General features: G+C 61.8%; 51 protein-coding genes, 4 tRNA genes and 1 pseudogene. 22 read left to right on the plus strand and 34 right to left on the minus strand.

Going from position 1 to position 43,367, the window contains the following annotated elements; all coding sequences use genetic code 11:
• The 8 genes from lptB to rplU form a co-directional block, all read right to left on the minus strand.
• Positions 1-583, minus strand: a 583-nt coding sequence (gene lptB / locus B3H86_RS04865; protein WP_292051635.1) for an LPS export ABC transporter ATP-binding protein, incomplete at its 3' end; no start/stop codon positions are given.
• 43 nt (positions 584-626) lie between these two features.
• Positions 627-1,094, minus strand: coding sequence for an LptA/OstA family protein (locus B3H86_RS04870; RefSeq protein ID WP_292051559.1), 468 nt, complete (start codon positions 1,092-1,094; stop codon positions 627-629).
• Between the two features lie 3 nt (positions 1,095-1,097).
• Entirely contained in the window at positions 1,098-1,772 is a 675-nt protein-coding gene (gene lptC / locus B3H86_RS04875; RefSeq protein ID WP_292051561.1) for an LPS export ABC transporter periplasmic protein LptC, read from the minus strand.
• Positions 1,773-1,792: 20 nt separating this feature from the next.
• Positions 1,793-2,407 carry a ribonuclease D gene (locus B3H86_RS04880; protein WP_292051564.1) on the minus strand — a complete coding sequence of 205 codons (615 nt, stop codon included), beginning with the start codon at positions 2,405-2,407 and terminating at the stop codon, positions 1,793-1,795.
• A gap of 158 nt (positions 2,408-2,565) precedes the next feature.
• Positions 2,566-2,652, minus strand: a tRNA-Leu gene (locus B3H86_RS04885).
• Positions 2,653-2,780: 128 nt separating this feature from the next.
• Positions 2,781-3,314: a GNAT family N-acetyltransferase gene (locus tag B3H86_RS04890; protein ID WP_292051566.1), complete on the minus strand. Its 534-nt coding sequence runs from the start codon at positions 3,312-3,314 to the stop codon at positions 2,781-2,783.
• A 169-nt stretch (positions 3,315-3,483) separates the two neighbouring features.
• Positions 3,484-3,768: a 50S ribosomal protein L27 gene (gene rpmA, locus B3H86_RS04895; RefSeq protein ID WP_292051567.1), complete on the minus strand. Its 285-nt coding sequence runs from the start codon at positions 3,766-3,768 to the stop codon at positions 3,484-3,486.
• 135 nt (positions 3,769-3,903) lie between these two features.
• On the minus strand, positions 3,904-4,380 hold the full coding sequence (gene rplU / locus B3H86_RS04900; RefSeq protein WP_292051569.1) for a 50S ribosomal protein L21: 477 nt from the start codon (positions 4,378-4,380) through the stop codon (positions 3,904-3,906).
• Between the two features lie 316 nt (positions 4,381-4,696).
• On the opposite strand from rplU, the gene B3H86_RS04905 reads away from it, so the two are divergent.
• From B3H86_RS04905 to B3H86_RS04920, 5 genes are all read left to right on the plus strand, one after another.
• Positions 4,697-5,353: a hypothetical protein gene (locus B3H86_RS04905; RefSeq protein WP_292051570.1), complete on the plus strand. Its 657-nt coding sequence runs from the start codon at positions 4,697-4,699 to the stop codon at positions 5,351-5,353.
• Between the two features lie 90 nt (positions 5,354-5,443).
• Positions 5,444-5,671, plus strand: coding sequence for a hypothetical protein (locus tag B3H86_RS13895; protein ID WP_312821238.1), 228 nt, complete (start codon positions 5,444-5,446; stop codon positions 5,669-5,671).
• Positions 5,629-6,426, plus strand: a complete 798-nt coding sequence (locus B3H86_RS04910; protein WP_312821239.1) for a cation diffusion facilitator family transporter — start codon at positions 5,629-5,631, stop codon at positions 6,424-6,426. The genes B3H86_RS13895 and B3H86_RS04910 overlap by 43 nt, the downstream gene beginning before the upstream one ends.
• A gap of 51 nt (positions 6,427-6,477) precedes the next feature.
• The gene (locus B3H86_RS04915) at positions 6,478-7,584 is read left to right on the plus strand and encodes a CobW family GTP-binding protein (protein WP_292051576.1); all 1,107 of its coding nucleotides are present in this window, start codon (positions 6,478-6,480) and stop codon (positions 7,582-7,584) included.
• Positions 7,581-7,790: a DUF2093 domain-containing protein gene (locus tag B3H86_RS04920; RefSeq protein WP_292051578.1), complete on the plus strand. Its 210-nt coding sequence runs from the start codon at positions 7,581-7,583 to the stop codon at positions 7,788-7,790. Before B3H86_RS04915 ends, B3H86_RS04920 begins: the two co-directional genes overlap by 4 nt.
• A gap of 60 nt (positions 7,791-7,850) precedes the next feature.
• Here B3H86_RS04920 and B3H86_RS04925 read toward each other — a convergent pair whose 3' ends face one another.
• From B3H86_RS04925 to B3H86_RS04935, 3 genes are all read right to left on the minus strand, one after another.
• The gene (locus B3H86_RS04925) at positions 7,851-8,711 is read right to left on the minus strand and encodes an FkbM family methyltransferase (protein ID WP_292051580.1); all 861 of its coding nucleotides are present in this window, start codon (positions 8,709-8,711) and stop codon (positions 7,851-7,853) included.
• 31 nt (positions 8,712-8,742) lie between these two features.
• Positions 8,743-9,771 carry a class I SAM-dependent methyltransferase gene (locus B3H86_RS04930; protein WP_292051637.1) on the minus strand — a complete coding sequence of 343 codons (1,029 nt, stop codon included), beginning with the start codon at positions 9,769-9,771 and terminating at the stop codon, positions 8,743-8,745.
• Positions 9,772-9,957: 186 nt separating this feature from the next.
• The gene (locus B3H86_RS04935) at positions 9,958-10,644 is read right to left on the minus strand and encodes an alpha/beta fold hydrolase (RefSeq protein ID WP_292051582.1); all 687 of its coding nucleotides are present in this window, start codon (positions 10,642-10,644) and stop codon (positions 9,958-9,960) included.
• Positions 10,645-10,735: 91 nt separating this feature from the next.
• Here B3H86_RS04935 and B3H86_RS04940 point away from each other — a divergent pair, with 91 nt between their 5' ends.
• The 3 genes from B3H86_RS04940 to B3H86_RS04950 all read left to right on the plus strand — a co-directional run bounded on the left by B3H86_RS04940 (position 10,736) and on the right by B3H86_RS04950 (position 14,449).
• Positions 10,736-11,695 carry a WD40 repeat domain-containing protein gene (locus B3H86_RS04940; RefSeq protein ID WP_292051639.1) on the plus strand — a complete coding sequence of 320 codons (960 nt, stop codon included), beginning with the start codon at positions 10,736-10,738 and terminating at the stop codon, positions 11,693-11,695.
• A gap of 11 nt (positions 11,696-11,706) precedes the next feature.
• The gene (mtgA, locus tag B3H86_RS04945) at positions 11,707-12,414 is read left to right on the plus strand and encodes a monofunctional biosynthetic peptidoglycan transglycosylase (protein WP_292051583.1); all 708 of its coding nucleotides are present in this window, start codon (positions 11,707-11,709) and stop codon (positions 12,412-12,414) included.
• Positions 12,415-12,610: 196 nt separating this feature from the next.
• Positions 12,611-14,449, plus strand: a complete 1,839-nt coding sequence (locus B3H86_RS04950; RefSeq protein WP_292051584.1) for a pilus assembly protein TadG-related protein — start codon at positions 12,611-12,613, stop codon at positions 14,447-14,449.
• 76 nt (positions 14,450-14,525) lie between these two features.
• On the opposite strand, the gene B3H86_RS04955 is transcribed toward B3H86_RS04950, so the two are convergent.
• The 5 genes from B3H86_RS04955 to B3H86_RS04975 all read right to left on the minus strand — a co-directional run bounded on the left by B3H86_RS04955 (position 14,526) and on the right by B3H86_RS04975 (position 17,275).
• On the minus strand, positions 14,526-15,437 hold the full coding sequence (locus tag B3H86_RS04955; protein ID WP_292051641.1) for an isopenicillin N synthase family dioxygenase: 912 nt from the start codon (positions 15,435-15,437) through the stop codon (positions 14,526-14,528).
• 316 nt (positions 15,438-15,753) lie between these two features.
• The gene (locus tag B3H86_RS04960) at positions 15,754-16,344 is read right to left on the minus strand and encodes a thermonuclease family protein (RefSeq protein WP_292051585.1); all 591 of its coding nucleotides are present in this window, start codon (positions 16,342-16,344) and stop codon (positions 15,754-15,756) included.
• A 106-nt stretch (positions 16,345-16,450) separates the two neighbouring features.
• Positions 16,451-16,526, minus strand: a tRNA-Ala gene (locus tag B3H86_RS04965).
• 90 nt (positions 16,527-16,616) lie between these two features.
• A tRNA-Ala gene (locus tag B3H86_RS04970) sits at positions 16,617-16,692 on the minus strand.
• A gap of 124 nt (positions 16,693-16,816) precedes the next feature.
• A complete protein-coding gene (locus tag B3H86_RS04975) occupies positions 16,817-17,275 on the minus strand; it encodes a TIGR02300 family protein (RefSeq protein ID WP_292051586.1) in 459 nt (152 codons plus the stop codon).
• Between the two features lie 161 nt (positions 17,276-17,436).
• Between B3H86_RS04975 and aroA the strand changes: the two genes are divergently transcribed.
• The 7 genes from aroA to mscL all read left to right on the plus strand — a co-directional run bounded on the left by aroA (position 17,437) and on the right by mscL (position 22,873).
• On the plus strand, positions 17,437-18,729 hold the full coding sequence (gene aroA / locus B3H86_RS04980; protein ID WP_292051642.1) for a 3-phosphoshikimate 1-carboxyvinyltransferase: 1,293 nt from the start codon (positions 17,437-17,439) through the stop codon (positions 18,727-18,729).
• Positions 18,726-18,995, plus strand: a complete 270-nt coding sequence (locus B3H86_RS04985) for a hypothetical protein (RefSeq protein ID WP_292051587.1) — start codon at positions 18,726-18,728, stop codon at positions 18,993-18,995. Before aroA ends, B3H86_RS04985 begins: the two co-directional genes overlap by 4 nt.
• A gap of 8 nt (positions 18,996-19,003) precedes the next feature.
• Entirely contained in the window at positions 19,004-19,246 is a 243-nt protein-coding gene (locus B3H86_RS04990; RefSeq protein WP_292051645.1) for a hypothetical protein, read from the plus strand.
• Between the two features lie 20 nt (positions 19,247-19,266).
• A complete protein-coding gene (cmk, locus tag B3H86_RS04995) occupies positions 19,267-19,917 on the plus strand; it encodes a (d)CMP kinase (RefSeq protein WP_292051644.1) in 651 nt (216 codons plus the stop codon).
• A 242-nt stretch (positions 19,918-20,159) separates the two neighbouring features.
• Positions 20,160-21,857 carry a 30S ribosomal protein S1 gene (rpsA, locus tag B3H86_RS05000; protein ID WP_292051588.1) on the plus strand — a complete coding sequence of 566 codons (1,698 nt, stop codon included), beginning with the start codon at positions 20,160-20,162 and terminating at the stop codon, positions 21,855-21,857.
• 243 nt (positions 21,858-22,100) lie between these two features.
• Complete coding sequence (locus B3H86_RS05005) at positions 22,101-22,391, plus strand: integration host factor subunit beta (RefSeq protein WP_292051589.1); 291 nt, start codon at positions 22,101-22,103, stop codon at positions 22,389-22,391.
• A 77-nt stretch (positions 22,392-22,468) separates the two neighbouring features.
• On the plus strand, positions 22,469-22,873 hold the full coding sequence (mscL, locus tag B3H86_RS05010; RefSeq protein ID WP_292051590.1) for a large-conductance mechanosensitive channel protein MscL: 405 nt from the start codon (positions 22,469-22,471) through the stop codon (positions 22,871-22,873).
• A gap of 78 nt (positions 22,874-22,951) precedes the next feature.
• Here the strand turns inward: mscL and B3H86_RS05015 are convergent, their stop codons facing one another.
• Complete coding sequence (locus tag B3H86_RS05015) at positions 22,952-23,500, minus strand: 3D domain-containing protein (protein ID WP_292051591.1); 549 nt, start codon at positions 23,498-23,500, stop codon at positions 22,952-22,954.
• 419 nt (positions 23,501-23,919) lie between these two features.
• Here B3H86_RS05015 and B3H86_RS05020 point away from each other — a divergent pair, with 419 nt between their 5' ends.
• On the plus strand, positions 23,920-24,951 hold the full coding sequence (locus B3H86_RS05020) for a S1/P1 Nuclease (protein ID WP_292051592.1): 1,032 nt from the start codon (positions 23,920-23,922) through the stop codon (positions 24,949-24,951).
• Positions 24,952-25,025: 74 nt separating this feature from the next.
• The gene (locus tag B3H86_RS05025) at positions 25,026-25,814 is read left to right on the plus strand and encodes an RNA methyltransferase (protein ID WP_292051593.1); all 789 of its coding nucleotides are present in this window, start codon (positions 25,026-25,028) and stop codon (positions 25,812-25,814) included.
• A gap of 3 nt (positions 25,815-25,817) precedes the next feature.
• Here B3H86_RS05025 and B3H86_RS05030 read toward each other — a convergent pair whose 3' ends face one another.
• The 6 genes from B3H86_RS05030 to ppa all read right to left on the minus strand — a co-directional run bounded on the left by B3H86_RS05030 (position 25,818) and on the right by ppa (position 30,665).
• Positions 25,818-26,987 carry a patatin-like phospholipase family protein gene (locus tag B3H86_RS05030; protein ID WP_292051594.1) on the minus strand — a complete coding sequence of 390 codons (1,170 nt, stop codon included), beginning with the start codon at positions 26,985-26,987 and terminating at the stop codon, positions 25,818-25,820.
• Between the two features lie 54 nt (positions 26,988-27,041).
• Entirely contained in the window at positions 27,042-27,269 is a 228-nt protein-coding gene (locus B3H86_RS05035) for a DUF6289 family protein (RefSeq protein ID WP_292051597.1), read from the minus strand.
• A gap of 77 nt (positions 27,270-27,346) precedes the next feature.
• Positions 27,347-28,465: an acyl-CoA dehydrogenase family protein gene (locus B3H86_RS05040; protein ID WP_292051599.1), complete on the minus strand. Its 1,119-nt coding sequence runs from the start codon at positions 28,463-28,465 to the stop codon at positions 27,347-27,349.
• A 3-nt stretch (positions 28,466-28,468) separates the two neighbouring features.
• Entirely contained in the window at positions 28,469-29,647 is a 1,179-nt protein-coding gene (locus B3H86_RS05045; RefSeq protein ID WP_292051600.1) for an acyl-CoA dehydrogenase family protein, read from the minus strand.
• A gap of 102 nt (positions 29,648-29,749) precedes the next feature.
• The gene (locus B3H86_RS05050; protein WP_242914443.1) at positions 29,750-30,007 is read right to left on the minus strand and encodes an Lrp/AsnC family transcriptional regulator; all 258 of its coding nucleotides are present in this window, start codon (positions 30,005-30,007) and stop codon (positions 29,750-29,752) included.
• 115 nt (positions 30,008-30,122) lie between these two features.
• The gene (ppa, locus tag B3H86_RS05055) at positions 30,123-30,665 is read right to left on the minus strand and encodes an inorganic diphosphatase (RefSeq protein WP_292051604.1); all 543 of its coding nucleotides are present in this window, start codon (positions 30,663-30,665) and stop codon (positions 30,123-30,125) included.
• 123 nt (positions 30,666-30,788) lie between these two features.
• On the opposite strand from ppa, the gene B3H86_RS05060 reads away from it, so the two are divergent.
• Positions 30,789-31,472, plus strand: coding sequence for a DUF599 domain-containing protein (locus B3H86_RS05060; RefSeq protein ID WP_292051607.1), 684 nt, complete (start codon positions 30,789-30,791; stop codon positions 31,470-31,472).
• Positions 31,473-31,716: 244 nt separating this feature from the next.
• Here B3H86_RS05060 and B3H86_RS05065 read toward each other — a convergent pair whose 3' ends face one another.
• A complete protein-coding gene (locus tag B3H86_RS05065; RefSeq protein WP_292051609.1) occupies positions 31,717-32,589 on the minus strand; it encodes an N-formylglutamate amidohydrolase in 873 nt (290 codons plus the stop codon).
• Between the two features lie 134 nt (positions 32,590-32,723).
• Between B3H86_RS05065 and cpdR the strand changes: the two genes are divergently transcribed.
• The 3 genes from cpdR (at position 32,724) to B3H86_RS05080 (ending at position 34,334) form a co-directional block, all read left to right on the plus strand.
• Positions 32,724-33,080, plus strand: a complete 357-nt coding sequence (cpdR, locus tag B3H86_RS05070) for a cell cycle two-component system response regulator CpdR (RefSeq protein WP_292051612.1) — start codon at positions 32,724-32,726, stop codon at positions 33,078-33,080.
• Positions 33,081-33,193: 113 nt separating this feature from the next.
• A tRNA-Val gene (locus B3H86_RS05075) sits at positions 33,194-33,268 on the plus strand.
• Between the two features lie 430 nt (positions 33,269-33,698).
• Complete coding sequence (locus B3H86_RS05080) at positions 33,699-34,334, plus strand: SOS response-associated peptidase (protein ID WP_292051614.1); 636 nt, start codon at positions 33,699-33,701, stop codon at positions 34,332-34,334.
• Between the two features lie 645 nt (positions 34,335-34,979).
• On the opposite strand, the gene B3H86_RS05085 is transcribed toward B3H86_RS05080, so the two are convergent.
• Genes B3H86_RS05085 through B3H86_RS05100 form a run of 4 tightly spaced genes read right to left on the minus strand, consistent with a single transcriptional unit; the run spans position 34,980 to position 36,558 of the window.
• Complete coding sequence (locus B3H86_RS05085) at positions 34,980-35,384, minus strand: hypothetical protein (protein ID WP_292051616.1); 405 nt, start codon at positions 35,382-35,384, stop codon at positions 34,980-34,982.
• Positions 35,384-35,767: a M15 family metallopeptidase gene (locus B3H86_RS05090; RefSeq protein ID WP_292051618.1), complete on the minus strand. Its 384-nt coding sequence runs from the start codon at positions 35,765-35,767 to the stop codon at positions 35,384-35,386. The genes B3H86_RS05085 and B3H86_RS05090 overlap by 1 nt, the downstream gene beginning before the upstream one ends.
• 54 nt (positions 35,768-35,821) lie before the next feature.
• The gene (locus B3H86_RS05095) at positions 35,822-36,166 is read right to left on the minus strand and encodes a hypothetical protein (RefSeq protein WP_292051620.1); all 345 of its coding nucleotides are present in this window, start codon (positions 36,164-36,166) and stop codon (positions 35,822-35,824) included.
• Positions 36,163-36,558, minus strand: coding sequence for a hypothetical protein (locus B3H86_RS05100; protein ID WP_292051622.1), 396 nt, complete (start codon positions 36,556-36,558; stop codon positions 36,163-36,165). Before B3H86_RS05100 ends, B3H86_RS05095 begins: the two co-directional genes overlap by 4 nt.
• Before the next feature lie 123 nt (positions 36,559-36,681).
• Here B3H86_RS05100 and B3H86_RS05105 point away from each other — a divergent pair, with 123 nt between their 5' ends.
• On the plus strand, positions 36,682-37,026 hold the full coding sequence (locus B3H86_RS05105) for a hypothetical protein (RefSeq protein WP_292051625.1): 345 nt from the start codon (positions 36,682-36,684) through the stop codon (positions 37,024-37,026).
• Here the strand turns inward: B3H86_RS05105 and B3H86_RS05110 are convergent.
• The 6 genes and pseudogenes from B3H86_RS05110 to B3H86_RS05135 all read right to left on the minus strand — a co-directional run.
• Positions 37,023-38,411: an SGNH/GDSL hydrolase family protein gene (locus B3H86_RS05110; RefSeq protein WP_292051627.1), complete on the minus strand. Its 1,389-nt coding sequence runs from the start codon at positions 38,409-38,411 to the stop codon at positions 37,023-37,025. The genes B3H86_RS05105 and B3H86_RS05110 overlap by 4 nt on opposite strands.
• A gap of 75 nt (positions 38,412-38,486) precedes the next feature.
• Positions 38,487-40,355, minus strand: a complete 1,869-nt coding sequence (locus B3H86_RS05115) for a hypothetical protein (RefSeq protein ID WP_292051628.1) — start codon at positions 40,353-40,355, stop codon at positions 38,487-38,489.
• Entirely contained in the window at positions 40,348-40,746 is a 399-nt protein-coding gene (locus B3H86_RS05120; protein WP_292051629.1) for a DUF6950 family protein, read from the minus strand. The genes B3H86_RS05115 and B3H86_RS05120 overlap by 8 nt, the downstream gene beginning before the upstream one ends.
• Positions 40,731-41,324, minus strand: coding sequence for a hypothetical protein (locus B3H86_RS05125; RefSeq protein WP_292051631.1), 594 nt, complete (start codon positions 41,322-41,324; stop codon positions 40,731-40,733). Before B3H86_RS05125 ends, B3H86_RS05120 begins: the two co-directional genes overlap by 16 nt.
• Positions 41,314-41,985, minus strand: coding sequence for a hypothetical protein (locus tag B3H86_RS05130; protein ID WP_292051633.1), 672 nt, complete (start codon positions 41,983-41,985; stop codon positions 41,314-41,316). The genes B3H86_RS05125 and B3H86_RS05130 overlap by 11 nt, the downstream gene beginning before the upstream one ends.
• Positions 41,985-43,367, minus strand: a pseudogene (locus tag B3H86_RS05135) (hypothetical protein); the annotation flags it as partial. The gene B3H86_RS05130 and the pseudogene B3H86_RS05135, both read right to left, overlap by 1 nt.

The following is a 43,367-nucleotide window of genomic DNA, read 5'->3' on the forward strand; positions in this document are numbered from 1 at the left end:
AACGGATGTCGGCAATGGCCAGCGGGTCGATACCGGCGAACGGCTCGTCAAGCAGCATGAAGCTGGGCTTGCCGGCCAGGGCGCGGGCGATCTCGACGCGGCGGCGCTCGCCGCCCGACAGGCCGGTGGCCGGAGCATGGCGCAGGTGGTCGATGCGCAGCTCTTCCAGCAGGCGGTTCGTCTCTTCCTTGATCTCGCGCGCGGATGAATGGCGCAGTTCGACCACGGCGGCGACGTTCTGCTCGACCGTCATGCCGCGGAAGATAGAGGCTTCCTGTGCCAGATAGCCCAGACCCATGCGCGAGCGCTGGTACATCGGCTGGCTGGTGATGTCTTCGTTATCCAGCCAGATCTTGCCGCTGTCGGCAGGGATCAGGCCGGTGATCATGTAAAAGCAGGTGGTCTTGCCCGCCCCGTTCGGGCCCAGAAGGCCGAAGACCTCGCCGCGCTGAACCGTCAGCGAGACATCACGCACGACCTGACGCGGGCCGAAACTGCGGGCCAGATGCTCGACCTGCAGGCCACGGCGTGCGGTATCGACTGCCGCAGTGTCTGCAGTGGTCGCGCCCGGTTCGGGGGCAATGTTGAGGGCCGACAGTTCCTTGCGCGCCAAGGGGGAGGTGTCCTTAGTTCGATGGGTAGAAGACGCCGCGTACGCGGCTGCCGGCGCTTTCGATGCGCGCGGTTTCGGTGCGGACGTTATAAACGAGACGACCGCCTGACAGGACGTTCTGGCCCTGGGTCAGGATCACGTCGCCGGTCACGACGACCGTACCCTCGTTCATATTGTAGACGGCGTTGTTGCCGCGCATGCTCTGTTCCGGCGTCACGAAATAGACGTTGCCGGTGGCTTCGACGCGACGCGGTTGACCGTTCGTGTTGAAGATGCGGATGGCGTCGGCACGGATGCGGTTGGTGCCTTGGGTTACTTCGGCACGGCCGCGCAGCGCATATCCATCGGGCGTGTATTCGCCCGCGTCGGCGCCGAATTGTACCGGCTGGCTGGTGGCGTCCTGGGCGCTGAAGGCGACCGTGGCGGGCAGGCCCAGTGCGACGATCGCAGCGCTGGCGAGGAGGATGCTGGTCTTCTTCATATCTTACCTGCTCGAACCGGAGGGGTTGATGGTTCCGCTGATCTTTTGGTCGCCTTGACCTTTGAACTCTACTCTACGGCCTTGGTCATGGATGGCATAGGCCGATGCATTGATAGTTCCAAGGGGGCCGGTGCCGCTAACACCCTTGTTGCCGGTAATGATGCCGGTGCGGGTATCGATGACGGCTTCATCGGTCTGCAGGTCGAAACCTGAACCTCCATCACTGATGCGGACATTGGGGCCGATGATGACCTTGCGGTCGCCCTCGCTGTAGCTGCCGCCGTCGGCGGTCAGTTTGGTGATCTTCTGACCGCCAAGGTTCAGCTCCAGCAAGGGTTTGACCAGACGGTACTGATCGTTCTGGGCCGCGCGGATGGCCCCTTCTGCACCGATACGGAAACTGCGGCCCTGTGCGTCCTGTCCGTGGAACATGGGATTGTCGAGGCGCAGTTCGCGGCTTTCGTTGGCGCGGCGCTCGACACCCGACATGACCGAGCGGAACACCACCCATGTCACGGCACTGCCGGCAATTAGCAGGATAATGATAGGCAGGATGCGGCGCAGTTTCTGCACACGGCGGGATCGCTGGCGGAAACGCTCCGCCTCTTTGGCCACACGCGCTTCATCCGCGCTTTTCAACGCGTCCTGCTGCGCTTGTGTGGCCTCTGGATCGATCATGGGGGTCTCTTACAGCAGGATCAGGCGTGGGCGAAGATGTCGATCTCGTCCCAACCTGCCAGATCCAGTCGCGAGCGAATCGGCAGGAAGTCGAAACAGGCCTGGGCCAGTTCGGTACGGCCCTCGCGGGCCAGCATCTCGTTCAGACGGTTCATCACCACATGCAGGTGCAGAACGTCAGAGGCGGCATAATCCAATTGCGCCTGTGTCAGGGTGGCGGCACCCCAGTCCGAAGACTGCTGGGCCTTGGACAGGTCAATACCGGCCAACTCGCGCACCACATCCTTCAGGCCGTGACGGTCCGTATAGGTGCGGGCCAGTTTCGATGCGATCTTGGTGCAGTAGACCGGACGTGTCTCGACGCCCAGGTGCAGTTCGAACATGCCGATGTCGAAACGGCCGAAGTGGAAGATCTTCAGGACCTTCGGATCGGACAGCAGCTTTTTCAGGTTCGGGCAGTTATAGCCCGGACGGTGCATGCGCACGACGTGGGCGTTGCCGTCACCCGAAGACAGCTGGACCACGCACAATTCATCGCGACGGTAGCGCAGGCCCATTGTCTCCGAATCGACCGCAACAACGGGGCCGAGGTCCAGATCGTCGGGCAGGTCGCCTTCGTGCAGATAAACAGTCATGGGAAAAACTCGGTTGGGTTTCGCACCGCCGGCAGTGCGTCGGTCAGCAGGGCCTAAACATAGACGAACCGCGCTACACCGCTAGGAGGAACTTGGGCAAGGTCGTCGGTCCATAGACAAATGGCGCCGCATCGATTGATGCAGCGCCATCTGAGAAATGGTGCCCAGAAGAGGACTCGAACCTCCACGGCCGTTAAGCCACTGGCACCTGAAGCCAGCGCGTCTACCAATTCCGCCATCTGGGCCGGAGGGAGCGTTTCCGCCCCGCCGATGAGTGGGGTATAGGGGGACCTTTCTTGGGGGTCAACAGGCTTTTTGCACTTTCATGAAAAAACACGTCGGTAGATGAAAGTTCCGACTTTTCAGCGACCTATCAAGCAAGCCAGACCATGCGGCGCGTATCGGTAATGGCACCACGGGCCTGACTGAAGGCGCGGCGGGTTTCGCCCGTATAAAGGAAGCCGGCCTTCTCCAGAACGCGGCCCGAAGCAGGGTTGTCGGCAAAGTGGCCGGCCATCATGGCGCGGCGCTTCCACTTGCGCGAAGCCCATACCAAAGCGCCCTCCAGCGCCTCGGTGGCATAGCCGCGACCCCAGTAGTCGCGACCGATCCAGTAACCGGTTTCGGGGGCAGGGTCCTTGTCTTCGAACATTCCGATCACGCCGACAGGGCCGTGGTCCTCGTGTTCGATGACAAAGGTGTTGGCGCGTGCCGGATCCTGCGAGGCGACCTGAAGGACAAAATCCTCCGCGTGGGTGACCGTGAACGGGTGGGGCATGCGTAGGGTCATGCGGGCGATGTCGATATCGTTCGCCATACGGGCGATGCGCGATACGTCCTGTGGGCGCGGGGCGCGCAAGGTCAGGCGCCGCGTCTCGATGACAGGAGAGGTTTCAATCACGCACATTGTATTGCCTCGTTTCTCTGGACCATCTCCTTGAAGGGCTCGGATGGTCTTCGAGGCGGGGAAACGCAAACGGGGAGCCTGGTGATCCAGACTCCCCGCGGAAAATTTTCCCTAGGTCCGGACCGGCTGCTGGGTCAGCAACGCGATCCGAAACAAGATGCAGATCGCGTTACTCGGCGGCCATCGCCTCGGCTGCGTCATTGGCAGCCACGATGGACACGTAGGTACGGCCACCACGTTTGGTGGTGAACTGCACTGCACCGTTGACGGTCGCGAACAGGGTGTGGTCGCGGCCCAGGCCAACGTTGGTGCCCGGGTGGAATTTGGTGCCGCGCTGACGCACGAGAATGTTGCCGGCGAGAACCTTCTCGCCGCCGAACTTCTTCACGCCAAGGCGTTTCGACTCTGAGTCGCGGCCGTTACGCGACGAACCGCCGGATTTCTTGTGAGCCATCTTGTTGCTCCTCTGTTTAGACCCGCCCCGATCCGGAGATCTTTGGGTGGGGCTTGTCTGTCGTTACTGGCGGCCCGTCATGAAGACGGTCGCGTGTCCTGAAGCGGGCCCTGCGAACAGGGCCCAGCGAAACTCTTAGGCCTCAGTGGCCTCGGCTTTTTTCTTGGCCGGAGCCTTCTTAGCCTTAGGAGCTTCCTCAGCCGGGGCAGCTTCGACGCGCGGGGCCAGGCCACGAGCGCGAGCATTGATTTCAGCCTTGGTGATCAGCTCGACCTTGCCGTCCCACTTAGCGGTCTCACCAGCACCTTCGATGCCGGTGATACGCAGTACGGATTCCATCTGACGATGGCCGTTGGTACGACGATAGCCTTGGCGACGGATCTTCTTGAAGATCTTGATCTTCTCGCCCTTGCGGGTTTCGATCAGGGTCGCAGCCACCTTGGCGCCTTCGACAACAGGAGCGCCAACAGTGACGCCCTTGTCGCCGCCCAGCATGAGGACTTCGTTAAAGGAAACGTCAGCACCTGCATCGCCGTCGATCTTTTCGACAACAACCACATCGCCCGGTTGGACCCGGTACTGCTTTCCGCCGGTCTTGATCACCGCGTACATTATGAAGCCTCAGCGTGAACGCAAAAATGAATGCGCCCGCCGGGCAAACCCGCGGGCGAAGAGCGGCGACATATACGGAAGGCTGCGAAAGAGTCAACGTGTATCGGGCGTTTAAGGCCGGAATTCCCTTGCGCGGATTCAGGATGTGACCTGATTGCATGCTTTCTGCAAGGGTGCGGCAGCCCTCAGGCCGGGCTGACTTGGCCAATAGTCGTATCCGCGAGATTTGTTGAACGCGCGTACGCGAGGATGTGAGGGTGTAAAATAACTGCACATGCCCCTCGACTGTTATAAAATAACAGATTAAAGGGGCGTAATGATTTCCGCGGACCTCGCCCAACCTGTTGTTCTGTCTCTTTTGGGCGGTGGCTTCGTAGCAGCGGCCCTGCATGCTGCCCTGCCTACGCACTGGCTGCCCTTTGTGTTGGTCGGCCGTGCGCAGGGCTGGGGCATGCGTAAGGTCAGCGGGACTGTGATCCTGGCGGCACTGGCGCATGTGCTGACCACGGCTCTGGTGGGGGGTGTGGTTGCGGTTGCAGGCGTGGCTCTGGACCGTTGGGTCCACGGCGTACTGCCGCATCTGTCATCTGCTTTGCTGTTCCTGTTCGGTGCCTTCTATCTGGCGCGATACTGGCACCGCACCACTGTGCCGGACTGCAAGGGCTGTGAACATGACGAGCCCAAGGTGTCGGACCGCGCGGCCTTCTGGGGCCTTATCGCACTGATGGCGGCATCGCCCGGTGAGGTCCTGCTGCCGCTGTATCTGACGACGGCCACGCATGGTGCAGGGGTTTTCCTAGCCCTGAGCGCAGGTCTGGCGCTGGGTACCATCGCCGGCATGCTGGTTCTGACCTCGCTGGCGATGGCAGGATACTCGGTTCTGAGGCTGGAACGATGGGCGCGTTACGAAGGCGTGGTGCTGGGCGCATCCTTGATCGTTCTGGGCTTTGTCATGGCCTTCCACCCGGTCTGAACTGATAGGTTATACATTTACATTCAGATACTTAGGTTATCCGAAGGCTTGACGTAACGCCAAGGGGGTTCCAAGTGGGGCGTATGGCACATGATCACTCCTCCCACGCTCACGCGCATGACCACGCGGGCCATGATCACCATCATGATCACCATCATGATCACCATCATGGGCACCATCACGGTATCGGGGGGCATCACCACCATCACGGACCGACGGATACGGGCGACTGGCGATATGGTGTCGGCCTTGGCGTCAATCTTGTATTTGTACTGGTGGAGTTCGCGGCGGGCTGGTGGGCCGGGTCATCGGCACTGATGGCCGATGCGGGACATAATCTTTCGGATGTGCTGGGCCTGGCTATGGCGGGCGGAGCGGCGTGGCTGGCCCGTCGCAATGCCGGTCCGCGCCGGACCTATGGTTTTGGCAAGGCGACGGTTCTGGCGGCATTGGGCAATGCCCTGCTGCTGATCTTTGCCTGTGGCGTGATCACGGTGGAGGCCATCCACCGCTTTACCCAGCCCGCGCCGGTCCAGAGCGGCATTATCATTACCGTGGCGGCCATCGGTTTTGTCATCAACCTTGGCACGGCCATGCTGTTCCTGAAGGACCAGCACAAGGACCTGAACGTCAAAGGGGCCTATCTGCACATGATGGCGGATGCCGCCGTGTCGCTGGGCGTCGTCGTCGCGGGCGTGCTGATCTGGTTCACGGGCTGGGCGGTCGTTGACGCCATCGTCAGCCTGTTGATCGTGGCCATGATCATGATCTCGACGTGGGGTCTGCTGAAGGATTCGGTCAATCTGGCGCTGGATGCAGCGCCTGCGCACCTTGATCCCTCGGAAATCCGCGAGGCCCTGGTAGCCCTTGAGGGTGTGGATGCGGTCCATGACCTGCACGTCTGGGGCCTGTCCACGACGGATGCGGCTCTCACGGCCCATATTGTCCATGAGCGCGAGGATGCCGACAGCCTGTTGGCCGAGGCGCAAAAGCTGGCCAAGGGCCGCTTTGGCATCAGCCACACCACCCTCCAGCTAGAGCGCACGGCGCTGGACGACTGCCACCATTGCTAAAAGGTCGAAAGGGGTCTTTCCAACGCGGCTGTGAAGCGCCATCTAGCGCCTATGATCCAGAAGACCCCTGTCACCGTCCTGACCGGCTACCTCGGTGCCGGTAAAACCACCCTGCTGAACCGCATCCTCACCGAGGATCACGGCAAGCGCTACGCCGTCATCGTCAACGAGTTCGGCGAGATCGGTATCGACAACGATCTGGTGGTCGGTGCCGACGAAGACGTGTTCGAGATGAACAACGGCTGCGTGTGCTGCACGGTGCGCGGGGACCTGATCCGCGTGGTCAACGGCCTGATGAAGCGCCAGCGTCCGGGCAAGCCCGCGTTCGACGCCATCATCGTCGAGACGACCGGCCTTGCCGACCCCGGTCCGGTGGCCCAGACCTTCTTCGTCGACGACGAGGTCAAGGCCAAGACCCAGCTGGACAGCGTGACCGCCCTGGTGGACGCCAAGCACGTCATGCTGCGTCTGGACGACTCCAAGGAAGCCCGCGAGCAGGTGGCCTTTGCCGACCGCATCATCCTGAACAAGGTCGATCTGGTGTCGGAAGAGGAACTGGTCGCGGTCGAGAAGCGCCTGCGTGGCCTGAACCCGCTGGCCCCGATCATCCGCGCCGAACGCTCCAATGTGCCGCTGGACAAGGTGCTGGGCCTGAACGCCTTTGACCTGAACCGTATTCTGGAAGCCAACCCCAGCTTCGCCAACCCGCCGCACGGCGAGGAAGGCCACGTCCACGACGAGCACTGCTCGCACGATCACGGCCATGATCATCATCATGATCACGTTCATGATGAAAGCTGCGGTCACGGGGATCACTGCGACCACGACCACCACCACGGCGCGCGCGGCCACAACCACAACGACGACATCAAGGGTATCTCCCTGACGTTGGACCGTCCGCTGAACGGCGCGCAGTTCACCGCCTGGCTGGATCGGCTGCTGGGCGAGCAGGGTCAGAACATCCTGCGCGCCAAGGGCATCATCGATGTCGCGGGTGAAGACCGACGTCTGGTGTTCCAGGCCGTCCACATGATCCTCGAAGGTGACCTTCAGGAGCCGTGGGGCAAGGACGAGCGCCGCTGGAGCCGCGCCGTCTTCATCGGTCGTGACCTGAACGAGGCCGAGTTGAGAGCTGGCTTCGAGGCCTGCGCTGCATGACCGAGCCACGCAACCGCGTCGAGGCCAAACTCCTGTTCGAGTGCGGTAGCTTTGAGGTTCTGAAGGCGGGGGACCATGTCCGCTGTGCGGTGACCGGTGAGCCGATCGAAGTGGATGCCCTCAATTACTGGAATGCGGAACTGCAGGAGGCCTATGCCACACCGCAGGATATGCTGGCCCGCCTGCGGGAGCTGAAACGTATCTGATCCGGGCAATGAAAAGAGGCGCTTCAGGCGCCTCTTTTTTATTGGCCCAAGCGTCAAAGGCTACAGATAGCGGATCTCGAAACCGTTTTCGCGGGCGTGGCGTTCAAGGTCCGGATTGTGGATGTATATGGTGTTGTCCGGACGCTTGCCCCAGCGCTCGATTTCGTTCGGGTCGAATTGATGCAGGGCATTGTTGGTCCACTGCCAGGGGCTGTAGTCCAGCATTTTGAAGAACTCGATGTATTCAGGCGTGTGTGTGCCCTCGGCCATGATAACCGGTCGATGTTTGAGTATTGTCTTTAGAATACCGGTCAGCGTCAGAAGCTCTGCGCCTTCGACATCGATCTTGATGATATCCGGGTGTAGATTGAAGGCATCGCCCTGAAAGAAGGCCAGACGCTCGGCGTAGATCGCAATCCTGCGCTCGTGGCGATTGTTTCGAAACCAGTCAGCCCCCCAGCCTGTACGATAGAGATCGCGCTGTGTTGTCGCCAGTGGCGTTATCATCAGGCGGTCTATTACAGGGGTGTAGAGCTCCAGGAAGGCATTGGTATCGGAAAGACCGAAAGGGTAGGTTCTGACGTTTGGTTGATGGGCGGTATAGGCTGTCAGGACGCGGTAACAGACGGGGTTCGGCTCGAACGACACAATAGGGGTGTGAGGGTTCAGCAATCGATATGAGTTGATCGATTGTCCGCAGTTGGCACCTATATCGACGAACTGTTGGGCGTTTCTGAACTTTCCAAGAAAGTAAAAATCCTCTTCGTGAACTTTACTGCTGATCTCCGGGTTTTGGAGGAGGGGCTGTTCCATCGGTTTGACCGGATCAATAACGCCGCCCCACTCTCGCATCATATGGGTGGGATCGTCCCAGGTACAAAGTGTTTCCCAATCAACAAACTCGGCGATTTCGATTTCCATAATTCGCAAGCCTCGCTAGGAGCCGGACTGTCTATTCCGCCCAGGGGTTGAGACAAAAGGTCGAGAGCTGATCCATCAGGAAGCGCTCTCTTTCGCGCTGGATGCGCGAGTATTCTTCAGCATCGAGATGGAGTCTGCTGAAGACTTCCGTCAGTCGGCTTCCGACGGGCGTCATGACGACAATCAGTTCTTCGCCATAGCGGTTGATCGGCTCGTTACGCAGATATCTGGCCGCCACGGAATCGCGATGGACGGCGCGGGAAGTGGGGCCTTCCTGTCCGATGTTGACGGGCGCTGTATTCAGAAAAAGCAGTTCGAAACCCGTCGTTTCAGCCAATGCCTTGGCTGACCCCGGCGAAAAGAGATGCACATGTTCCGGATAACCGAACCAGACGTAGTGCGAGTGGCCGTAAACAATGGGAAACAGGGCGGCCGAGTTGGGCAGAAAGGAAATCACCAGTCCGTCCGGATCCATCAGTGTGCGCAGTTCGCGCAGAAAGCTGAAGGGATCGGTGAAATGCTCCAGCGCATGATAGGAATAGATGACCTGGCAGGGTTGTTGCTGCTGTTTTAGAAAATCGATCACGCTCTCGGTGTGAATATCCAGATTGCCTCGGGCGCGTCCCTGCTGGACCGCAGTTTTGTTCAGCTCGGTGCCGCTGACATTGTAGCCCTGTTCCTTTACGGCCTGCACGGTACCGCCAAAGGCGCATCCGAACTCATGGACATGTGATCCGAGGCCAAAGCCGAAGGACTGCATCAGTGCGATAACGCGCGATGACCGTTCCTGGGTTTTCGCAGGATTGTAGTCGCCTTCCACATTGTACCAGCTTTCAGAAACGGCTGGATATTCAATACTGTAGAAATGGTCGAGAACTTCGTCAGGCGGGTCGTCAAACCGTAGATAGGCACAGCAAGGGCATCGCTTGGCTTGGTGGAACACACCGGCGTACTCGCGGCCTAAAGGATATGTGCCCTGATAAGCGGGGATGAGAAGGGATGGATTGGAGACGGCACAAGTTGCGTCTCTGTCATCCCGAGGCTTTGTTCGAGACAGCATCAAGTCGTGCTTTCTTTAATTAATGTAAATATAAAAAGCGACTAAAATACTTGAACAGGTAACTATGAAGATCGATGTTATCAGATAATTGTCTAGCTGTGTAAAATTTTGCTATTTACATAGACCTAATGTAAATAGTCGTTCTGAATTCTATACTGTATAATGATAATATAATTAAAATTCATTTTACTTATATGTTAATAGCCACTGCTTCAAGGCTGTTGCCAAGGACTCCGGCTGCTCCAACGGTATCATGTGTCCGCTGTCTGTAATGGTCATGCGGCGTGCGCCAGCGATGCCTGATTCCAGTTCGATCTGCTCGGCCTCGGAGCGCAAAAGGTCGTTGTCGGCGCTGATGATAAGTGTCGGGACCGTCATGTCGGACAGGCGCTCCAGATCACCGTCGCGGGCGATGAAGGACTGACGGTGGAAGACATGGCCACCCAGTCGCACACCCATGTCGCGCACCCGCGCCAACATGGCGGCATCGTCGCGCAGATCAGGGTGCAGCGAGGACTGGATCGCGGGACGGCTGAGGCCTTTGAAACGTTCGGGCGGGGATTTCAGCGCACTGCGTCGCTGGCGGATCATCTCTTCGGTGTCGCTGCGGGCGGATGTGGCGATCAGCATCAGGCTTTCGACACGACCGGGGGCAAGGCGAACGATCTCGCGTGCCACATAGCCGCCCATAGAAAATCCGGCGAGGTGGAAGCGCGCGGGCAGGGCGGGCAGCAGGGCCTCGGCCATTGCCTCGATGGTGTCGCCCTCTCTCAGCGCCAGAGGGATGACGGGACCGAACGCCTCCAGCAACGGAGCGACATCGTCCCACAGCGTCTCGTCGGCCATGAAGCCGGAAACCAGCACTAACGCCATCACACAAACTCCCTATACGCCTTTCCTATAGAAGCGCGGAGCCGCCACGGCTATGAGCAGTGCAAACCGTATCCTGACACCAGAGACTTCGATGAACTTCACTTTCGACGCCCAGATCACCGCCGCCCTGTTCGACAAGACGCAGGCCGTGTTCGCCTTGGGTGACGGCTCGGTGCGGTTCGAGGACGGCTCGCGCAACGAGGTGCATGACGGTGCCGTGCTGTGCGCCTGTGTTCATCCGTCGGGCGAGGGCATCGTTACGGGCGGCGATGACGGCAGGGTCGTCTGGAGCCGTGTGGGCGAGGCGGTGGTTCTGGCCGAAGGAAAGGGCTGGATCGACTCCATCGCGTCCAGCAAGGACAGCGGGCTGATTGCCTTCTCCTCGGGGCGCACCCTGTCGGTTATCGACAGCAAGGACGCCACCTTCCGCCGCGATTTCCAGCACGAGCGTACCGTCTCGGGCGTGGCCTTCGACCCCAAGGGCCGCCGTGTCGCGACCTCGACCTATAATGGCGCGTGGCTGTGGTACGCCCGTATCGAGCAGCAACAGCCGGTGAAACTGCAATGGGCGGGTTCGCACATTGCTGTCGGCTTCTCTCCGGACGGTGCCTTCCTCGTCACCTCGATGCAGGACAACCAGCTGCACGGCTGGCGTCTGAAGGACCAGCGCAACATGCGGATGGGCGGCTATCCGGCCAAGATCAAATCCTTCTCCTTCCTGTCCAAGGGCCAGCTTCTGGCGACTTCGGGCGCGCAGGGGGTGGTGCTGTGGCCCTTTATCGGCGCCAACGGTCCGATGGGCCGCGAGGCAACCGAGATCGGCTATGACGAAAGCACGCTGATCTCGATGGTCGCCTCGGTGCCCGAACAGGGCCGACTGGTCGCCGGTCTGGAAGACGGCCGCGTGTGGTGGGCCGATCCGGCTGGCCGCGGCCTAGACTTCATCAAGAAGGACAAGGGCGCTGCTATCACCGCACTGGCCGTCAGCGCGGGGGCAGCCCGCATGGCGTGGGCTGACGAAGACGGCAACGCCGGCGTTCATTCGTTCTGAGGGGAGGGGATATGGCCAAGGGTAAGGTGCGTCGGCGCAGGCCGCTGCTGAAACTGTTCCTGTTTATTCTGGCCTTCCCCTTCATTCAGGTGGCGGTGCTGCGGTTCGTGCCCGCGCCGCCGACCATTCTGATGATCGAACAGGCCATTAAAGGTAACGGCCTCGACTATCGCTGGCGCTCGCTGGACAATCTGTCGCCGTATCTGGTGACCGCGGCCATCGCCGCCGAAGATGCCCGTTTCTGCTCGCACAACGGTTTCGACTTCGAGGCCATCCAGAAGGCGATGGAGGCCAATGAGCGGGCCGAGGCGCGCGGATCGTCCAAGGTGCGCGGCGGCTCGACCATCACCCAGCAGACGGCCAAGAACGTCTTTCTGTGGCCGGGCCGTTCCTATGTCCGCAAGGCGTTTGAGGCCGGATACTCTGTGTTGATCGAGTTCGGCTGGGGCAAGAAGCGCATCATCGAGATGTATCTGAATGTAGCCGAGTTCGCTCCGGGCGTGTATGGGGCTGAGGCAGCGGCACAACATTGGTACAACAAGAGTGCTAGAAACCTCAGCCGCGCTGAGGCTGCGCGTCTGGTCGCCGTTCTGCCCAGCCCCAGACGATACAACGCTGCCTCGCCGGGCCCCTACGTCCGTCGGCGCGCGTCGAAAATTCAGGCTAATGCCGCACAGGTACGGGCCCAGGGCCTCAACCGGTGCGTCATCGGTCAGTAGTACTGTAAACAAATCCAACAAACACGGGTCGGATTAACCGTTTCTGTTGATCCAATGTAACCCATTTGTCATTCAAAGTGCCCTATTCGCTCGGGAGGGGGACAGACTGGTGCCGGAGAGAAAGATGAACAGTTTCGGGGGCAGGCTTGGACGTCTGCTGAAAAGGTTTGCACGCTCCCGGAAAGGCAATGTGGCCATGATGGCTGGCATCGCTTTGCCGGTTCTGTTGATGATCTCGGCCGGGGCTATCGACCTGCACCACGCCGCCAAGGTCAAGAGCGAGCTTCAGGATGCGCTCGATGCGGCGACGCTGGCGGCTGCCCGTTCCAACTACACGGCGGCATCGGACATCCAGCGCGTCGGTATGGCCTCGCTCAAGGCGAATATGCCGAACTACTTCAAGGACGGCGGCGGCGATGTCGCGAGTTTTACGCTGCCGTCACGGTATCAGGTCCAGGCGACGGCTACCGTCCAGGTGAAGACCATCATCGCCAACGTCTTCCTGCCGCCATACGGGAAATTGTTCGATGACTATCTGCCGATGAGCGCGTCGTCGGACGTTCTGCGTGCGTCGCGGAATGTGGAAGTGGCGATGGCGCTGGATATCACCGGCTCGATGGCCAGCTACATGAAGGACCTCAAGGATGCCGCCAAGGAACTGGTAGGCATTGTGGTTCAGGGCGATCAGCAGGTGTTCCAGACACGCGTTGCTCTGATCCCTTATGCTGCGGGCGTGAACGCCGGCACCTATGCCGAGGCCATGCGTGGCGTGCTGTTGGAAAAGACCAATATTACGAACGTGGCTTGGCACCAGGGTGCGAAGGTCCTCACGGGTGCAGCAACCACAGGATTTACGGCACCAAACGGGCATGGCCTGTCCCCGGGCGATTACGTTTATCTGACCGGTTTCGCGACGAACCCAACGAGCGGGAACTCTCTCCAGAACAAGATCTTCCGTGTTAACAGCGTCAATGGTAACGTATTTACGATCAATGAGTCGCTGACGTCGCGGAATATTGTCGCCAACGGGACCCGCACCTTCTATCGTTGCTACGATTCACAGTGCAACGTGGCCGTCACCAGCCCTAACCACGGCCTTTCCACAAACGATTACGCGACCATTACAGGTGTCAGCGGCATCACCGCGCTCAACAACAACACCTATAAGGTCACCCGTCTGACCGACAGCATGTTCACCGTGCCTGTGGCCCGTCCGTCGGGCACGTTCTCGGGCTCGAACGGGCGTGTCGAATGCCATTACGATGGCTGTAAGGTTCGTAAATTCGACAGCCAGGACGGCGTGATGAGAACGCTGGCGTCTTCGACGTGTGTCACCGAGCGTCCGTATGCGTCGGGCCGTTCGGTGCCGAGCGACGTCGCGCCCTCGAGTGGCTCTCGCACAAATCTCGTGGGCCGTATGTATCCGGAGATATCTTCGTCGAATGCCAACCCCTGTCCGACGCCGGTCATCACTCCGCTGACCAATGACATCACGTCCAGCAACAATCTGAACAAGATCATCGATGACTATTCTTCTGGCGGCAGTACGGCCGGTCAGATCGGTATCGAGCAGGCCTGGTATGCGATCTCGCCGACGTTTGGGTCGATTTTCCCGAAGGACAGCAGGCCGAACGAGTTCGACAGTTCAAAAACGGTGAAAGCCGTGATCCTCATGACCGACGGCGAGTTCAATACGCCCTACTGTCAGGGGGTGATTTCGCAAGATGCCGTCGATAACGGGAACGCCGGTAACAAGGACTATCAGATCAACTGCGGCTCGACGAATGGCAGTGTCTTCGAGCAGTCTGTGAGGGTCTGCGACGCCATGAAGGCACAAGGCATCGTCGTCTACACCGTGGGCTTCAACCTCAAGACCGCGCCGCTGAACTCGGTCACGGATACGGCCTATGAAGTGATGTACCGCTGTGCCACGGACCCGAGGGAGCACTTCTTCGCGACGACGAGCGGTCGCGACATGAAGGAAGCTTTCAAGCAGATCGGGCGTGACATCACACGTCTGCGTATCGCCCGCTAAGGCGGTAGGTACGAGGCAATGAAAAGGGCCGGACGAGTGATCGTCCGGCCCTTGCTTTTGGAGGTGCGCGAAGCGCTTAGATCAGCTTGATCTCGCGCAGACGCTCGGTGAGGAAGTCCTCGGCCAGAATGGTCTTACCGGCATAGCGGTCCGGGTTTTCCGGCGTGATCGTGGACGGCAGGGTCTCGATCGGGAAGTCCGGATTAAAGTGCAGGAAGAACGGGGTCGAGTAGCGGGCGAAGCCGCGACGTTCCGGTGCCGGATTGACCACGCGGTGGGTGGTCGACGGCAGGACGTGGTTCACCAGACGCTGCAGCATGTCACCGATGTTGATGACCAGCGCGCCCGGAGGCGGTGCGATGTCCAGCCATTCGCCGTCGGCATCCTTCAGCTGCAGGCCAGCCTCTTCGGCGCCCAGCAGCAGGGTGATGACGTTGATGTCTTCGTGGGCACCGGCGCGCACGCCTTCGGCATCGGCGGGGATCGGCGGATAGTGCAGCAGGCGCAGGACCGAGTTGCCCAGCTGGACCTTGTCTTCGAAGAAGTCGTCGTCCAGCTTCAGATAGCGGGCGATGGCCTTCAGAATGCGGCGGCCCAGCTCGTCCAGAGCCGAGTACATGCCATAGACATTGTCCTTGAAGGTCGGGATTTCGGTCGGCCATACGTTGTCACGCATGTACTTCTTGTACTCGTGACCTTCCGGCAGTTCGCGGCCGGTGTGCCAGAATTCCTTGAGGTCGCGGATGCTTGCGCCCTTGGCGGTTTCCACGCCGAACGGGGTCAGGCCGCGTGCGCCGCCGGTGCCGGGGATGTGGTATTGGCGCTTGGTTTCCTCGTCGAGGGCAAAGAAGGCCTTGGCATCGTTGATGGCGGCGTCGATCACCGCTTGGTCCAGACCGTGGTCCGCGACGACGGCAAAGCCGTAGCGGGCGAACGACGCGCCCAGCTCATCCGAGAAGCCCTGGAAGTCGCTGTCGTAACGGGTCATCGACACCGGCACGATGGCCTTTTTCTTTTGGCCCTCGGCGGCCACGGCGGTGATGGTGGAGGTCACTTGATTACTGCCTCAAGTTGGTGGGTCTGGGAACTTTCTACCTTGTACCGATAAATAATGGCAGCGGCTGGCCCATAAACAGGGCTTTTCATTCTGCTTTCGTCTATCAATACCGTCGATTGTGGTTCGAAGGATACAGGAAGCCTGCCACCAAGGGGTAAATCGTGCCCCTTGAAGCCAGCTTGTTGTAATGCCGACAATAACCGCAGCTTCTATTACAACGCTGCGGTCGGCAGCACCTTGATCCTGATCAATCGGCCTGCGGGATGTTCGAGCCGATCCGGCGCAGATGGCGGCAGATACGCGTCTCGTTGTCGAACCGCTCCCACAGTTCGGCATTGCCCGACTGGACCATTTGGCAGTTCACCTCGACCTTGTCCGGCGTCCAGCAGATGGCGGTCACGCGGTCATAGCTCTGTCCGGTGGTCATACAGTCCAGCGTCCTGCCGCGCACCATGCGGGTCAGGGCCGCCGTGGACTGGGCTGCGCTGGCCTTCGAGCACGGGTGCCCCGGACTGCAGGTCTCGTCCCGCTCGCGCGCGGAAATGGCGTGCAGCCGCACCCGCGTCCCGTCCTTGCAGCGCAGGGTGTCGCCGTCATTGACGTAATCCACCACGCAGCGGAAATCCGCCTCCTCCGCCGCCTGTTCGACGCTGGGCGGAAAGACCGAGGGCAGGGCGGTGGTGGCCATGCTTGATGCGGTCTGCCCGACCCTGCTGCGATCCTCGGGCTTCAGGATGAAGAAGATCGCCACCGCCGCCGCGACCAGCACGCAATAGACAAAGACCACCCCCAGCGGGTTGTTTGAAGAGGGTTGGGGCGGGGAATGGCGTCGGCGCATCCGCAAACCCTTGCCTGAGTCGGGACTGCGGTCACCTGCGCGCACCGTGGAAAGAACGGGTGCCGGAAATGGAAAACCCCTCGCCGCGCTAACGACGAGGGGTTCATGGTGGAGCTAAGCGGAGTCGAACCGCTGACCTCTTGAATGCCATTCAAGCGCTCTACCAACTGAGCTATAGCCCCGGACTTTTTGGGTCTGGATGGAGGCGGCTTTCAGAAAAAAGAGCTTCCATAAAATGGAAAACCCCCCGCTGTGTTGCAGCGAGGGGTTTATGGTGGAGCTAAGCGGAGTCGAACCGCTGACCTCTTGAATGCCATTCAAGCGCTCTACCAACTGAGCTATAGCCCCGAACCTTGCGGTCGGTCCCGACGGGGTTGTGGGCCCCGTCGAGGTGGCGGAAACTAGGGAGTTCCGACCGGAAGGTCAAGCGGTTCTGAAAACTTTTTTCCGCTTAGTTTTCAGAACCTTGGTTTTACTCGTCGTCCAGCGACGGCTTGGTCAGTTCTTCGTCCAGACCATCGTCGTCTTCGTCTTCGATGAACGGCACGGAGTCGTCATCGTCGTCGAGAACGTCGTCGTCGTCACCGTCGGTGGTGCCCAGGCCGGCGTCGTCGGCAACCGGATCGGCGTCGTCGTCGTCATCCGGGGTCAGGATCGGTTCGTGGCCTTCCTGATCGATTTCCGGCGTCGCTTCGACGTCGTCTTCCTCTTCGTCACCGTCGACCGACTTGTCGGCGACTTGATCTTCGTTGTCCTCGTCGTCAGCCGCATAGCCGGCACCACGGCGGACGCGACGGCTCTTCAGAGCCTCTTCCATCGGGTCAAACTCGGTGCCGCACTTCGGGCAGCGCGCCGGGCGACGGTTCAGGTCGTAGAATTTGGCCTGGCAGTTCGGGCAGATCTGCTTTTGGCCCAGTTCGGGATTAGCCACGGAATAAACCTTCGGCGGGAGTTGAGTTGATACTCGGTAAATCGGGCGGCTCCCTTGCCACCCGAAACGGCCACTGTCAAAAGCCTTATGTGACGCGACTGCGTCCCGTTTTCCAGAAGATATCGGAGCAGAGTCGTCGAGTGGCCGTTTCCAAGACCTTCATCGCTACGATTTCCACCGCTCTGAAGGGCACGGTGAAAGCCCCGGGTGACAAGTCAATCTCCCATAGAAGTCTGATCTTTGGCGGTCTTGCCGAGGGCGTCACACAGATCGATGGCCTGCTGGAAGGTGACGATATTCTGGCCACCGGAAGGGCAATGGCCTCGCTGGGGGCCAAGGTCGAAAAACTTGACCAAGGTCGATGGAAGGTAACCGGCAAGGGCCGCCTGCAATCACCGCAGGACATCATCGACTGTGGCAATGCGGGAACGGGCGTCCGCCTGTTGATGGGCGCTGTCGCCGGTTATCCGGTGACGGCGACTTTTGACGGCGATGTGTCGCTGCGCAAGCGACCGATGAAGCGCGTGACCGGCCCGCTGGCCGATATGGGTGCAAAATTCGATTGGAAGCAGGACGAGGACCGTCTGCCGGTTGCCGTCAGCGGCGGTGAACTCTCGGCCATCGACTATACCCAGTCGGTGGCCTCGGCTCAGGTGAAGTCTGCCATCCTGCTGGCGGCGTTGAATGCACAGGGCACGACCCGCGTGACCGAACCTGAAAAGAGCCGTGACCATACCGAACGTATGCTGAAAGCCTTCGGGGCCACGGTAGACGTACAGGCGCTTGGCGAGGGCTGGGTTATTTCGCTGGAAGGCGGCCAGACCCTGCGCGGCACCAATGTGTCGGTGCCGGGCGATCCGTCGTCTGCGGCCTTCCCTCTGGCTGCGGCCCTGATCGTGCCGGGCTCCGAGGTGACGGTCGAGGGCGTGATGCTCAATCCGCTGCGAACCGGACTGTTCGATACGTGGATCGAGATGGGCGCGGATCTGACGATCTCCAACCGCCGTACCTCCGGTGGTGAGGAGATCGGCGACATCACCGCACGATATTCCAAGCTCAAGGGCGTGGTGGTGCCGGAAATGCGCGCCGCCGCCATGATCGACGAATATCCGGTCCTTGCCGCCACCGCCGCCTTTGCCGAGGGGCAGACGGTGATGCGCGGCATCGGCGAGATGCGGGTGAAAGAAAGCGACCGTATCGCCCTGATGACGGCGGGCCTGAAGGCCTGCGGTGTCGAGGTCGAGGAAGAGCCTGAAGGCTTCATCGTTACAGGTGGTCCGGTCAAGGGCGGGGCGACGGTCGAGACCGCCCACGATCACCGCATCGCCATGAGCCATCTGGTGCTGGGGCTGGCGGCGGAGCATCCGGTGTCGGTGCTCGATCCGGAAATGATCGCCACCTCCTTCCCCGGCTTTGTTACCTTGATGAACGGGCTGGGCGCGAAGATCGCATGAAGTCGCCGCTGCCAAACATCCCGTCCCATGTGGTCATGGCCCAGATGATGGCGGGATTTTTGGTGCTGGCGGGCTTCTTCTTCGTGCGGGCGCTGTTCAGCTGGATGGGCGGCAGCATGCCCGCACGTTCGGGCGCAATCCTCAGATCCGAAAGCCCCGAACTGTTCGCGAAACTTCTGGGCCAGACGGTGTGGTTCGGCGTCGCTATGCTGGGCGTGGCGGCGGCATGCGGCCTGATTTCGCGTCATCTGAAGCCGAAACCGTGAGCGGGCGCGTGAAACGCGTTCTGGGACGTCTCAAGGACTTCCTCGCTACGGCCTTTCTGTTCTGGCTGACGTGGGTCTGTGTCAACGGTTTGTGGGACAGTATCGAGCTTGGGTATTTCAAAGGCCGTTACAGTCGCGGCTTATACCTTAGCGACAACCCTATTGCCTTTTGGTTCTGGAGCGGCTTTTTCGGGCTCGGAACAATCCTCGTGGGTGGCATGGCCGTTTTGCCTCTGGGTCGCCTGCGTTAATCTCACCAGAAAGTAGAGCCCTGTCACAGTCTCTCGTTATCGCCGTTGATGGACCTGCCGCTTCGGGCAAGGGCACCATCGCCTCGCGTCTGGCCGCCCACTATGGCCTGCCGTACCTCGACACGGGGCTTCTGTACCGTGCCGTCGGGATGAGCGTGCTGGCCAAGGGCGGCGATCTGGACAACGAGGCGGAGGCCGCACAGGTGGCGCGTGATCTGGACGCCAGCGGTCTGTCGGATGATACCAGCCTGACGACGGGCGAGGCCGGCGAGGCCGCCAGCCGCGTGGCCAGCCATCCGGCGGTGCGTGCGGCCCTGCTGAAGTTGCAACGCGACTTTGCCGCCCAAGATGGCGGGGCGGTTCTGGACGGACGCGACATCGGCACCGTCATCATGCCCGACGCGCCTGCGAAACTGTTTGTGACAGCCTCTGCCGAGGTGCGGGCCGAGCGTCGCTGGAAACAGCTGACCGCCCGCGGAATCCAGATTTCCTATGAGGATATGCTTGCCGATATCCGCAAACGCGACGCCCGCGACGCCGGCCGCGATTCCGCGCCGATGGTTCAAGCGGACGACGCTATCTTGCTGGATACGACCGATATGGGTATAGAAGCGGCCTTCGATGCGGCCCGCCGCATTGTCGAGACAGCGCGCGCAAAGCACGGTCTCTGATCACCAAGGCCCGGATGTCGAGGACATCTCCGCCCGATCGGAACGATTGTTCTTTGTAATTTCAACGCACTGATCGTCGGCAGCCGTGGGCGTTACGGGTTTGAGTTTCAAGCCGCCTTGGCGTGCGCCCCGTATCGTCCAACCTACCGAAAATCCGAATTCACCCCCTTCGCGCAGGGCGGTCTGGTCATCTGGCCATTCCGGTTCTGGGCAAAGACCCTTCCATCAACCCCAAGAGTCATATGACCGAAACCCTTAACCCCACCCGCGATGATTTCGCCGCTCTGCTCGACGAACAACTGCAAGGCCGCGACCTTGGCGAAGGCCAAGTCGTTCACGGTCGCGTTGTCGGCATCGAAAAAGACATCGTCATCATCGACGTCGGCCTGAAGACCGAAGGCCGTATCGCCATGCGCGAATTCGGCCAAGGCGAAGGCGCTGTCCTGCCGAAGGTCGGCGACAACGTCGAAGTTTACCTGGAGCGCGTCGAGAACGCGATGGGTGAAGCCGTCATCAGCCGCGACAAGGCTCGCCGCGAAGAAGCCTGGACCCGTCTGGAAGCCGTCTTCGCCGAAGGCCAGCCGGTCAACGGTGCTATCGTCGGCCGCGTCAAGGGTGGTTTCACCGTCGATCTGGGCGGTGCTTCGGCCTTCCTGCCGGGTTCGCAAGTGGACATCCGTCCGGTTCGCGACGTCACCCCGCTGATGGGCAAGGAACAACCGTTCGCCATCCTGAAGATGGACCGTCCGCGCGGCAACATCGTTGTTTCGCGTCGTGCGATCCTGGAAGAAGCCCGTGCTGAACAGCGCACCGAGCTGGTCGGTCAGCTGGCCGAGGGTGAAATCCGCGAAGGCGTCGTCAAGAACATCACCGACTACGGTGCGTTCGTTGACCTGGGGGGCATCGACGGCCTGCTGCACGTCACCGACATGTCGTGGAAGCGCGTGTCGCACCCGTCGCAGGTTCTGGCTGTTGGCGACACCGTCAAGGTCCAGATCGTCAAGATCAACCCGGACACCCAACGTATCTCGCTGGGCATGAAGCAACTGCAGTCGGACCCGTGGGACGGCGTGGAAGCCAAGTATCCGGTTGGCGCCAAGTACACCGGCCGCATCACCAACATCACTGACTACGGCGCCTTCGTGGAGCTGGAGCCGGGCGTTGAAGGTCTGGTGCACGTTTCGGAAATGTCCTGGACCAAGAAGAACGTCCACCCGGGCAAGATCGTCTCCACCTCGCAGGAAGTGGACGTCATCGTCCTGGACGTCGACAGCGCCAAGCGTCGTATCTCGCTGGGCCTGAAGCAGGCTCAAGCCAACCCGTGGGAAGCCTTCGTTGACGCCCACCCGATCGGTTCGACCGTCGAGGGTGAAGTCAAGAACGCCACCGAGTTCGGCCTGTTCATCGGCCTGGACAACGACATCGACGGCATGGTCCACCTGTCGGACCTGGACTGGAACGTGTCGGGCGAAGAAGCCATCCAACGCTACCGCAAGGGCGAGGTCATCAAGGCCAAGGTCCTCGACGTTGACGTTGAGAAGGAACGCGTCTCGCTGGGCGTCAAGCAACTGGGTGCCGACCCGATGGAAGGCGACGTCTACAAGCGTGGCCAGCAAGTGACCGTCACGGTCACCGCCATTGAAACCGGCGGCATCGAAGTCAAGTTCGGTGAAGAAGACGCTCCGGTCACCGCCTTCATCCGCAAGTCGGACCTGTCGCGCGACCGCAACGAGCAACGTCCGGAACGCTTCAACGTGGGTGACCGCGTGGACGCCATGATCACCACCGTCGACAAGGCTACCCGCCGCGTCTCGGTCTCGATCAAGGCTCTGGAAATGAAGGACGAACAAGAAGCCATCGAGCAGTTCGGTTCGTCGGACTCGGGCGCTTCGCTCGGCGACATCCTGGGCGCCGCTCTGAAGAACGCTTCGAAGGACTAATCCTTCAAGTGGCCTGAGCTACGGCCTTTAGGGCTGTAGTCCAAGAAACGGGGGCGATCGGAGACATCCGGTCGCCCCTTTTTCTTGCCGTGGACAGGGCCCTGTCACGCTTATGGCAAAGGTTAATCGCAGAAAATCGTTATCCGAGATGCGATTTACCCCTTTATTCCAAAGTCATCAGGTGTTTAGGTGTCATCCCGATGATGGCGAATGACGCCGAGGAAGCACGGGCGGGGGCCTTGAATGATCAAGTCCGAACTGATCGAGAAGCTTGCAGCGGAAAACCTGCACCTCACGCATGCCGAGGTAGAGCGGGTGGTTAATGTTATTCTGGGGCAGATGACCAACGCACTGTCAGAAGGCGGTCGGGTCGAGCTTCGCGGCTTTGGAGCCTTTTCTGTCCGCAGCCGTCCGGCGCGCTCTGGCCGCAATCCCCGCACGGGCGAGACGGTCGAGGTGCCGGCCAAGGCTGTGCCGTTTTTCAAAAGCGGTAAGGAACTTCGTCTGCGTCTCAACGCTTCCGGGGATGCCTGATCCCGCTATAAGCGTTCGGGTGTACTGACTGAAAGGTGCGGCCCACCAGCCGGGCCTTTGCCCTTAGGGAGATACCCATGAGCCTGGCTGGCGAATTCAAAGAGTTTATCGCGCGCGGCAATGTCGTCGATCTTGCGGTCGGTGTGATCATTGGTGGCGCGTTCGGCAAGATCGTCACGAGCCTGGTCGATCAGGTCATCATGCCTCCGATCGGCTGGCTGATTGGCGGTGTTGATTTCGCCGAGCTGAAATACACCCTGCCGACAAGCCCGCTGAATCCCAATGGGGAACCGGCTGTCATCGAGTACGGTGCCTTTATCAACACCTGTATCCAGTTCCTGATCGTGGCCTTTGTCATCTTCATGATGGTCAAGGTTGTGAACCGTTTGCGCCGCGAACAGGCTGCCGAGCCGGAGGCTGCGCCGTCGTCTACCGACGCCCTGCTGATCGAGATCCGCGACGAACTCAAGAAGCGTCCGTAAGGGGTCGGCACCCAACAGATATGAAAACGGCCACCGGATCGCTCCGGTGGCCGTTTTTCATGGGTAGAGTAGGGGGGCTTAGTTGGAAGCCGTTTCCCAGGCCGGGGGGCAACCCTCAAAGTCACCGGCATCGACCACGGTCAGTGTCTTCATATTGAACGGCATGGCCGGACGCATCGATTGGCGGCCGTGGCCGGTATAGAGGTCGATCTTGGTCCCGCGAATGGCACCGCCTGTATCCGAGGCATACCAATAACCGTCATGTACGGTGCCGTCGGGCATTTTGAGGCCGACAGTCTCGCGGATGAAAAGGCGGGTGCGGCGCGGGATGACGCGGGGATCGGTGGCTACGGTGCGCATGGCGACCGGGCGGCAGCCCAGCGAATCGTTGCCGGTCGCACCGCCACCACCTGCGTGATAGAGGCGGACAGAGGCGCGCCAGTCGGGGTCGGCTTCCAGGTGAAGTTTCTGCTCGTCAGTCAGATCGACGGCATCGGTTTCCGCATCAGCGGCAGCTTCAACGACAGCAGCGTCTTGGGCGACGACAGCTTCGTATGGGACGGGTTCGCCCGAACCGGCGAACGAAATGGCCCACAGGGCAGCCAGAGCGGCAACCGCATTCAACATGGAAACATCGTTTGGCAGCACCGACACCATTACCCCGTCGGCAGCGCCGCTTGTGCCGTCTAATTGTGGCAAAATAGTGTTAGTAGAGATTAGCCATCACATCGCCATTGATGAGGGCGGAATTGCGACAGCAACACTATAGGTTGCGGAATGATATTCCCAGTTCATGAATAAAGTAATTATGCGATATGCTGATCTTCAACTTGTCTTGGATTTTGAAATTTTATCAGTTCACGCCTCTGTGAAATCTTTATTGCGAAGATTTCAGATCGTAAATGCGAATGGACCGGTCATATAGATTTCTTTAACCAGCCGGAATCGCTCGTTTTGCGGCGCGATAGGCGGGGTTGATTGTGGCGACCTGCCCGGGAATGGGGTAGATCGGCACACGATTTCACCCTTTCCACCGGGAATACGCCATGAAGCGATCCGCCAAACGTCTGATGATCTCCGCCGCCGCATTCGCGCTGCTGGCGATTCCGGCCTCGCAGGTCATTGCGTGGGGAGCTTCGGGGCACCGCGTCATCGGCGTGGTCGCCATGCAGAGCCTGCCCGATACGCTTCCGGCCTTCCTGCTGACGCCGGGTGCGGCTTCGGATGTTGGCGAATATTCGCGCGAGCCGGATCGCTGGAAGGGTGGCGGCCAGCCGCACGACCGCGAGCGCGACACCGCACACTTCATCGACATGGATGACGAAGGCCGTGTGATGGACGAGCGCGGCATGAAACTGGATGCCTTGCCGCGCCTGAAGTCTGAATATGATGCCGCCCTGACCCGTGCGGGTCTGGATGTCGATAAGGCGGGCTATCTGCCCTATGCCATCATCGATGCATGGCAGAACCTGGAGCGTGACTTCGCCTATTGGCGCGTGCTGAACGCCGCCGAGGCCCGCGAGACCGATCTGGCCAAGCGCGAATGGTACCGCGCCGACCGCTTGCGCCGCGAGCAGCTGATCCTGCGCGACATCGGCGTGCTGAGCCACTATCTGGGCGATGCGTCCCAGCCGCACCACACCACCATCCATTTCAACGGTTGGGCGGGTAAGACCAATCCCGAAGGCTTCACCACCTCGCGCCGCACCCACGGCACGTTTGAAGGGGCCTATGCCTCGCGCGCCCTCAATCCCGTGACGGTCAAGTCGTCCATGTCGCCGCTGAATGTCGAAGGGTTCGATGTAAAGGCCCGTACGGTATCCCTGTTGAACACCACGCTGGGCACGGTCGTCCCCTTCTACCGTCTGGAAAAGGACGGTGCTTTCCGTGATGCCGATCCGCGTGGCGCACAATACCTGAACGAGCGTCTGTCGGCCGGTGCCGAACAGGTGCGCGATTTCACCGTCGCCGCATGGAATGTCTCCGCCACGGCCTCGGTCGGCTGGCCCGCCGTGAAGGTGGCCGAAGTCGAGGCCGGTTCGGTTGACCCTTGGACCTCTATGGTCGGCGAAGACTAAAAACTTACCGCTATTGGTCGCAATGGGCCGCTCCTGCCTTCGCAGGGGCGGCCTTCGCGTTTAAGGAAGCGCACATGAGCGTACTTACCCCTCCCGTCGTCATCCTCGACCGTTCCCAGCTGGCCGACAACATCGGCTCGGTCGCCCGCGTCATGGCCAATTTCGGCCTGTCGGAGCTGCGTCTGGTCAATCCGCGCGATGGCTGGCCGCAGGAACGCGCCTGGGCCACGGCGTCCGGCGCGGACTGGGTGCTGGAAGGCGTGAAGGTGTTCGACACCGTGGCCGAGGCCATCCACGACCTGAACGTGGTGTTTGCCACCACCGCCCGCCCGCGCGAGACGCGCCAGCCCGTGCGGACCCCACGCGAGAGCGCCCGCATCCTTTATGACGAGACGGCGGCGGGCCTGAAATGCGGCCTGTTGTTCGGGGGCGAGCGTGCGGGCCTGGAGACGACCGACATCGCCCTGTGCGCCGGTATCACCACCATTCCGATCGATCCGCGCCACCACTCGCTCAATCTGGCGCAGGCAGTGGCCATCAACGCCTATGAGTGGCGCACCCTGATCCTCGATGCCCCGCCGCCGCGCTTCCGCGAGATCGACCCGCCGGCCTCCAACGACCTGCTGATCGGCATGTACGAGCATCTGGAGACGGAACTTGAGAACGGCGGCTTCTTCCACCCGCCGGAGAAGAAACGTTCCATGAGCCAGAACCTGCGCGTCATGCTGGGCCGCGCCCAGTTCAGCGAGCAGGAAGTCGCCACCTTCCGTGGTGTGATTCACGCCCTGGCCAAGGGCCGTGGCCGCGTGCTGGCCAAGATGGCCGCCAAGGCCGCCGAAGAGGCCAAGAAGAAGGAAGGCTAAGACCTATCGGCGGCGGGGAAGGTGGAGCGCCTCGGCCAGGCGCTCCAGCCCCGTGGCCGGTACTTCTGTTGACCACAGCTCTCCCGACAGGGCGCGCTTGCGGCCTTCGTTGAACAGGGCCTCCATCGCGGCGGTGTCGAAGTTCAGCAGGTTGTTTGCACGAACGGCATTGGGAATGGCCGCTGTCTTCAGAGGAATGCCCTGCGCGGCGCACAGGGTCGTGGCCGTGATCAGCGACTGGCGATAGGAAAACCGCAGCATGGCCTCGAAGCTGCGTGTCATCACGGCGGGCAGGTTGGGGGCCACGGGGCGCGGCTCTGGATCCAGCATGGTGTTGACGATCACGTGCACCCGTCCGCCCTTCAGCCGCTTGCCCAGCTTGTTCCAGCGCAGCAAACCGTCGGGTATGATGAACAGCGGGGCCGAGACGCCGCCGTCAACATGCATTTCCTCATAGATGCAGCCATCGTATTCGGTGGTGATGCGGTGCGGGCTGAAGATGCCCGGCAGGCTGGCCGAGGCGACCAGCACCTCGCGGAACAGTTTCAGCGCGCCGTCGCCGCCGTGGCTGGCGATCGCGCCCATGTCCCAGATACAGCAGGCCTGATGGTCCAGATCGGTGGTGGCCACCAACAGGCGTCGCCCGCGAGCATGCTCCTGCGCCACGGCCTCAATCAACTTCATGTCCACGAACGGCTCGATCAGGCTGTGCAGGGCATCCGATTTCAGCAGCCCCCCGCTGAACATCGGGGCCATGCGGCGCGGGCTGAGCAACTGTCTGGCATGGCCGCCGGTATAGGCGTCCTTCAGTTTCCCGTCCCATGCAGGCCCCAGGAAGGCGAGGGGGGCGATCAAGGCGCCGGTACTGACGCCTGTCACCAGCGCGAACTCGGGACGGGTGCCGCTCTCGGTCCAGCCGGTCATGGCCCCGGCCCCATAAGCCCCGCCTGCCGCGCCCCCGGACAGGGCCAGAATGTCGAACCGGCCCGATGTCCACCCCGAGCGAGGCAGGGATAGCCTGTCCGCCGCCATCGCCAGCGAGTTCTCCGCCGCGGAGACCGTCAGCCGGATGTCCTTGAAACCCTTGACCTCGGCATGGGCCACGGGGGCGCAGGGCAGGCGACGCCCGCGACGTGAACGGACAGGCTGGGCAGGCTGCGGCAGATCACTCATGCCTACAGCCTTGCCCGCCGTCCTCAGTCAACGCAAGCCGTTGGCTTGTGACGATCAGCAGTCCAGAGGCTCGAAGATCATATGGGGTGTTCTGATCCCGTAAGGACCGCGCAGAACACCGTTGCATTCGATGATGCGATAGCCGACCTGCTGGGTGTAGGTGTCGTCGGAGTACCAGGTGTAGGTTCCGGGAGGCCAAGGTGCGACTTGTGTAACCGCCGTTGTGGGGGCGGCGGCGGCCAGTAACGTCAAGGCGGTTAGTGCACTGATCTTATTGAACATCATACCCTCCGATCCTTAATTGAGATATCAACAGTATATTAAATAAGGGTCGGAGGATAGGTGTTGGCAACTCAGGCCTAATAGCCCCGTGCGACCGCCAGACGGTTCAGGTGATAGTGGCTGTCGCCCAGCGTCTCGTTCAGCACCCGCACACGTTTCATGAACAGGCCGATGTCGAACTCGTCGGTCATGCCGACGCCGCCGTGCATCTGAACGCCCTCCTGCACGGCCAGTTCGGCCACGCGGCCCGCCTTGGCCTTGGCGACGGAGGTGGCGAGGTCGGCTCCCTCCTTGCCCTCGTCGACGGCTTGTAGCGCGCCCAGCGTCGCCGCCTTGGTCAGCTCCAGCTCGGTATAGAGGTGGGCCGCGCGGTGTTGCAGGGCCTGAAACTCGCCGATCAGCTTGCCGAACTGCTGGCGGGTTTTCAGGTATTCGACCGTGATGCCAAAGGCTTGGTCGCCCGCGCCGTTCAGGCTGGCGGCGGCGACGGCGCGGCCAAGGGATAGCGCCTTGTCCAGCGTCGCCTGTCCGGCCCCCGCCTCCCCGATCAGGGCGTCGGCATTGACCTCGACATCCTTGAAGCTGATGCGCGCGGCGTTGTGGGCATCGACCATGATGGTGCGCTCGATCTCAACCCCTTGGGTCGCCGGATCGACGAGGAAGAGGCTCAACCCCTCGTCGGTCTGGGCGGCCACGATCAGGGCATCGGCGATATGGCCGTCCAGCACCATGGCCTTGTCGCCGTTGATGCGGAAGCCGTTGCCGCTGCGCTCGGCCCGGGTGGCGATCCTGTGGGGGGCGTGTTTGACGCCTTCGTCCACGGCCAAGGAAATGATGGCCTCGCCAGCCGCGATCTTGGACAGCCAGAACTGCTGGTCGGCATTGCCCGCCTCGGTCAGGACCGTGGCCGACAGGACCGAGGTGCCGAGGAAGGGCGAGGGCGTCAGTGTCCGGCCAAGGCTCTCGGCGATCACGCCCGCCTCGACTGCGCCAAGGCCCGACCCTCCATGCGCCTCGCCGATGATCACACCGGCAAAGCCCATCTCGCCAAAGGCCTGCCACAGATCGCGCGACACGCCATCGGCATCGCGGCTGTCGCGCAGCTGGCGCAGGTGTTTGATCGGCGCGTTCTCGTTCAGGAAGCCGTCCACGGCGTCCTTCAGCATCACCTGTTCTTCAGTCAGGATCAAAGGCATGGCTCAGGCTCCCGGCAGGTTGAGCAGGTGTTTGGCGATGATGTTGAGCTGGACCTCGGTGGTGCCGCCCTCGATGGAGTTGGCCTTGGTCCGCAGCCAGCTGCGGGCTGTGTCACCCTCTCGGGAGCGTTCGCCCTCCCACTCCAGCGCCTCATAGCCACACGCCGACATCAAAAGCTCGAATCGGCGCTTGTTCAGTTCCGACCCATAGTATTTCAGCACCGAGGCGAGGGCGGGGTGGGCCTGTCCGGCCTTCATGCGGTCCACCGCGCTGTCCATGGCCAGCCGGAAGGCCGCGCCGTCCAGTTCCCATTCGGCGATGCGGGCGCGCAGCATGGGATCATCCAGATGCCCCTGCGCGTCGGTGCCGATGCTGTCGCGGGCCACCTCGCCCAGCGGACGGCCCATGCCTTCGCCCATGGCCCCGATCATGGTGCGCTCGTGCGCCAGCAGGTATTTGGCGACGTCCCACCCACGGTTCAGTTCGCCGACGAGGTTTTCCTTCTCGACACGTACATTGTCGAAGAAGGTCTCGCAGAAGGGCGACTTGCCGGAGATGAGGGTGATGGGGCGGGTCGAAACGCCCGGCGTCGTCATGTCGAACAACACGAAGCTTATGCCCTTGTGCTTGTTCGTGGGGTCGGTGCGGACAAGGCAGAAGATCCAGTCGGCCTTGTCCGCATACGACGTCCAGATCTTCTGGCCGTTGACGATCCAGTGGTCGCCGTGATCCTCCGCCTTGGTTTGCAAGGAGGCGAGGTCGGACCCCGATCCCGGCTCGGAATAACCCTGACACCAGCGGATTTCGCCGCGCACGATCTCGGGCAGGAAGCGTTTCTTCTGCGCCTCGGTGCCGAACGCCAGAAGCGCCGGACCCAGCATCCAGATGCCAAAGCTGTTCAGCGCAGGCTGGGCCTTGATGCGGCGAAGCTCGCTGGCCAGCACCTTGGCCTGTTCGCGCGACAGGCCGCCGCCACCGTATTCGGCGGGCCATTCCGGCGCGGTCCAGCCGCGCGATCCCATCCGCTCCATCCAGAGCTTGTGGGCGGGTGTCTTGAAGGTGGCATTGCGGCCACCCCAGATCATGTCGTTCTCGGATTCGATCGGCCCGCGCACCTCGGGCGGACAGTTTTCCTCAAGCCAGCGCCGCACCTCGGCGCGGAACGCTTCCAGATCGCTCATAACGGTCGTTTCCCCTTGATCGCAGCCTCTTGCGGGCTGCCCTCGGGAACGACGTTATCACAAGGGTTTCGATTGGCTACTGTCTATGACGGTGCCAGCCGATCACCCCTTCGTGGGCAGGAAGGGCGAGAAGGTGATGACGGTGTAGGTGTCGCGGATGTTCGGGCGCGTCTGGACCTGTTTGGTCACAAAGGTGCCGATGTCCATGTCCTTGGGCAGGTGGAATTTGGCCAGCAGGTCGTGATCGCCCGAGATCGAATAGACCTCGCTGATGTGCTGGACGTTATCGACCAGATCGGCCGCCACATCATTGGCAAAGCCCAGCTCGCATTTGATGAAGACGAAGATGGCGGTCATCATGGTGGCAACACTCCCTTTGGTTTGTGTGCCATAGCGCGGGGGAAGGCAGTGGCCAAGAAAAAGGGCGCTGCGGTGGCCCGCAACGCCCTTTGATCCGTCAGCGTGAAGCGAAGTCTTACTTGGCTTCCAGCTTGGCCTTGTGCGCGGCCTGACCGGCGACGATCAGGTCAGCGGCTTCCTGGGCCGAGCCCCAACGGTCGATCTTCACGAACTTGCCCTTCTCCAGATCCTTGTAGCGGGTGAAGAAGTGTTCGATCTGCTGCAGCTGGATTTCCGGCAGTTGCTCGTACGAGGTGACGTCCTTGTAGAAGGGGGTCATCTTGTCGACCGGCACGCACAGGATTTTTTCGTCGCGGCCAGCTTCGTCGGTCATGATCAGCACGCCGATCGGCCGCGAGCGAAGGACGCTGCCCGGAACGACCGGATACGGGGTCAGGACCAGAACGTCGCACGGGTCACCGTCGTCCGAAAGGGTGTGCGGGATGAAGCCATAGTTGGCCGGATAGACCATCGGGGTCGACAGGAAGCGGTCGACGTACAGAGCGCCCGATTCCTTGTCCATCTCGTACTTGACCGGCGCGCCGCCAGCCGGAATCTCGATGATGACGTTAACGTCCCAAGGGGCATCCTTGCCGACCGGAATGGCGTCGATGTTCATGTTCGTGCTCTATTGCAGATGCGAAAGAAGTTGGCGGGCGTGATAAGCTTTGCGACGGCTCACGGCAAGCTTCGCTTGGCCGCAAGTCGACCTACGTCCAGAAATCTGTTGAGGTAGACCACCATGATGATGCTCGACTGGATTGCTCTAGGTGTCTTCCTGCTGGTCTGGGTGGGGTATGATCCCCTGCTGGGCGCAATCGCGCGGCAGGCAGGTTCCTTGAACAACGACATGCTGGTGGTGCGCGATGCGTGGATGCGCGCCATGACGGTGCGCCAGCTGCGGTTGGTGGACAGCCAGCTGATGGGCCACACCATTCACTCGGCGTCCTTCTTTGCATCGACCAACCTGATTTTGATCGCTGCCGTGGCCGGTGTGCTGTTCGGTGGCGAAAACGCCATTCGCGGCATTATGGCAATCAGCCACGAGGCCTCGCCTGTACGGATGCTGGAGGGCAAGCTGGCGCTGGTCCTTCTGACGCTGGCGCGCGGTCTGCTGGACTTTGTGTGGGCCCTGCGGCAGCTGAACTATACGGTGGCCCTGATCGGTGCCGCGCCCGAGATTGGCGACGATGTCGACCGCGATGCATTCGGTGCGGCCGTGGGCAAGGTGCTGAATCCCGCGCTGTCCTCGTTCAACAGGGGGGTACGCGGCTATTATTTTGCGTTAGCAGCCGCAGCATGGTTGTTCGGCTCGATCTGGCTTCTGCTCAGCGTCGTGTCGGTGATGGCCCTGCTGCTGTGGCGTCAGTCCGCCTCGCCGGCGGCTCAGGCCGTACGGGCGGCCCGGCGCATGCTGGAACGCTGATAGTTCTGGAATATTACAACCTTAGTCGCAAAAATCCGTGCGGGCGACCACCGAAAGTCACGCAATTTCGGCATTTTGTGACAGCTGATGAAACAAGCTGTGAAAGAAGGTCGCGAATCCACGGTTGATATTTTGTGCGCTGCAACCTAAGTTGATTTTCGACGCTTTTGAGCGTCTCGCCCTTCCTGGGCGTTTCCTCCCTATAGACTTTCCAAGCCGCGCCGGTATTTGGCGCGGCTTTTTTTTATCCGGCCCTGGGGATTTCCGGGGCGGCGGCGTCGCAGAACTCTGCGATGACGCGCTTCAGGGCGGACTGCGTACGCTTCCAGCCTTCACCGGGGGTATGGGCGGCCTCATCCCAGTAGAGGCGCCGGTTCACCTCGATCTGCACCGCATGGAAGTCTTCTTCGGGCTGTCCCCACAGCTGGGTCGCATAGCCACCGGCATAGGGCCGGTTCAGGCCCACGCGCCAGCCTTGCTGCTCGAACAGCATGCGCAAGGTGCGGGTCCAGAGTGCCGCGCAACTGGAGCCGTGCCGGTCGCCCAGAACAATATCGGGGCCGTGGGGCCCGGTGGCGCGCTCGGGCATGGAATGCCAGTCGATCAATATGGCACGGCCCGTTTGCAAACGCGCACTGTGCATCAGATCGGATAGCTGGCGATGATAGGGGCGGTGAACTCTGGCCAGACGGGTCTCCACCTCCGCCATTGTCAGGCGGCGGTCGTACAAGGCCTGCCCGTCGCTGCTGTTCCGGTGCAGAACGCCATAGCCGGCCACCGTCTTCGGACCCGGCCGTTTGATGGGGCAGTCGGCGATCAGCGACGGGTCCAGATCGCTCTCGGCACGGTTCAGATCCACATAGGCCCTGCCAAACCGGGCCAGTAACAGGCTGGCCCCGTGGTCAGCCCCGCAAGCGATCAGACGATCCACAGCGGCATCTTCGACCGAGCGCAAGCGGGCATGGCCCACACAGGCCCCCATATCGTCCGGATAAAAGGTGCCCGAATGCGGTGAACAGAAGACCAGTGAAGTCGGTGCGCCGCCTGTGGCACGGACAAGTTCGAACGGCGCATAGCCTTCCGTCCGCTCTGTGTCGCTGTCGGCGTGCAAATCCATAAACACGCCTTAGCCCAATTCGTTTTCTCCGTCTCCCGCGCACGATTCCGTAGTGCGTCGCAGCCGTCCTTCATTCGCGGTTTACAGGTCGGTGTTAGGTGATTGGCTCGGACGTCCAAAATTTAGAGACCACAATGGCGCGCATCCTTCTGGCAGAAGATGATTCCTCACTCCGCGGCTTTCTCAAGCGCGCTTTGGAACGGACCGGACATGATGTGGTCGATTGCGAAAATGGCGATGAAGCCATCGATGCGCTTCAGGATCAGTCGTTCGACCTGCTGCTGACCGATATCGTTATGCCCGGTGCAGACGGCATCGAGGTGGCCCGTAATGCGACGGCCCGTTATCCCGAAATGAAGATCATGTTCATTTCCGGATTCGCGGCTGTCGCGCTGACGGCGGCACAGGCCTCTCCGCAGGCCAAGGTGCTGGCCAAGCCTGTGCATCTGAGGGACCTCGTGGACGAGGTCGACCGTATGATTGCAGCGTAATCTCAAAAATATCGGAAAAGGTTGAAAAAACCTCTTGCCGATTCCCGAAAAGGCGGGCTATACGACCGGCCTTCCCGCCCACCAAGGCAACTTGGACGGGCCGCAGAAAAGGCGGACGCGTAGCTCAGCGGGAGAGCACTACGTTGACATCGTAGGGGTCACAGGTTCAATCCCTGTCGCGTCCACCATTCTTTTCAAGCATTTAGCGCCTTTAGCTGCTGATTGCCCCCATAAAACCCCCCCAGAAACAGTTGCGAACGCCAACGCATGGCCCGCTATCCTGATACTGTCAGCCGAGCGGACATACCTACGGCCCACCAGCTCGAACTTGTCTGCAGGTGCGGTCACCGCGTAGGGCCAGCATGGGCACTATGGCCGCTAGAAATTCAGCGGACACCGCTTCGAAAGCTGCAGCCTCGAATGAAATGCGAGAAGTGCGGGGAGCGCGGGCCGACCGTCCGGATCTACGGGTTCGGAAGCGGAGGCAGCGAGATCGAATTCTGGCGATGGCCCCAGGAACAATAAGGGGACGGGAGTGGCGCATATTGCCGGGCCACACACTCCTCAACAGCCGGCTCTGTATTTGCAGAACGACGGTTGGCATGACAGGTTCCCACCATGTGCAACCTCTATCGCCAGCGATCCGGCCCCCAGGCCATCATCGACCTGAGCCGCGCGTTTCGGAGTCTCGTCGGCAATCTCGCGCCGGGCGACATATATCCGGACTATCCGGCCCCCATCGTGAGGATGGACGGTGACGAACGGGTGCTGACAACGGCCCGCTGGGGCTTGCCCTCGCCAGCATTTGCGCTTGAAGGGAAGAAGACCGACAAGGGCGTCACCAACGTCCGCAACACCAAAAGCCCGCACTGGCGACGATGGCTGTCACCGGAGCATCGATGCCTGGTCCCCTTCACGGCATTCAGCGAGCCGGGTCGTGACGCCGAAGGCAAGTACAGGCCTGTCTGGTTCGAACTGCCCGACCGGCCGGAAGGGCTGGCGTTCTTCGCCGGGATCTGGGTGCCCCAGTGGACCAGCGTCCGCAAGCTGAAGGAGGGCGAAGTCACGGCCGACCTCTTCGCATTCCTGACGACGGAACCCAGCGAGCCGGTGAAGTCCGTTCATCCGAAGGCCATGCCGGTCATCCTGACCGAAGCCGAAGAGATCGAGGCCTGGATGAACGCGCCCTGGGAACTGGCGCAGGAACTCCAGCGACCGTTGCCCGATGGCGAGCTAGTTCAGATACTTGAGTAGATGGTGCCTGGACAAAAAGCCGAGCCCGAAAGCCGCATGCAGTGGTCACGCATGGCCTTGCGGTGCCAATCCGCGACCTTGGGTCACATATCCGCTCGCCGCTATTCGACGGCCAATACATAGGTCTCGAGGGAGAGCGAATGAAAGCCCTGGCACTGAAGGTACTGATCGGCATCGGGACGGCTGCCTTGCTGGCTAGCGTCGGCCTGATGATTTGGATTGGTTTCGCGATGTCTGCACGCGGCGGCTGATAATGATATCCAACCCATTGTCGATTTAATCGACCGTCTGGACGTCAAGAGCCGAAACGACAAAAGCCCGCCCCGGACGAGCCGGAGCGGGCTTGTTTAAATCAGGCGTGCCTGTGGTCCTGCAAGACCAAGCTTTAGCCCCCGCCCGATCAAAAGCCCGGGCACGATCTCCACTTGGCGTGGATTTGCCGCATAGGATTATGCGGCCGCGGTCTATGGCGGCGCAGCAGTCCGTTTTGGACAACTCAGCCCTTTCATGCCCATTTCGACGTGCCACCGGCACAGGCGGGCCACGGTGGCCCACCCTCGCTCGCCCCAGACCTCCAGTGCGATGTCGTGGGCATCCAGGGCCGCCTCGCTTTCCACCGCCGCCGGATCAAGCTGCGGCTTGGCCTCAACCTGCAGGTCGGCAAGAGGCGGGAAGATCTGCGTCCCGTAATCCTTGCTGGCGCAGCCGCTCACAAGCGAGAGCGAGGCGACGAGGACCAGGGGCAGCATCAGGCAGCGAAGAGACCGCATCGGTCAGCTCCTTTTCGCGGTTGTAGATGATGACGACATCACTCATCCGCTCGACGTCGGCTCGTTCGGACGCCTTGCGGTTCTTCTCGAGCGCCCGCGCTCGGGCCTCTGCGTCGCGCCTGGCCTGATCGGCCTCGCGCTTGCTGTGGTACGAACAGGTGCCCAGAAGCAGCAGCAGGCAGACTGCGGCCGCGATGACGGCCCAGCCCAGAGCATTGATGGAGCGGGCGACAGTGACGAACCCGGTTCGCCCTGCGGCCAGAAGACCTGACAGCCACATCACGGATACACCTTGCGGTCGAGCTCGTAGTGGGGGCCGTCACGAAGCCGCGGCCAGTCGCCACCCCAGATGATCGGCACATCCAGCTCCCTGGCCGCCTGCCTGAAAGCCTCCGCGATCTTCGGATAAAGGGGCCAGTCCCAGCGGATGGTCCCGCCCACCCAGGCGGCAACATCGACGGCATGCCCGGTCAGGTGCCTGCTGTTCTGGGTCCGGCTGGCCCCCGCAGCGACGAGGGATTTCTGGCGCTCCGCCGTGCGAAGCCCCTCGATGACGGTGAAGTCGACCGAGGTGATCTGGATGGCGCGCTCGACCACGCGGACCAGATCGGGGTGAACGCCCCTCAGGTTCGCACGCGAACGGGCACCAAGGACAAAGCCCATGGCGGTCTCCAATTCTGTTGATGTCAGACTTGCCGCTTCGGCGGCACGGCGGCCCTAGCGGCCGCGCGAGATCTGCTTGAGGCGGGCGACCAGCTCCGGCGTTGCGGGCAGGGCGAGCCGCCCGTCTTCAACGCCGTCCAATCCGTCCGCCTTGCGCAGGATGAATTTGAGATTGCGACCCAGCAGATAGACCGCCAGACCGCCAACAAACATCAGGTCGGCATAACCGACCGGCTGGCCATAGAACCGTGACGGTCCGGCCAGCACCAATCCGGAGGCGCAGACGATCAGGCCCACGCGCTGACAGCGGGTGACCCGCGCCCCCCAACCCACAATCGCTGTCAGAACGATGACGCCTACGATCAACGCCACCAGAACCGCACAGATAAGGGCTGTCATTTCAACGCTCCATCATTGTTGCCGCCGATGGTGACGGGACCGGCCTGAATACGGACCAGACCCAGCGGGTCACGGCTGTACCGGGCCAGGGCCTGGGCGAGGCCGGACAGGGTCACCATGCCGAACGTGCCGGTCAGGAAGCCGACCAGCACCGTCAGTTGCGTCGGCAGAGGCTGGCCGCCGAACAGGAAGTATTCGATGGCCAGGACAATGGCCGGAGCCACCCAGAACACGCATGCCAGCCCGGTCACGATCGACACCAGGCGTCCGCGAACAGTCAGCCCCTCGCCGAACACCATGCCGAGCACGGCACCGGCCGCTCCCGGCACAAACGGCAACACCATACGCACGACATCCGCCAGCGCGCCGCCGGGCGGTGGAGTCTCGGCCATTTGCGGCCTCCTTGTTTTCGATAGACTCAATGGGCGCGCCGGCCACAAAGGCTGGCACCCTGAAAAACGCTCTCGACCACAGGAGAGCTGTTGTGGCTGTCTCGCTCCGGGGAGGACTAACTTATGAGCATCGATCCCAGTGCGCTGGTAGGCACCCTGATCGGGGCAGTTCTTGGCGGCGGAATAACGTGGGGCACTCAATACGCGCATTATGAGCTTACCGAGCGCCGCAGGTTAGGCAGAGAGCTGCATCGTCTGCTCCACCATCCCCCGGAATTCGATGTCAAAGTTCACGAGATCATGTTCGTCTACAAGCCGGACAGTAGGCCATACAGACTCTACACCGACTACATGGCCGGAATGCACAAACACGACGAGACATGGCGGTTTAATCAACGCCACAAGATTGTCAGTGCCATCGCAAGATCCGCATTCCGGCGAGAGCCGAGCGTGAAGTCTATTACCTAGACAACCTTGCGCACGGCGGCGCTGACGATCTCGACTGCCCCCGCAACGCCGGTGTGCGGGGTGTTCTTGAAATAGATCCAGATGTCGCAGCGGGCGTTTTCGCCGACCGCCAGCGCGTGGGTCAGGGTCAGCGGCGGGGTCCTGATGGTGGCGCGTACAGGCGAGACCGTCCAGTCATCCGAAACGAACGTGTAGCCGCCGTAGGCCGTCTTCCAGACGCCGTTCTGCTGGATGGAAAAAAAGGGCACGATCCCCGAACAGCCCGGCAGACCGCCCGGCACGTCCAGCTCGACCACGAACTCGACCCTGTCCCCCGCCTTCAGGTGTTCCTGATACGGCAGGCCATACTGGGTGACACCGATGATGGTCTGCCAGCCACCCGTGACATCGCCCGAATATTCGACCCTCTGGGCCACCAGACCGGACGCGTCATTGATAACCTTGCTGACGGTGACGGAAAGGCCGCTGATGTCCCCGCCACCCGCCGACAACACAACGGTCCAGTTATCGGCCATCTGGCCGGTCACCGGCGCATTCACGACACCGGTCGCGCCCGAGAACATCGGGTTCTGGTTGAGATAGCCGCCCTCGTTGGCGACGGGCCAATAGTGGTCGGTTACGGTCGGCAACTGACGCGCGATCGGTTGTCGCAAAGTCAGCAGATAGTCGGCCACGGGCTGCGACATGTAGCGCACGCCGATAGCCATGGGGTGAAGGCCGTCATAGGTGAAACCGGCGCGCGGAGAGTTGTCGAGCGAGTAGGGGTCGCCAAACACCGCAGAGGGGTCGATGACCCTCAGATAGGGGAAGTTCGCTTCCTGCTGGCGGATCCATTGGTTGATGGTGTTCATCCAGCCATAAGCCAAGGTGCCGGGCGTGGTCCGCGGCAGGATCGTCATGGCCAACGTCAAAATACCGGCGTCGGTGAGTGCTTTGTAGATGCCGGCCAGATTGGCCTTGGTGGCCGCGACATCGCCGCCCAGGTCATTGGTGCCGATCAGGACGACGCAGGTACCAGCACCGCTGGCGATGACCTGAGGCACGCGCGCCAGAGCGCCGGCCGTAGTGTCACCGGCAACGCCGAAGTTCAGGCTTTGGTCGGACTGGAACGCCTGACGGGTGAGTGAGGGTACCCAGAACAGCATGCCACGAGCGGTGTTCCTGATGTTGTCGGCATCATTATAGACCGCCGAAGCCGTGATGCTGTCACCGAGGAATGCGACCTTGTTGTTGACCGGCACGCCCAGCCGCGCGATCCGGCGATCAATGGCTTCGAAGGCCTGTCGTCCAAGCGATTTGTCCGGTTGGTTCGCCCCCGACGCCGGAACACCTTCAATGACATAGTCGCGCAGAAACGCGCGGCCAAGATTGGCGATCTCGCCCATGAAGCACCTGCTTGTTTGATATTGAATAAGGGTGCCCGAAGCGCCCGTCAATTGGAAGATCGCAGCTATCTGTCGCTACGACATGATAGGCATTTCGACGCCGCCGCCGCCCCAGCCCGGGGGAGGTTCAGGATTGGAGGGATAGCCGCCCTCGTCATCGGACGTGGACTGCCAGCCGATCAGGTAATACGAACCCGACGACATATTGTTCGGAGCCGGTGCAGCCTCGGCCACATAGCCGGTATCGGCACGCCAGAAGACGCCGTAACGTGTCGAGCTCGATAGACCCTCGAGCACGCCCGTGGGGAACTCTAGGTACTCGCCCGCTGGGCCATAGGCAGTGAATGCCGAGACCGTTATGCTGCTTCCATCCGATGAAAGCGGATACATGATAGACAAGGACCGCAGCACTTTGGCCGCTTCCTGATTTGCAGGGGTCGGAACCGGACGCTCGATGTCGTCCGGAAGTTCGCCCTCTTCCTCCTGCGGCACCCAGCTGTCGATTTCCGGTCCCGCCAGAACGACATCCAGCGTGACGCGACCGGCCGTCAGGTCCATGTCGATATTGGTCACTTCGACCACGACATCGGCCATGGATGCCAGTTCGCTGTTCCGGATGCGGACATAGCGCTGACCAAGGGCGTTCAGGCCATACAGCCCCAGCATGATCTGCCCGCGCCTCGGCGCGTTCAGACGCAACATCTTGCGCTTGGCCAGCCTCATCGCCTGGGTGCGGGAGGGGCACCAGGGGACGTCGAACGGCTCCGAACGCACCCGGCCCAGATCGCGGATATCGCTCTCGTCACGCCACGCACCGACCTCGACCGAGGTGTAATCGTGCTCGGCGCTGACGTGTGAGACGATCAGCTCGTTGACATGCTCCTCGTCAGGCTGGAAGGCCTGCCAGGTGTAGCCTTCGATATGGGCATCGGTCAGGGTCAGGACCGGCTCCTGATACCGGCCAGCCTTGACGATCAGATGCCCCTTGCCGTTGGTCGACAGCCAGCCGTCCATTACCGACAGGATCGACGCGCGCACGGCCGCCGGCTCGAGCGTCACCGGATAGTTGCCGGCCACACGATACCTCGGCTCGGTGCCGCCCGCCTTGAGCGGGACCAGCTGGTCGCAATAGTCGGCCTCTTGCGTCAGCAGCGTCAGCGACGGCGCGATGCAGCGATCCCACGACCGTCCGAACCTGTACCATTCCAGGTGAACCAGCCAGACGACCGGATTCTCGCAAGGCTTCCAGCTGGCCTCGTTGTCGCGCGATTGCGACGGATCGCGCCAGTCGTAACAGACGGGCACGCCGACGATCGACGGGATCGGTTCGCCGTTCGGGTGATGACGGGGGAAGCTTTCTCGCGAGCGGTGCTGGGCGAAGATCGCCAGCGAGGCGATGCCGTCACCGCGCGCATTGGAAGGCCACCATTTGCTGAAGGTCGGGTCGAGGATGGTGTGACGGGTTTCTCTCGGCTGGCCGAGGCGGGTCGAGATCTGGATCAGGTCGCCGGTGCCGTAGCGCTCATTGGCCTGCCCCTGGACCCAGCCGGCGCTGTTCAGCGTGACCTTGTCATCGTGCAGATAGACCCCGTCGATCCGCGCCAGGCGGCCCTCGCAGATGGCGATGACGGCACCGTACTTGTTGCCAACCGTCTCGCGCAGCATGTAGGCCCCCGACATCCGCGACGGGCCGCCCACGGCGATGAACCGTTCCGGCCGCGACTGGCGTCGGGTGATCTTCTGGCCTTCGGGGTCGGGCAGGTTGGCGCGGGCCACCGCGGTCATGCCCATGCTGATGCCGGCATAGATGACGGCCTGCGCCCCGTAATACAGGGTGGCGCTGATGACGGCGTGCGCCGTGGTGCCGTACCCGGCGGCGGCGAAGAAGGTCGAATAGGCCCAGTTGGCAAATGCCGCCGCAGCCGCCGAGATAGGCTCAGACATTCGGCACTCTCCATGCTTTGATGACAGTCTCGGGGCGCACGACCGTCAGGCCGCGACTGGACTTGATGGCCCAGCCCCTGCCGAGACAGATGGCGGCGAAGGTCTGGTCATAGATGCGGACCAGACCGACATCCCCGCGAACCGGGTTCGCGCATGTGAAAAGGCCGGCGCGTTCGGCACCGGCCTCGACGACGGCCTGAAGGCCACCGTTCCGTTTCAGCAATCGTTCGCGTCCGAGCGCCGTGCGGTACCTGCCACGCCATGGCTCGGCAGGGTCCGGACAGCCACAGGCCATGATCCAGTCGGCGACATTGAGAACGCAATCGCAGACCCCATCCTCGAACGGCGTGGCCGCCATCCGCTCGAGGAACCGGTCTAGTTTCCCGGCCATACGATGGTGCTTTCCACGGTGTACGCCGCCACACGCGCACAGAAGGCGTCGTCAGGCGAGCGTCGCCGCTGGTCCGCATCGGTGTAGTAGGACAGGGCAGGTCGGGTCCGGTCGGTGAAGGCCGTCCCGACCGAAAGGGTCACGCGGCGGACAACTTCGCCGCCATCGCTCGAACGGTTGACCGACGGGACGTCGGCATGGCCCTGCCATAGCCAGGACACCGTATCGACGGCCTGCCAGTCCGCATCGAAGAAGACGATCCCGACATGCACGCTGGCATCGCGCACTTCATCGACATCGCGGTCGGCAAGTCTGAGGGTCCGGTCATCCGTGCCGTTCAGGGTGAAGTCGACGCGCTCTGCCGTGCCACCGATCAGCTGACGCAGGGCCGGGATGTCGCCCACCAGTCCGATGCCCTGGTAAAGGCCGCCCATTCGGTCGACCTCGTCCGGAGCGACGAGGTAGTCGCCGAATCCCGTCCATGCCCGCACCGGACCCGAGCGGCAATCCAGATGGAAGAAGAGGGCGTAGCGCGGCGCGCCGCTCTCGCTCATGACCCTGACCTGTTCAGGGAGCATAGGGCACCTCGACAAAGACAGGGGCCAGATCGGCAAAGCGACCCAGCCGAATGGCGGACATGGATTCATGGCCGTTCGCAAGTTGCATGACGCTGCCCACCGGATCGAACTGGATCGGCGTGCCCGGCATGACGGCCTCGCGCAGCTCGGGCCGGAAGGTCACGGTCGAGCCGTGAACGCGACCGATCTGGTAACGGCGCAGACCCATGCGCGGATGAAGGATCGAGAAGACCTCTCCGCCCTTGAGCGCGACTCCGTCCGGCAGGAGGATCTGCATGCTGGTCGCGCGCAGCGGGGCATAGTGCTCCGAGGTCCCGCACCGCTTGCGACCGGAGTAGAGCGCACCGTCCGAGAACGGGGCCTGATCCGAATGATGGACCGGGTCCAGATCTCGGGTCCACGGCACGCGCGCCCCTTCGCAACTTGTGATGACGATCGGCGCAGCACCGCCGTCCATGAGGGTGTCGAGAGCGCGCGCCAGCATGATCTGGTCCTGCTTGCGCAGCCAGATACCCGACATCTCGCACGTCCAGTAACCGCCGCCGTTGAGATAGCCGGGGCGCACGCCCGCATCGACATTGACGCCGGGTTGGGTCGTGCGCCGGACCAGACGCCAGTTCACCTCGACCGCCGGGAAGAGCTTGCAGGGCCAGTGGTCCATCAGTTCACTCCTAGGCGACGATGCTGGGATTGAAGGCTGGCCATGGTCTTGCGCCCCATGACGGCACTCTGCCTGACGGCACCGGCCTGGGCCGCCTTGCCGATCCGGTTCATCTGTTCGATCAGGTCGGTCGTGACGACCGCACCCGTCAGATCGAACACGACCGGCTGCGGCGCAGCTTGCACCCGCGTGGGGCTCAGGACCTGCTGCGACAGCCGGTTGACGTTCGGGACGATCGTGCCGCTGGTCGACGGGACGAAGATCTCGGGACGCCTTTCCCCGGTCAGGACAGGAAAACCGGCCGTGACAGACCGACCCGTTGCTGCTGCGCGACCACCTGTAAAGATCGAGGCGATGGCCTGCATCCAGTTTCCACCGCCGTTACCGGACCCGGCCGTCATCGCATTGATGATCTGAGTGATCCACTGCTCGACGCCGTTCCAGGCCGCCTCCTGGAAGCGGCGACCGGCCTCTTCCCAGACATTATCCGCACGCAGGACAGACACGATGGTCTGCGCGGTGTTGCGTGCATCCTCCGCACTGTAGAGGGCATCGAACTCACCACCCGCCATGGCGCGGGCCTCGGCTTCCGTGGCGGCCAGCTTGAGCCGCAGGATTTCCAGCGTGCGCTGCTCGATGAACAGACGCCGCTCGGCATTCCTGATGGCGGTCTCGTCGCCCTGGGCGTGGGCCAGCTGCGCCTGATAGGACAGCTGGTCCATGGTGCGGTCCAGCTGCAGCTCGGCGGCCTTGCGCTGTTCTTCGGCGATGTTCTCGAAGATCTTCTCGAGCTTGGCGGCAGCATCAGCCGCCCGCTCGCGGGCCTCGGCCATGTCTTCGGCCCGGTTCAGATATTCGAGGTGCTCCCGCGCACGCTTGGCCGCATCTTCATAGCCAGCGGATTCGTACTGGGCCGTCAGGCGGGCCAGCTCCTGACGGCGCTCGGCGGCCTTGATGGCTGCCGCATCACCGCTGGCGCGGGCAATGTCGATGGCCAGCTGAAGCGAAAGCTGTTCGCGAGCCTCGGACTGGCGTTCAGCCGCATCACTGCTTCTGCGGCTGCTTCCGCTGCTCCCGCTGCCACCTCCGGTCTGCAGGTCGGGCGTGAGACCGAAGTCACCGGCGCTGCCCAGGGCAGCATTGACCGCCGACTCCACCTCACCCTCGGCCTTTGCCACCGCTTCATCGGCAGCCTTCTGAATCCGGGACAGCTCTGCCAGTCGGGCCGTGACCCGACGCTCGGCTGCCTCGATCTGGCTCGCACTGCCGCCGTTGGCCTTGAGGTCGGCGACCCTCTGGCGGGCCAGGGCCAGATCCTCCTGGACCCTGGCCTCGTCACGGACGGGAGCGGGCGCAAAGCTGGCCAGCCCCAAGCCGACGGC

Source organism: Brevundimonas sp. UBA5866, from assembly GCF_002432125.1.
In the GTDB taxonomy this organism is placed as follows: Bacteria; Pseudomonadota; Alphaproteobacteria; order Caulobacterales; family Caulobacteraceae; genus Brevundimonas.

What these genes read in the sequence shown, in the direction of transcription:
- B3H86_RS05095 (WP_292051620.1), bottom strand. Translation starts at nt 36,166, where the DNA reads ATGACAGCCCTTATCTGTGCGGTTCTGGTGGCGTTGATCGTAGGCGTC.
- B3H86_RS04925 (WP_292051580.1), bottom strand. Translation starts at nt 8,711, where the DNA reads ATGGAAATCGAAATCGCCGAGTTTGTTGATTGGGAAACACTTTGTACC.
- B3H86_RS05115 (WP_292051628.1), bottom strand. Translation starts at nt 40,355, where the DNA reads ATGTCTGAGCCTATCTCGGCGGCTGCGGCGGCATTTGCCAACTGGGCC.
- B3H86_RS05110 (WP_292051627.1), bottom strand. Translation starts at nt 38,411, where the DNA reads ATGGGCGAGATCGCCAATCTTGGCCGCGCGTTTCTGCGCGACTATGTC.
- rplU (WP_292051569.1), bottom strand. Translation starts at nt 4,380, where the DNA reads ATGTACGCGGTGATCAAGACCGGCGGAAAGCAGTACCGGGTCCAACCG.
- B3H86_RS13895 (WP_312821238.1), top strand. Translation starts at nt 5,444, where the DNA reads ATGATCACTCCTCCCACGCTCACGCGCATGACCACGCGGGCCATGATC.
- B3H86_RS05125 (WP_292051631.1), bottom strand. Translation starts at nt 41,324, where the DNA reads ATGCTCCCTGAACAGGTCAGGGTCATGAGCGAGAGCGGCGCGCCGCGC.
- B3H86_RS04955 (WP_292051641.1), bottom strand. Translation starts at nt 15,437, where the DNA reads ATGACCCGTTACGACAGCGACTTCCAGGGCTTCTCGGATGAGCTGGGC.
- B3H86_RS04985 (WP_292051587.1), top strand. Translation starts at nt 18,726, where the DNA reads ATGAAGTCGCCGCTGCCAAACATCCCGTCCCATGTGGTCATGGCCCAG.
- B3H86_RS05020 (WP_292051592.1), top strand. Translation starts at nt 23,920, where the DNA reads ATGAAGCGATCCGCCAAACGTCTGATGATCTCCGCCGCCGCATTCGCG.
- B3H86_RS05045 (WP_292051600.1), bottom strand. Translation starts at nt 29,647, where the DNA reads ATGAGCGATCTGGAAGCGTTCCGCGCCGAGGTGCGGCGCTGGCTTGAG.
- mscL (WP_292051590.1), top strand. Translation starts at nt 22,469, where the DNA reads ATGAGCCTGGCTGGCGAATTCAAAGAGTTTATCGCGCGCGGCAATGTC.
- B3H86_RS05030 (WP_292051594.1), bottom strand. Translation starts at nt 26,987, where the DNA reads ATGAGTGATCTGCCGCAGCCTGCCCAGCCTGTCCGTTCACGTCGCGGG.
- lptC (WP_292051561.1), bottom strand. Translation starts at nt 1,772, where the DNA reads ATGATCGATCCAGAGGCCACACAAGCGCAGCAGGACGCGTTGAAAAGC.
- B3H86_RS05015 (WP_292051591.1), bottom strand. Translation starts at nt 23,500, where the DNA reads ATGTTGAATGCGGTTGCCGCTCTGGCTGCCCTGTGGGCCATTTCGTTC.
- B3H86_RS05130 (WP_292051633.1), bottom strand. Translation starts at nt 41,985, where the DNA reads ATGGACCACTGGCCCTGCAAGCTCTTCCCGGCGGTCGAGGTGAACTGG.
- B3H86_RS04880 (WP_292051564.1), bottom strand. Translation starts at nt 2,407, where the DNA reads ATGACTGTTTATCTGCACGAAGGCGACCTGCCCGACGATCTGGACCTC.
- B3H86_RS05105 (WP_292051625.1), top strand. Translation starts at nt 36,682, where the DNA reads ATGAGCATCGATCCCAGTGCGCTGGTAGGCACCCTGATCGGGGCAGTT.
- B3H86_RS04920 (WP_292051578.1), top strand. Translation starts at nt 7,581, where the DNA reads ATGACCGAGCCACGCAACCGCGTCGAGGCCAAACTCCTGTTCGAGTGC.
- B3H86_RS04930 (WP_292051637.1), bottom strand. Translation starts at nt 9,771, where the DNA reads ATGCTGTCTCGAACAAAGCCTCGGGATGACAGAGACGCAACTTGTGCC.
- mtgA (WP_292051583.1), top strand. Translation starts at nt 11,707, where the DNA reads ATGGCCAAGGGTAAGGTGCGTCGGCGCAGGCCGCTGCTGAAACTGTTC.
- B3H86_RS04950 (WP_292051584.1), top strand. Translation starts at nt 12,611, where the DNA reads ATGATGGCTGGCATCGCTTTGCCGGTTCTGTTGATGATCTCGGCCGGG.
- cpdR (WP_292051612.1), top strand. Translation starts at nt 32,724, where the DNA reads ATGGCGCGCATCCTTCTGGCAGAAGATGATTCCTCACTCCGCGGCTTT.
- B3H86_RS05060 (WP_292051607.1), top strand. Translation starts at nt 30,789, where the DNA reads ATGATGATGCTCGACTGGATTGCTCTAGGTGTCTTCCTGCTGGTCTGG.
- B3H86_RS05040 (WP_292051599.1), bottom strand. Translation starts at nt 28,465, where the DNA reads ATGCCTTTGATCCTGACTGAAGAACAGGTGATGCTGAAGGACGCCGTG.
- B3H86_RS04940 (WP_292051639.1), top strand. Translation starts at nt 10,736, where the DNA reads ATGAACTTCACTTTCGACGCCCAGATCACCGCCGCCCTGTTCGACAAG.
- B3H86_RS05100 (WP_292051622.1), bottom strand. Translation starts at nt 36,558, where the DNA reads ATGGCCGAGACTCCACCGCCCGGCGGCGCGCTGGCGGATGTCGTGCGT.
- rpmA (WP_292051567.1), bottom strand. Translation starts at nt 3,768, where the DNA reads ATGGCTCACAAGAAATCCGGCGGTTCGTCGCGTAACGGCCGCGACTCA.
- B3H86_RS05080 (WP_292051614.1), top strand. Translation starts at nt 33,699, where the DNA reads ATGTGCAACCTCTATCGCCAGCGATCCGGCCCCCAGGCCATCATCGAC.
- B3H86_RS05090 (WP_292051618.1), bottom strand. Translation starts at nt 35,767, where the DNA reads ATGGGCTTTGTCCTTGGTGCCCGTTCGCGTGCGAACCTGAGGGGCGTT.
- B3H86_RS04870 (WP_292051559.1), bottom strand. Translation starts at nt 1,094, where the DNA reads ATGAAGAAGACCAGCATCCTCCTCGCCAGCGCTGCGATCGTCGCACTG.
- B3H86_RS05025 (WP_292051593.1), top strand. Translation starts at nt 25,026, where the DNA reads ATGAGCGTACTTACCCCTCCCGTCGTCATCCTCGACCGTTCCCAGCTG.
- B3H86_RS05005 (WP_292051589.1), top strand. Translation starts at nt 22,101, where the DNA reads ATGATCAAGTCCGAACTGATCGAGAAGCTTGCAGCGGAAAACCTGCAC.
- B3H86_RS04915 (WP_292051576.1), top strand. Translation starts at nt 6,478, where the DNA reads ATGATCCAGAAGACCCCTGTCACCGTCCTGACCGGCTACCTCGGTGCC.
- B3H86_RS04890 (WP_292051566.1), bottom strand. Translation starts at nt 3,314, where the DNA reads ATGTGCGTGATTGAAACCTCTCCTGTCATCGAGACGCGGCGCCTGACC.
- B3H86_RS05120 (WP_292051629.1), bottom strand. Translation starts at nt 40,746, where the DNA reads ATGGCCGGGAAACTAGACCGGTTCCTCGAGCGGATGGCGGCCACGCCG.
- B3H86_RS05065 (WP_292051609.1), bottom strand. Translation starts at nt 32,589, where the DNA reads ATGGATTTGCACGCCGACAGCGACACAGAGCGGACGGAAGGCTATGCG.
- B3H86_RS04935 (WP_292051582.1), bottom strand. Translation starts at nt 10,644, where the DNA reads ATGGCGTTAGTGCTGGTTTCCGGCTTCATGGCCGACGAGACGCTGTGG.
- B3H86_RS04960 (WP_292051585.1), bottom strand. Translation starts at nt 16,344, where the DNA reads ATGCGCCGACGCCATTCCCCGCCCCAACCCTCTTCAAACAACCCGCTG.
- B3H86_RS05085 (WP_292051616.1), bottom strand. Translation starts at nt 35,384, where the DNA reads ATGTGGCTGTCAGGTCTTCTGGCCGCAGGGCGAACCGGGTTCGTCACT.
- B3H86_RS05035 (WP_292051597.1), bottom strand. Translation starts at nt 27,269, where the DNA reads ATGTTCAATAAGATCAGTGCACTAACCGCCTTGACGTTACTGGCCGCC.
- B3H86_RS05050 (WP_242914443.1), bottom strand. Translation starts at nt 30,007, where the DNA reads ATGATGACCGCCATCTTCGTCTTCATCAAATGCGAGCTGGGCTTTGCC.
- B3H86_RS04905 (WP_292051570.1), top strand. Translation starts at nt 4,697, where the DNA reads ATGATTTCCGCGGACCTCGCCCAACCTGTTGTTCTGTCTCTTTTGGGC.
- rpsA (WP_292051588.1), top strand. Translation starts at nt 20,160, where the DNA reads ATGACCGAAACCCTTAACCCCACCCGCGATGATTTCGCCGCTCTGCTC.
- ppa (WP_292051604.1), bottom strand. Translation starts at nt 30,665, where the DNA reads ATGAACATCGACGCCATTCCGGTCGGCAAGGATGCCCCTTGGGACGTT.